Annotated in this window: 49 protein-coding genes and 2 pseudogenes (2 of these 51 only partly in view); 18 read left to right on the forward strand and 33 right to left on the reverse strand. The window is 72.8% G+C overall.

Annotated elements, in window-relative coordinates; translation table 11 throughout:
• On the forward strand, window positions 1–255 hold the 3' portion of the coding sequence (locus ACFYML_RS00290; protein WP_387418578.1) for a DUF4190 domain-containing protein. Its footprint begins 12 nt before the window's first position; 255 of the gene's 267 nt are visible here — the last part of the coding sequence; the start codon falls outside the window, past its left edge; the stop codon is at window positions 253–255.
• 103 nt (window positions 256–358) lie between these two features.
• Here ACFYML_RS00290 and sucD read toward each other — a convergent pair whose 3' ends face one another.
• The 3 genes from sucD to ACFYML_RS00305 all read right to left on the reverse strand — a co-directional run bounded on the left by sucD (window position 359) and on the right by ACFYML_RS00305 (window position 3,424).
• The gene (sucD, locus tag ACFYML_RS00295) at window positions 359–1,246 is read right to left on the reverse strand and encodes a succinate--CoA ligase subunit alpha (protein WP_387274688.1); all 888 of its coding nucleotides are present in this window, start codon (window positions 1,244–1,246) and stop codon (window positions 359–361) included.
• Window positions 1,247–1,248: 2 nt separating this feature from the next.
• Window positions 1,249–2,427, reverse strand: coding sequence for an ADP-forming succinate--CoA ligase subunit beta (sucC, locus tag ACFYML_RS00300; RefSeq protein WP_387418579.1), 1,179 nt, complete (start codon window positions 2,425–2,427; stop codon window positions 1,249–1,251).
• Between the two features lie 592 nt (window positions 2,428–3,019).
• On the reverse strand, window positions 3,020–3,424 hold the full coding sequence (locus tag ACFYML_RS00305) for a cobalamin B12-binding domain-containing protein (protein WP_073834834.1): 405 nt from the start codon (window positions 3,422–3,424) through the stop codon (window positions 3,020–3,022).
• Window positions 3,425–3,899: 475 nt separating this feature from the next.
• Here ACFYML_RS00305 and ACFYML_RS00310 point away from each other — a divergent pair, with 475 nt between their 5' ends.
• Complete coding sequence (locus tag ACFYML_RS00310) at window positions 3,900–4,613, forward strand: M23 family metallopeptidase (protein WP_387418580.1); 714 nt, start codon at window positions 3,900–3,902, stop codon at window positions 4,611–4,613.
• Between the two features lie 253 nt (window positions 4,614–4,866).
• Entirely contained in the window at window positions 4,867–5,664 is a 798-nt protein-coding gene (locus ACFYML_RS00315) for a M23 family metallopeptidase (RefSeq protein WP_387418582.1), read from the forward strand.
• Between the two features lie 55 nt (window positions 5,665–5,719).
• Here the strand turns inward: ACFYML_RS00315 and pcrA are convergent, their stop codons facing one another.
• Window positions 5,720–8,119, reverse strand: a complete 2,400-nt coding sequence (pcrA, locus tag ACFYML_RS00320) for a DNA helicase PcrA (RefSeq protein WP_387418584.1) — start codon at window positions 8,117–8,119, stop codon at window positions 5,720–5,722.
• A gap of 295 nt (window positions 8,120–8,414) precedes the next feature.
• Here pcrA and ACFYML_RS00325 point away from each other — a divergent pair, with 295 nt between their 5' ends.
• Window positions 8,415–8,768, forward strand: coding sequence for a chorismate mutase (locus tag ACFYML_RS00325; protein WP_387418585.1), 354 nt, complete (start codon window positions 8,415–8,417; stop codon window positions 8,766–8,768).
• Between the two features lie 175 nt (window positions 8,769–8,943).
• Here the strand turns inward: ACFYML_RS00325 and ACFYML_RS00330 are convergent, their stop codons facing one another.
• The 5 genes from ACFYML_RS00330 to ACFYML_RS00350 form a co-directional block, all read right to left on the reverse strand.
• Window positions 8,944–9,960 carry an ABC transporter ATP-binding protein gene (locus tag ACFYML_RS00330; RefSeq protein WP_387418586.1) on the reverse strand — a complete coding sequence of 339 codons (1,017 nt, stop codon included), beginning with the start codon at window positions 9,958–9,960 and terminating at the stop codon, window positions 8,944–8,946.
• Window positions 9,953–10,981 (reverse strand): ABC transporter ATP-binding protein, encoded by a 1,029-nt coding sequence (locus ACFYML_RS00335; RefSeq protein ID WP_073834959.1) that lies wholly within the window; start codon window positions 10,979–10,981, stop codon window positions 9,953–9,955. Before ACFYML_RS00335 ends, ACFYML_RS00330 begins: the two co-directional genes overlap by 8 nt.
• Before the next feature lie 24 nt (window positions 10,982–11,005).
• Complete coding sequence (locus ACFYML_RS00340) at window positions 11,006–11,986, reverse strand: ABC transporter permease (RefSeq protein ID WP_387274704.1); 981 nt, start codon at window positions 11,984–11,986, stop codon at window positions 11,006–11,008.
• The gene (locus tag ACFYML_RS00345) at window positions 11,979–12,905 is read right to left on the reverse strand and encodes an ABC transporter permease (RefSeq protein WP_357437986.1); all 927 of its coding nucleotides are present in this window, start codon (window positions 12,903–12,905) and stop codon (window positions 11,979–11,981) included. The genes ACFYML_RS00340 and ACFYML_RS00345 overlap by 8 nt, the downstream gene beginning before the upstream one ends.
• 147 nt (window positions 12,906–13,052) lie before the next feature.
• On the reverse strand, window positions 13,053–14,693 hold the full coding sequence (locus ACFYML_RS00350) for an ABC transporter substrate-binding protein (protein WP_387418587.1): 1,641 nt from the start codon (window positions 14,691–14,693) through the stop codon (window positions 13,053–13,055).
• A 430-nt stretch (window positions 14,694–15,123) separates the two neighbouring features.
• Here ACFYML_RS00350 and ACFYML_RS00355 point away from each other — a divergent pair, with 430 nt between their 5' ends.
• Entirely contained in the window at window positions 15,124–15,858 is a 735-nt protein-coding gene (locus ACFYML_RS00355; RefSeq protein WP_387418588.1) for a PIG-L deacetylase family protein, read from the forward strand.
• Between the two features lie 79 nt (window positions 15,859–15,937).
• Here the strand turns inward: ACFYML_RS00355 and ACFYML_RS00360 are convergent, their stop codons facing one another.
• Entirely contained in the window at window positions 15,938–16,618 is a 681-nt protein-coding gene (locus ACFYML_RS00360) for a response regulator transcription factor (protein WP_073834844.1), read from the reverse strand.
• Window positions 16,619–16,620: 2 nt separating this feature from the next.
• Window positions 16,621–17,874 carry a PspC domain-containing protein gene (locus ACFYML_RS00365; RefSeq protein WP_387419003.1) on the reverse strand — a complete coding sequence of 418 codons (1,254 nt, stop codon included), beginning with the start codon at window positions 17,872–17,874 and terminating at the stop codon, window positions 16,621–16,623.
• 168 nt (window positions 17,875–18,042) lie between these two features.
• Here ACFYML_RS00365 and ACFYML_RS00370 point away from each other — a divergent pair, with 168 nt between their 5' ends.
• The 3 genes and pseudogenes from ACFYML_RS00370 (at window position 18,043) to ACFYML_RS00380 (ending at window position 21,886) form a co-directional block, all read left to right on the forward strand.
• A complete protein-coding gene (locus ACFYML_RS00370) occupies window positions 18,043–19,869 on the forward strand; it encodes a PspC domain-containing protein (protein ID WP_387418589.1) in 1,827 nt (608 codons plus the stop codon).
• Window positions 19,866–20,049, forward strand: a pseudogene (locus ACFYML_RS00375) (hypothetical protein); the annotation flags it as partial. The gene ACFYML_RS00370 and the pseudogene ACFYML_RS00375, both read left to right, overlap by 4 nt.
• 589 nt (window positions 20,050–20,638) lie before the next feature.
• A complete protein-coding gene (locus ACFYML_RS00380) occupies window positions 20,639–21,886 on the forward strand; it encodes a phosphatidylserine decarboxylase (protein WP_387418590.1) in 1,248 nt (415 codons plus the stop codon).
• Window positions 21,887–21,946: 60 nt separating this feature from the next.
• On the opposite strand, the gene ACFYML_RS00385 is transcribed toward ACFYML_RS00380, so the two are convergent.
• The 3 genes from ACFYML_RS00385 to ACFYML_RS00395 all read right to left on the reverse strand — a co-directional run bounded on the left by ACFYML_RS00385 (window position 21,947) and on the right by ACFYML_RS00395 (window position 25,184).
• Window positions 21,947–22,855: a CDP-alcohol phosphatidyltransferase family protein gene (locus ACFYML_RS00385; protein ID WP_387418591.1), complete on the reverse strand. Its 909-nt coding sequence runs from the start codon at window positions 22,853–22,855 to the stop codon at window positions 21,947–21,949.
• Between the two features lie 345 nt (window positions 22,856–23,200).
• Window positions 23,201–24,115: an NUDIX hydrolase gene (locus tag ACFYML_RS00390; RefSeq protein WP_387418593.1), complete on the reverse strand. Its 915-nt coding sequence runs from the start codon at window positions 24,113–24,115 to the stop codon at window positions 23,201–23,203.
• A 121-nt stretch (window positions 24,116–24,236) separates the two neighbouring features.
• Window positions 24,237–25,184 carry an NUDIX domain-containing protein gene (locus tag ACFYML_RS00395; RefSeq protein WP_387418595.1) on the reverse strand — a complete coding sequence of 316 codons (948 nt, stop codon included), beginning with the start codon at window positions 25,182–25,184 and terminating at the stop codon, window positions 24,237–24,239.
• Window positions 25,185–25,328: 144 nt separating this feature from the next.
• On the opposite strand from ACFYML_RS00395, the pseudogene ACFYML_RS00400 reads away from it, so the two are divergent.
• Window positions 25,329–25,574: pseudogene (locus ACFYML_RS00400) on the forward strand (PspC domain-containing protein); the annotation flags it as partial.
• A 190-nt stretch (window positions 25,575–25,764) separates the two neighbouring features.
• Here ACFYML_RS00400 and guaA read toward each other — a convergent pair.
• Both guaA and ACFYML_RS00410 read right to left on the reverse strand, forming a co-directional pair.
• Window positions 25,765–27,318: a glutamine-hydrolyzing GMP synthase gene (guaA, locus tag ACFYML_RS00405; protein WP_387418597.1), complete on the reverse strand. Its 1,554-nt coding sequence runs from the start codon at window positions 27,316–27,318 to the stop codon at window positions 25,765–25,767.
• A 92-nt stretch (window positions 27,319–27,410) separates the two neighbouring features.
• Window positions 27,411–29,105 carry an FAD-dependent oxidoreductase gene (locus tag ACFYML_RS00410; RefSeq protein WP_387418598.1) on the reverse strand — a complete coding sequence of 565 codons (1,695 nt, stop codon included), beginning with the start codon at window positions 29,103–29,105 and terminating at the stop codon, window positions 27,411–27,413.
• A 142-nt stretch (window positions 29,106–29,247) separates the two neighbouring features.
• On the opposite strand from ACFYML_RS00410, the gene ACFYML_RS00415 reads away from it, so the two are divergent.
• The gene (locus ACFYML_RS00415; protein WP_387418599.1) at window positions 29,248–30,375 is read left to right on the forward strand and encodes an LCP family protein; all 1,128 of its coding nucleotides are present in this window, start codon (window positions 29,248–29,250) and stop codon (window positions 30,373–30,375) included.
• A gap of 51 nt (window positions 30,376–30,426) precedes the next feature.
• Here the strand turns inward: ACFYML_RS00415 and ACFYML_RS00420 are convergent, their stop codons facing one another.
• The 4 genes from ACFYML_RS00420 to guaB form a co-directional block, all read right to left on the reverse strand.
• A complete protein-coding gene (locus ACFYML_RS00420; RefSeq protein ID WP_387418600.1) occupies window positions 30,427–31,887 on the reverse strand; it encodes a M1 family metallopeptidase in 1,461 nt (486 codons plus the stop codon).
• A 75-nt stretch (window positions 31,888–31,962) separates the two neighbouring features.
• On the reverse strand, window positions 31,963–33,360 hold the full coding sequence (locus ACFYML_RS00425; RefSeq protein WP_387418601.1) for a M1 family metallopeptidase: 1,398 nt from the start codon (window positions 33,358–33,360) through the stop codon (window positions 31,963–31,965).
• 67 nt (window positions 33,361–33,427) lie between these two features.
• A complete protein-coding gene (locus ACFYML_RS00430) occupies window positions 33,428–34,546 on the reverse strand; it encodes a GuaB3 family IMP dehydrogenase-related protein (RefSeq protein ID WP_073834857.1) in 1,119 nt (372 codons plus the stop codon).
• Window positions 34,547–34,575: 29 nt separating this feature from the next.
• A complete protein-coding gene (gene guaB / locus ACFYML_RS00435) occupies window positions 34,576–36,138 on the reverse strand; it encodes an IMP dehydrogenase (protein WP_357438028.1) in 1,563 nt (520 codons plus the stop codon).
• Window positions 36,139–36,336: 198 nt separating this feature from the next.
• On the opposite strand from guaB, the gene ACFYML_RS00440 reads away from it, so the two are divergent.
• The gene (locus ACFYML_RS00440; RefSeq protein ID WP_387418602.1) at window positions 36,337–36,747 is read left to right on the forward strand and encodes a DUF5319 domain-containing protein; all 411 of its coding nucleotides are present in this window, start codon (window positions 36,337–36,339) and stop codon (window positions 36,745–36,747) included.
• Window positions 36,748–36,765: 18 nt separating this feature from the next.
• Here ACFYML_RS00440 and ACFYML_RS00445 read toward each other — a convergent pair whose 3' ends face one another.
• Window positions 36,766–37,581: a LuxR C-terminal-related transcriptional regulator gene (locus ACFYML_RS00445; protein ID WP_387418603.1), complete on the reverse strand. Its 816-nt coding sequence runs from the start codon at window positions 37,579–37,581 to the stop codon at window positions 36,766–36,768.
• A gap of 253 nt (window positions 37,582–37,834) precedes the next feature.
• Here ACFYML_RS00445 and ACFYML_RS00450 point away from each other — a divergent pair, with 253 nt between their 5' ends.
• Window positions 37,835–38,218 carry a WhiB family transcriptional regulator gene (locus ACFYML_RS00450; protein ID WP_357438037.1) on the forward strand — a complete coding sequence of 128 codons (384 nt, stop codon included), beginning with the start codon at window positions 37,835–37,837 and terminating at the stop codon, window positions 38,216–38,218.
• Window positions 38,219–38,510: 292 nt separating this feature from the next.
• On the opposite strand, the gene ACFYML_RS00455 is transcribed toward ACFYML_RS00450, so the two are convergent.
• From ACFYML_RS00455 to groES, 3 genes are all read right to left on the reverse strand, one after another.
• Window positions 38,511–40,142: a molybdopterin-dependent oxidoreductase gene (locus ACFYML_RS00455; protein ID WP_387418604.1), complete on the reverse strand. Its 1,632-nt coding sequence runs from the start codon at window positions 40,140–40,142 to the stop codon at window positions 38,511–38,513.
• A 118-nt stretch (window positions 40,143–40,260) separates the two neighbouring features.
• Window positions 40,261–41,907 carry a chaperonin GroEL gene (gene groL, locus ACFYML_RS00460; RefSeq protein ID WP_387418605.1) on the reverse strand — a complete coding sequence of 549 codons (1,647 nt, stop codon included), beginning with the start codon at window positions 41,905–41,907 and terminating at the stop codon, window positions 40,261–40,263.
• A 70-nt stretch (window positions 41,908–41,977) separates the two neighbouring features.
• Window positions 41,978–42,292, reverse strand: a complete 315-nt coding sequence (gene groES / locus ACFYML_RS00465; RefSeq protein WP_018222648.1) for a co-chaperone GroES — start codon at window positions 42,290–42,292, stop codon at window positions 41,978–41,980.
• Window positions 42,293–42,551: 259 nt separating this feature from the next.
• Here groES and ACFYML_RS00470 point away from each other — a divergent pair, with 259 nt between their 5' ends.
• The 6 genes from ACFYML_RS00470 (at window position 42,552) to ACFYML_RS00495 (ending at window position 48,997) form a co-directional block, all read left to right on the forward strand.
• Window positions 42,552–43,772, forward strand: a complete 1,221-nt coding sequence (locus tag ACFYML_RS00470; protein WP_387418606.1) for a methyltransferase domain-containing protein — start codon at window positions 42,552–42,554, stop codon at window positions 43,770–43,772.
• A 51-nt stretch (window positions 43,773–43,823) separates the two neighbouring features.
• A complete protein-coding gene (gene ybaK, locus ACFYML_RS00475) occupies window positions 43,824–44,303 on the forward strand; it encodes a Cys-tRNA(Pro) deacylase (protein WP_387418607.1) in 480 nt (159 codons plus the stop codon).
• Window positions 44,304–44,507: 204 nt separating this feature from the next.
• A complete protein-coding gene (locus ACFYML_RS00480; RefSeq protein ID WP_387418608.1) occupies window positions 44,508–45,602 on the forward strand; it encodes a sugar ABC transporter substrate-binding protein in 1,095 nt (364 codons plus the stop codon).
• A gap of 107 nt (window positions 45,603–45,709) precedes the next feature.
• The gene (locus tag ACFYML_RS00485; protein WP_387418609.1) at window positions 45,710–46,534 is read left to right on the forward strand and encodes an ATP-binding cassette domain-containing protein; all 825 of its coding nucleotides are present in this window, start codon (window positions 45,710–45,712) and stop codon (window positions 46,532–46,534) included.
• Entirely contained in the window at window positions 46,531–47,790 is a 1,260-nt protein-coding gene (locus ACFYML_RS00490; RefSeq protein WP_387418610.1) for a sugar ABC transporter permease, read from the forward strand. The genes ACFYML_RS00485 and ACFYML_RS00490 overlap by 4 nt, the downstream gene beginning before the upstream one ends.
• Before the next feature lie 25 nt (window positions 47,791–47,815).
• A complete protein-coding gene (locus ACFYML_RS00495; RefSeq protein ID WP_387418611.1) occupies window positions 47,816–48,997 on the forward strand; it encodes an ROK family protein in 1,182 nt (393 codons plus the stop codon).
• A gap of 31 nt (window positions 48,998–49,028) precedes the next feature.
• Here the strand turns inward: ACFYML_RS00495 and ACFYML_RS00500 are convergent, their stop codons facing one another.
• The 9 genes from ACFYML_RS00500 to ACFYML_RS00540 all read right to left on the reverse strand — a co-directional run.
• Window positions 49,029–50,789: an ABC transporter ATP-binding protein gene (locus ACFYML_RS00500; protein ID WP_387418612.1), complete on the reverse strand. Its 1,761-nt coding sequence runs from the start codon at window positions 50,787–50,789 to the stop codon at window positions 49,029–49,031.
• Window positions 50,786–52,492: an ABC transporter ATP-binding protein gene (locus ACFYML_RS00505; RefSeq protein ID WP_387418613.1), complete on the reverse strand. Its 1,707-nt coding sequence runs from the start codon at window positions 52,490–52,492 to the stop codon at window positions 50,786–50,788. Before ACFYML_RS00505 ends, ACFYML_RS00500 begins: the two co-directional genes overlap by 4 nt.
• A gap of 71 nt (window positions 52,493–52,563) precedes the next feature.
• Complete coding sequence (locus ACFYML_RS00510) at window positions 52,564–52,818, reverse strand: hypothetical protein (protein ID WP_387418614.1); 255 nt, start codon at window positions 52,816–52,818, stop codon at window positions 52,564–52,566.
• Window positions 52,819–52,833: 15 nt separating this feature from the next.
• Window positions 52,834–53,880: a tRNA (adenosine(37)-N6)-threonylcarbamoyltransferase complex transferase subunit TsaD gene (gene tsaD / locus ACFYML_RS00515; protein WP_387418615.1), complete on the reverse strand. Its 1,047-nt coding sequence runs from the start codon at window positions 53,878–53,880 to the stop codon at window positions 52,834–52,836.
• 5 nt (window positions 53,881–53,885) lie between these two features.
• Complete coding sequence (rimI, locus tag ACFYML_RS00520) at window positions 53,886–54,338, reverse strand: ribosomal protein S18-alanine N-acetyltransferase (protein WP_387418616.1); 453 nt, start codon at window positions 54,336–54,338, stop codon at window positions 53,886–53,888.
• The gene (tsaB, locus tag ACFYML_RS00525) at window positions 54,335–55,012 is read right to left on the reverse strand and encodes a tRNA (adenosine(37)-N6)-threonylcarbamoyltransferase complex dimerization subunit type 1 TsaB (RefSeq protein WP_387418617.1); all 678 of its coding nucleotides are present in this window, start codon (window positions 55,010–55,012) and stop codon (window positions 54,335–54,337) included. Before tsaB ends, rimI begins: the two co-directional genes overlap by 4 nt.
• 142 nt (window positions 55,013–55,154) lie before the next feature.
• Window positions 55,155–55,859: a uracil-DNA glycosylase gene (gene ung / locus ACFYML_RS00530; RefSeq protein WP_387418618.1), complete on the reverse strand. Its 705-nt coding sequence runs from the start codon at window positions 55,857–55,859 to the stop codon at window positions 55,155–55,157.
• A gap of 59 nt (window positions 55,860–55,918) precedes the next feature.
• Window positions 55,919–56,401, reverse strand: a complete 483-nt coding sequence (gene tsaE / locus ACFYML_RS00535; protein WP_387418619.1) for a tRNA (adenosine(37)-N6)-threonylcarbamoyltransferase complex ATPase subunit type 1 TsaE — start codon at window positions 56,399–56,401, stop codon at window positions 55,919–55,921.
• 13 nt (window positions 56,402–56,414) lie between these two features.
• Window positions 56,415–57,186, reverse strand: the 3' portion of a protein-coding gene (locus tag ACFYML_RS00540) for an alpha/beta fold hydrolase (protein WP_387418620.1). Its footprint extends 320 nt past the window's final position; only the last 772 of its 1,092 coding nucleotides appear in the window; its start codon lies off the right edge, out of view; its stop codon occupies window positions 56,415–56,417.

Raw genomic sequence — 57,186 nt, forward strand, 5'->3', positions numbered from 1 at the left:
TACCCGCCGCCACCACCACCGCCGGCCCCCGGCCGGGACCGGACCACTCTCTGGGGCGTCCTGGGGATCGTCCTCGGCGTGCTCTGCTGCGGCATCCTGGGCATCGTCTTCGGCTACCTGTCGATCCGGGACGCGCGGCGTTTCGGGCGTTCGCAACTGCTCGGCTGGCTGGCCGTCGCGCTGGGCGTCATCAACCTCATCGCCAGCGCGATCGTCCGGGCTCGGGGCGCCCACTACCCCTACTGGTACCGCTGACCCGCCGGGCCGGCCGCACCGGACTCGCCTGCTCAAGCGCCGGGCAAGAAGCCCGCGGGGGTCGACCGGACCGGTCGACCCCCGCGGTACGTGACCCGGCAGCTCAGCGGCCGGACATGATCTCCCGCATCAGCTTGGCGGTCTCGGTCGGCGTCTTGCCGACCTTCACGCCGACCGCCTCCAGCGCCGCCTTCTTCGCCTCGGCGGTGCCCGCCGAGCCGGAGATGATCGCGCCGGCGTGGCCCATGGTCTTGCCGGGCGGGGCGGTGAAGCCGGCGATGTAGCCGACCACCGGCTTGGTGACGTTGGCCTTGATGAACTCGGCCGCCCGCTCCTCGGCGTCGCCGCCGATCTCACCGATCATCACGATGGCGTCGGTCTCCGGGTCCGCCTCGAACGCGGCCAGCGCGTCGATGTGGGTGGTGCCGATGATCGGGTCACCGCCGATGCCGACGCAGGTCGAGAAGCCGATGTCGCGCAGCTCGTACATCATCTGGTAGGTCAGCGTGCCGCTCTTGCTGACCAGGCCGATCCGGCCGCTGCCGGTGATGTCGGCCGGGATGATGCCGGCGTTGGAGGCGCCCGGCGAGGCGATGCCCGGGCAGTTCGGGCCGATGATCCGGGTCCGCTCGCCCTTCGCCACGTTGTACGCCCAGAGCGCGGCGGTGTCGTGCACCGGCACGCCCTCGGTGATCACCACGGCCAGCTCGATGCCGGCGTCGATCGCCTCGATGGCCGCGGCCTTGGTGAACTGCGGCGGCACGAAGATGACCGTGACGTCCGCCCCGGTCTCCTTCATGGCGTCGGCGACGGTGGCGAACACCGGCAGCTCGGTGCCGTCGAAGTCGACGGTCTGGCCCGCCTTGCGCGGGTTGACGCCACCGACCACGTTGGTGCCGGCGGCGAGCATCCGCCGGGTGTGCTTGGAACCCTCGGATCCGGTCATCCCCTGCACGATGACCTTCGAGTCCTTGGTCAGCCAGATAGCCATGATCAGACCCCCGCAGCCGCCAGCTCGGCGGCCCGCTCGGCCGCGCCGTCCATGGTGTCGACCCGCTCGATCAGCGGGTTGTTCGCGCCGTCGAGGATCGCCCGGCCGGCCTCCGCGTTGTTGCCGTCGAGGCGGACGACGAGCGGCTTGGTGACCTGCTCGCCGCGCTGCTCGAGCAGCGCCAGCGCCTGCACGATGCCGTTGGCGACCGCGTCGCAGGCGGTGATACCGCCGAAGACGTTGACGAAGACGCTCTTGACCGAGGGGTCGGAGAGCACGATCTCCAGGCCGTTCGCCATCACCGCGGCGCTCGCGCCACCGCCGATGTCGAGGAAGTTGGCCGGCTTGACGCCGCCGTGCCGCTCGCCCGCGTACGCCACCACGTCGAGGGTGGACATGACCAGGCCCGCGCCGTTGCCGATGATGCCGACCTCGCCGTCGAGCTTGACGTAGTTGAGGTCCTTCTCCTTGGCGGCCTGCTCAAGCGGGTCCACCGCGGCCTGGTCGACCAGGGCCTCGTGGTCCGGGTGCCGGAACGCGGCGTTCTCGTCCAGGCTGATCTTGGCGTCCAGCAGCAGCAGCTTGCCGTCCTTGGTCTTGGCCAGCGGGTTCACCTCGACCAGCGTGGCGTCCTCGGCGACGAACGCCTGCCACAGCTTCACCGCGACCTCGACGACCTGGTCGGCCACCTCGGCGGGGAACCCGGCCGCGGTCACGATATCGCGCGCCTTCGCCTCGTCCACGCCGACGTTGGCGTCGATCGGAGCCTTGACCACCTTCTCCGGGGTCTCGGCCGCGACCTGCTCGATGTCCATGCCGCCGGCCACGCTGGCGATGCAGAGGAAGGTACGGTTCGCCCGGTCGAGCAGGTAGGAGAAGTAGTACTCCTCGGCCACGTCCGCGGTCACGGTGATCATGACCTTGTGGACCGTGTGACCCTTGATGTCCATGCCGAGAATGTCGGTGGCCCGGGCCACCGTCTCCTCCGCGCCCTCGGCCAGCTTGACCCCGCCGGCCTTGCCACGGCCGCCGACCTTCACCTGCGCCTTGACGACCACCCGGCCGCCGAGGCGTTCGGCGATCGCGCGGGCCTCCTCCGGGGTAGTGGCGACGCCGCCGGCGAGCACGGGCAAGCCGTGCCGCTCGAACAGGTCCCGCCCCTGGTACTCGTACAGGTCCACGATTGCGCGTCCCGTCCCGTCTCCGCGGCGCGCCCTCGCGCCGCCACCAGCGTTGGAAAATAAGTTTGACGCCTGTCATCAGATGAGACAGGCCATTTGCCGCAGCCTAACGAGATGGGAACCGGGGGCAACCGAGCGGGTGCGCGGTGTGCCGTAATGCACAGCCACCGTTGCCCGGTACGCCCAGGTGGCCCAGCGAAGAAATGTCCTCGCCGCGATCGGTAGACCAGGGCCTCTCCCCTCCTGCGCGGCGGCCGTACCGGGGCCGCTCGGCCAACGACGGCGATCTGGTCGGGCGGGCTCATTCCGGAGGGCGGGTCAGCCATCCGGGGGATTTACGGAAGAGGCGTAACCGCCCGGTGGGGGCGTCGTTGAGTCTGATGTCGGAGCGCTGGTACAGCGCGGCGACGGGAGCGGCCGATGCCCTGTCGGTCGAGGGGTGGCGGCGGGGCATCGTGCATAGAGGGGCCGGGCGTGTGAGGGGTGCGTCCGGCCCCTCCCCCCTGTCCGGGGTTCCCCGGTCGCGTCCGCCCGGCATCCTTCCTTACCGCCGCTCGCGCGAACATTCGTCGAGGACCGGGCGCGACCCGGGTCAGGCGACCGGCTGGGCGACGTTCTCCCGGACCCACTCGACGATCGACTGGGTGGTGGCGCCGGGGGTGAAGATCTTGGCGACGCCGAGCCGCTCCAGCTCGGGGATGTCGGCGTCCGGGATGATGCCGCCGCCGAAGACCACGATGTCGGCCGCGTCGCGCTCGGCGAGCAACTCCAGCACCCGCTTGAAGAGCGTCATGTGCGCGCCGGAGAGCACGGAGAGGCCGACCGCGTCGGCGTCCTCCTGGATGGCGGTCTCCACGATCTGCTCCGGGGTCTGGTGCAGCCCGGTGTAGATGACCTCCATACCGGCGTCCCGCAGGGCACGCGCGACGACCTTCGCGCCCCGGTCGTGGCCGTCCAGGCCGGGCTTCGCGACGACGACCCGGATACGAGAGCTCATCAGCGCACACCTTTCACCGGCTACGGCACTGTCACCTGAACGAACGGTAACCCGCCCGGTCGGGTGCCGGGAACCCGGGCCGGCACCGTTGGGGCCTGTCTCATACGACCGCGCCCGCGCCAGGCGGATCCGACGCGCGGAACCCGGGCGGCAGTCACCTGGAGCACCGTGCCCACTACCGCGCGCCCCCGCACGCCCAAAGCCGGACGCCTCCGCCGAACGGTCACTGTCCGCGACGAACGGACAGTGATCGGGCCCTCCAACCGGCGGCACGAGACATGACAAGAGCGGATGTAAAGGGACAGAAAGAAACACCATTTCGGCGCTTTGGCTTGTGACCAGTGTGGCTGTTGGCTAACGTGTCCACGGTTGTCATCAGGTCCACGGACGGGTGACGACGCGGCCACCGGACGTTCGACGGAGCTTCATCGAACGGCTGGAGGTCGCATCGGATCCCCGACAACGGAGGGTGTGCGTGCGCCAGCGCCTGTCGTCTGAGCCCGATAGATATCGCGGTCGACGCCGCGTACCCACCCCCCCGCGGAGCCGCTACGCCGCGGTCGTGACGACCGCTTTCGTGGGAGCCGGCATCGTCGCCCTCGGCGCGAACGCCCTCCCGGACGCCAAGAGCGTCAGCCCGTCGGCCATCGACGAGCTCAAGCGGGCCTCGATCACCAGCCAGGACGCGGCGAGCCGCGCCGACAGCGCTGACGTGGCGACCCGCGCCGACCGCGGGCAGAGCAAGGCCGCGGCCGAGCAGGACGCCTGGCTGCTGCCCCTGCACGGATACGACTTCAACGCGCCCTACGGCGTGCGCTGGGGCAAGTTGCACACCGGCATCGACCTGGTCGCCCCGGAGGGCACGCCGTACACCGCGATCCACAGCGGCACGGTCACCAAGGCGGGCTGGTTCGGCGGCTACGGCTACGCGGTGATCGTCCAGCACCCGGACGGCAGCGAGGCCATCTACGGTCACTCCTCCGAGGTCAGCGTCAAGGAGGGCCAGCAGGTCAAGGCCGGCGACCAGCTCGGCCTGGTCGGCAACACCGGCCACTCCTACGGCTCCCACCTGCACCTGGAGATCCATGTCAACGGCCAGCCGCAGGACCCGGTGCCGTGGCTCATGAAGCGCGGAGTGAACATCCAGCTGGAGTTGGAGGAGTTCTACAGCGAGGCAGCCGCGTCCTGACGCTGCGCATCGTGCATTGACCGCCCGGATCGCATGATCTGGGCGGTTTTTCGTAGGCGCAAAAGTTGGCTGGGTCACAGCGGGAAGTGTGAGCAGCGCCACCACCACGCATGATCCTTTTTTCGAGCAAATCGCACTGGAACGGGCTGAACCCGGACACGATCGATCACCAGTCCGGCCCGGCCTCCCGGACCCAGTACCCGCCACGACCGGAGCCGACACCAGTATTTCGAGGTCACGTGCCCCTCGACTGATGAAGGTCCCCGTGCAGGAAGCCAGCTCCAGCCAGAACGAGAAAACCCCGGACGCCCCCGCCCGGCATCGGCGGCGCGCGAGCACGGGTCGCCGTGCCACCTACCTGGTCCTCGGCGCGGTCGCCCTGGTCGGCCTCGGCTTCGGCGGCGTCTCCGTCGCGACCGCCGACCATGGCACCCCGGCCCCGGCCGCCGTCGACTTCGACGCCCAGGCCCGCGCCGAGGACGCCGCCCGCGCCGACCGCTCCGTCCGCGAGTCGACCGCCCCGGTCACCCCGTCGGCCACCCCGGCCAGCCCGTCGCCGAGCCCGACTGCGGCCAGCCCCACGCCGACGAGGACGGCCACCGCCAAGCCGAAGCCGAAGCCGAAGCCGAAGAAGACCGTCCCGCCGAAGCCCGCCTGGGTCATCCCGATGAAGGGTGCCACGATCACCTCCTGCTACGGGCCGCGGTGGGGCACCCTGCACGCCGGGATCGACTTCGCGATGCCCGCAGGCACCCCGATCCACGCGGCTGCGGCCGGCACGGTGGTCAAGGCCGGTGACGCCGGCGACGGGTACGGCAACTCGGTCTTCATCGACCACCACAACGGCTACCTGACCCACTACGGGCACCAGAGCCGGCTGATCGTCAGCGTCGGCGACAAGGTGAGCGCCGGTCAGGTCATCGGCTACGAGGGCGCCACCGGCGACGCCACCGGCCCGCACCTGCACTTCGAGGTGCACCAGGGCGCCATGTGGAACCAGATCGACCCGGCGCCGTTCCTGCGCGCCCGGGGCATCGACGTGGCCTGCTGACGGCCACGGCACGAGGAGGGGCCCGGTCCGGCACCCGCCGGGCCGGGCCCCGCCGTCAGAGCTTGTCGATCGGGGCGTGCCGGAGCACCAGCCACATGGTCTGGTCGCCGAAGTCGATCTGCGCCCGGGCGCCCGGGCCGTGCCCCTCGACGGCCAGCACCCGACCCAGCCCGTAGCGCTGGTGGTTGACCCGGTCCCCCACCGACACCTTCGGCGCCTGCCGCAGCTCGCTGGCCGTGGACAGCCGGCTGGCATCCACCCCGAGCCGCTTCGCGAGCTGGGTGGCCTTCGGCGTACCCCCGGTGAAGCCGCCCCGGCCGCCGGGCGCGCGGTCCGCGCGGCCGCCGACGCCGCCGCCACCGCCGGCCCACGAGGTGTACGAGGCCTCGAGGCGCTCCCAGCGGACCAGCTCCGGCGGCAGCTCCTCGAGGAAGCGTGACGCCGGGTTGTACGCCGGTGCCCCCCAGGCCGACCGGGTGACCGCCCGGGACAGGTAGAGGCGCTGCCGGGCCCGGGTGATGCCCACGTACGCCAGTCGCCGCTCCTCCTCCAGCTCCCGGTTGTCGCCGAGCGAGCGCAGGTGCGGGAAGACGCCGTCCTCCAGGCCGCTGAGGAAGACCACCGGAAATTCCAGGCCCTTCGCCGTGTGCAGCGTCATCAGGGTGACCACGCCCTGGTGCTCGGGGTCGTCGGCGGGGACCTGGTCGGCGTCGGCGACCAGCGCCACCTGCTCCAGGAACCCGGCCAGGGTGGCCCGCTCATCCTCCTCGCCCAGCGCCTCGATCCGCTCGGTGTATTCGCGGGCGACGCTGACCAACTCCTGAAGGTTGTCCACCCGGCCGGCGTCCTGCGGATCCAGGCTCTCCTCCAGCTCGCTGAGGTAGCCCGAGCGGGTCAGCAGGGCCTCCAGCACGTCCTCGGGGGTGCCGGTCGCGGCCAGCTCGCGCGCCGAGTCGAGGAGCGCGACGAACTCGGCGATGCCGTTGGCGGCCCGGGTGGAGATCCCGGGTGCGTCCTTGGCCCGGCGCAGCGCCGCACCGAAGGAGATCCGGTCCCGGCTGGCCAGGGCCTCCACGCACGCCTCGGCCCGCTCGCCGATGCCCCGGCGCGGGGTGTTGAGGATCCGCCGCAGGCTGACCGTGTCGTCGTCGTTGACCACCGCGCGCAGGTAGGCCAGTGCGTCGCGGACCTCCTTGCGCTCGTAGAAGCGCACCCCACCAACCACCTTGTACGGCAGGCCGACCCGGATGAACACCTCCTCGAAGACCCGGGACATGGCGTTGGTGCGGTAGAAGACCGCCACGTCGCCGGGGCGGGTGTCACCCTGGTCGACCAGCCGGTCGATCTCCCGCGCCACCCAGTCCGCCTCGGCGTGCTCGGTGTCGGCCACGTAGCCGACGATCTGCTCGCCGGCGCCGGCGTCGCTCCACAGCCGCTTCGGCTTGCGGGAGGTGTTCCGGTCGATCACCGCGTTGGCGGCGTTGAGGATGGTCTGGGTGGAGCGGTAGTTCTGCTCCAGCAGGATCGTCCGGGCGTCGGTGAAGTCGCGCTCGAACTCGAGGATGTTGCGGATGGTCGCGCCCCGGAACGCGTAGATCGACTGGTCGGCGTCACCCACCACGCACAGCTCGGCCGGCGGGATCCCCTCGGTGCCGGAGACCAGCTCCTTGATCAGCACGTACTGGGCGTGGTTGGTGTCCTGGTACTCGTCCACCAGCACGTGCCGGAACCGGCGCCGGTAGCTCTCCGCGACGTGCGGGTGCGACTGGAGCAGGTGCACCGTGGTCATGATCAGGTCGTCGAAGTCCAGCGCGTGCGCCTCGCGCAACCGCCGCTGGTAGAGCGTGTAAGCCTCGGCCAGGGCCCGCTCGTTGGGCCCCTTGGCCCGGGCGGTGAACGCCTCCGGGTCGACCAGCTCGTTCTTCAGGTTGGAGACCTGGGCCGCCAGGCCGCGCGCCGGGTAGCGCTTCGGGTCCAGGTCCAGCTCGCGGGCGACGAGCTGCATCAACCGGCGCGAGTCGTCCGCGTCGTAGATCGAGAAGGTGGACTTGAGCCCGGCGTGCTCGTGTTCGGCGCGCAGGATCCGGACGCAGGCCGAGTGGAAGGTCGACACCCACATCAACCGGGCGCGCGGGCCGACCAGCGCGGCCACCCGCTCCTTCATCTCGCCGGCGGCCTTGTTGGTGAAGGTGATCGCGATGATCTCGCCCGGGTGCACGTCCCGCGCGGCGAGCAGGTACGCGATCCGGTTCGTCAGCACCCGGGTCTTGCCGGAGCCGGCGCCGGCCACGATCAGCAGTGGCGAACCGGCGTGGGTGACCGCGTCCCGCTGGGGACCGTTCAACCCGTCGAGGAGTGCCTGCGGGTCCGGCCGGACGACCCCGGGCCGGCGCGACGGGGCCGGGCGGGACTCCGGCGCGGGCGGGGGCGCGGGAATGTCGAAGAGAGGATGCATCGCACGGCGAGTCTATGCCGCCCGGCGGACACTTCCCGCCCACGCCGGCCCGGACGAGACGAAGCTGTCAGTGCCCCGTCCCATCTGTTGGCGGGTTTCCTTGCGCGCCGGGCCCGCCGGTCGGCATACTCGACGACGTGTTCGGTCAGCGCTTCTACTTTTACTACGGCACCGGGAGTCCGGCAGCCGTAGGTCGCGCCTGATCACAGACCTGCGAAAGCCCCGGGCTCCTGGAGCCCGGGGCTTTTTCGTCCCGGGATCCGGGCACCGGGCCCGAGACCCGAAGGGTACGACGATGATGACTGACGTGGTGGAGTCCAGCGGCAGCCCGGCGCGACACGACCGGACCGGCGACACCGACCCGACCGGGGCCGCTGCGGCGCGGACCGGCACCGACGACTCGGCGGCCGCCGAGCGGATCGTGGCCATCCGCGAACGGATCGACGAGATCGACCGCACGATCATCGCCCTCTGGCAGGAGCGGGCCGCGCTGTCCCAGGAGGTCGGAGCCACCCGGATGGCCTCCGGCGGCACCCGCCTCGTGCTGTCCCGGGAGCGGGAGATCCTGGAGCGGTTCCGGGAGGGGCTCGGCGCGGACGGCACCCAACTCGCGCTGCTGCTGCTCCGCGCCGGCCGCGGCCCGCTGTGAGGAGCTCGGACGGCGGCTCCAGGTCGTGGCGCGGCGCCAGACCGGCCTTCATTCGGTCCGGAGCGCCGCCTGGCGGCGCGGAGGCCGAATTATGGTCGCCAGCCGAGCTGGAGTCGCCGGACATGACGAACCGCCTGCCGGCGTCGAGCTGACGCCGGCAGGCGGTCCGGATCGATCAGGCCACCTCGTGGGCGGGCACGATCTCCCGCCGCTCGGCGAAGTGGCAGGCGCTCGGGTGGTCCGAGCCCGGGCGGATCTGGAGCAGCGGCACCTCCTGGGCGCAGAGGTCCTGCGCCTTCCAGCACCGGGTGCGGAACCGGCAGCCCGAGGGCGGGCTGATCGGCGAGGGGACGTCACCGGTGAGCCGGATGATCGCCTTGTTGTCCCGCAGGGTCGGGTCCGGCACCGGCACCGCCGACAGCAGCGCCTGGGTGTACGGGTGGGTCGGCCGCTCGTAGATCTCGTCCTCGGTGCCGATCTCCACCATCTTGCCCAGGTACATCACCGCGACCCGGTCGGAGAGGTGACGCACGACCGACAGGTCGTGGGCGATGAAGACGTACGACAGACCGAACTCGGCCTGGAGCTTCTCCAGCAGGTTCATCACCTGCGCCTGGATCGACACGTCCAGGGCCGACACCGGCTCGTCGCAGACGATGACCTCGGGCCGCAGGGCGAGCGCCCGGGCGATGCCGATGCGCTGCCGCTGGCCGCCGGAGAACTGGTGCGGGTACCGGTTGATGTGCTCCGGGTTCAGGCCGACCAGGTCGAGCAGCTCCTTGACCTTGTTCCGGCGGCTGCCGCGCGGGGCCACCTCGGGGTGGATCTCGAACGGCTCGCCGATCAGGTCGCCGACCGTCATCCGCGGGTTCAGCGAGGTGTACGGGTCCTGCATCACCAGCTGGATCTGCCGGCGCAGCCGCCGCAGCGCGCCACCGGACAGCTTGGAGATGTCCTGCCCCTTGTAGAGCACCTGGCCGCTGGTCGGCCGCTCCAGGTTCATCAGGACCCGGGCGAGCGTCGACTTGCCGCAGCCGGACTCGCCCACCACGCCGAGCGTCTCGCCGGCCTTCAGGTCGAAGGAGACGCCGTCGACCGCCTTGACGTGACCGATGGTCTTCTTGAACACGACGCCCCGGGTCACGGGGTAGTGCTTGACCAGGTCACGGACCTCGATGATGTTCTCAGTCACGGTTCACGAGCTCCTCGGCGAAGTGGCAGGCGCTGGCCCGGCCGCTGCCGATCTGCAGCAGCGGGGGCAACTTCTCCCGGCACACCGGCTGCGCCATGGGGCAGCGCGGGTTGAACGGGCAGCCCGACGGGATGTTCATCAAGTTCGGCGGGAGGCCCTTGATGGTGCGGAGCTCCTGCCCCTTCTCGTCCAGCCGGGGGATCGAGTTGAGCAGGCCGAGGGTGTACGGGTGCGCCGGCTTGGCGTACAGGTCGTACACGTTGGCTTCCTCGACGATCCGGCCGGCGTACATCACCGCGATCCGGTCCGCGACGTCGGCGACCACGCCGAGGTCGTGGGTGATCAGGATCATGCCCATCTGCCGCTCCCGCTGGAGCTCGCCGAGCAGGTCCATGATCTGGGCCTGCACGGTCACGTCCAGGGCGGTGGTCGGCTCGTCGGCGATCAGCACCTCCGGGTCCAGCGCCAGCGACATCGCGATCATGGCGCGCTGCCGCATGCCGCCGGAGAACTGGTGCGGGTAGTTGCTGAACCGGCCCTTGGCGTTCGGGATCTTCACCTGGTCGAGCATCTCGATCGCGCGCTTCTTGGCGTCCGAGCGGCTCATGCCACGCCGGACGCGGAACTGCTCGGCGATCTGGAACCCGACGGTGAAAACCGGGTTGAGGGCGGAGAGCGAGTCCTGGAAGATCATCGCAATGCCCTCGCCGCGGATGCGGCGCCGCTGCTCGGCGGACATCTTGAGCATGTCCTTGCCGTGGAAGCGGACCTGGCCACCGGTGACGAAGCCGGGCGGAGTGTCGAGGATGCCCATGATGGTCTGCGCGGTGACGCTCTTGCCGGAGCCGGACTCGCCGAGCACGGCGAGGGTCTCCCCCGCGTCGACGTGGTACGTCACCCCGTTGATGACCTTGGCGACGCCGTCCCGCGTGCGGAACTCGACCCGCAGGTCGTCAACCTCGAGCAGGCGGCCCGAGGGGCGGCCGGATCCGTCGGCGCCCGGCGCGGACTGCTCGGACACGAGAATGTCGGACAACTGAATCCCCTATCGGAGCTTCGGGTCGAGGGCCTCGCGGACCGCCTCGCCGAGCATGACGAAGCTCAGCACGGCGGTGACGAGGAACGCGGCGGGGAAGAACAGCAGGTAGGGCGAGACCCGGAGGTAGTTCTGCGCCTCGCTGATCATGATGCCCCAGGACACGACGGGCGTCTTCAGGCCGATGCCCAGGAAGGACAGGGTGGCCTCGGCGCCGATGAAAGAGCCGACCATGATCGTCCCGTACACCAGCAGCGGGGCGAGGCAGTTCGGCAGCAGGTGCTTGAGGATGATCCGGCCGGTACCGGCGCCCAGCGCCCGGGCCGCGACGATGTAGTCGGCCTCCTTGGTGGCCAGCACCGAGGAGCGCATCAGCCGCATCACGACCGGCCAGCTCAACACGGTCAGCGACATGATGACCAGACCCATGATCGTCCACTCGTTGTTGTCCGAGCCCGAGCCGTTGAAGGTGGTCAGGATGACGATCGAGCCGAGCACGAACGGCAGGCCGAAGAAGATGTCCGCGATCCGGGAGAGCAACGCGTCCACCCAGCCGCCGCGATAGCCGGCGATGATGCCCATGGTGCCGCCGATCAGCAGCGTGCCGATCACGGAGAGCAGCGCCACCATGATCGAGGCGCGGGCGCCGTAGATGGTCCGGGCGAAGACGTCCCGGCCCTGCACGTCGTAGCCGAACCAGGCGTCGGCCGAGGGCTTCACCTGGCTGCGGGACAGCGCGCCGTTCACCGCGTCGCCGGAGGTGAACAGCGACGGGAAGGCCGCCATCAGCACGAAGATCACGATGAGCGTGGCGGAGATCCAGAACAGCGGCTTGCGGCGCAGGTCGATCCAGGCGTCACCGAGCAGACCGCGCGGCTTCTGCTGCTTCTGCGCGCTCTCCGGGAGCCCGGCGTTGGCCGGGGCGCTGGCCTCGGACGGCTGCTCGGGGCGGGGGGTGCTGACAAGCGATGCGGCGCTCGGGTCACTCATAGCGAATCCTCGGGTCCAGGGCGGCGTAGAGCAGGTCCACCAGCAGGTTCATCACCAGATACACGACGACCAGCACCACCACGATGCCGACAACGGTAGCGCTCTCCTTGGTGACGATGGCGCGCAGCACCTGACGGCCGATGCCGTTGATGCCGAAGATGCCCTCGGTGATGATGGCGCCACCCATCAGGGCGCCGAGGTCGGTGCCGAGCAGGGTGACGACCGGGATGAGCGAGTTGCGCAGCAGGTGCACGCCGACCACCCGGCGCATGGGCAGGCCCTTGGCGATGGCGGTACGGACGTAGTCGGCACGCCGGTTCTCGGCGATGCTGGTGCGCGCCACCCGGGCGACGTACGCCGTCGAGGCGCTGCCCAGGACGAAGCCTGGCAGGAGCAACTCGGTGATCCGCATCTCGCTGGAGACGGTGGGGTGGACGATGTGCCAGTTGACGCCCAGGAGCCACTGGAGCACGAAGCCGATGACGAAGACCGGCAGGGCGATCAGGAACAGGGTGGAGACCAGGACCAGGTTGTCCAGGAACCCGTTGCGCCGGAGACCGGTCAGCACGCCCGCGCCGAGGCCGATGACGGCCTCGATGGCCAGCGCCACCACCGCCAGCTTCAGGGTGTTGGGGTACGACGTCAGAATGATGTCGCTGATTTCCCGGCCACCGAAGGTGATGCCGAAGTCACCCTGGAACAGGTTCTTCATGTAGCTGGCGTACTGCAACCAGATCGAGTCGTCGAGGTGGTACTTCGCGGTCATGACCGCTCGGAAGTTCTCCGGGCAGCCCCGGTCGCCGCACTTGCCGGCGAACGGGTCGCCGGGTACCGACCAGACGAGCCAGTAGATCAGGAATGTCGTGCCGATGAACACCGGCACGAGTTGCAGTAGCCGTCTCAAGAGATAACGGCCCATGGGGTGGTCCTCCAGACAAGGGGCGCGTCGGATCGGCCGACACGGGCGGCGACAACGTGCGAGGGGTTTGTTGTACACCCCCTCGCGGAACGGCCCCGGGTCGGGCTCACCGGTAGGCGAGCCCGACCCGGGGTCAGACCGTTCGGATCAGAGCTCGACCGAGGTGATGTCGAGCTCGCCGACGTTGGTCAGCTCCATCTTCTTGATCTTCTCCGAGTGGCCGGACTGCTGGCCACCGAAGTAGATCGGCATGGACGGAACGTCCTGGTCGATGAGCTTGACGGCGTCAGCGAACTTCTTGTGCGACTCCTCGAGGCTGGGGGCCGCGGAGGCCTCCTTGGCGAGGGCGTTCACCTGGTCGTTGCTGTACAGACCGTCGTTCGAGGAGCCACCCTTCACGTAGAGCGGGTTGATCCAGTTCTCCACGTCCGGGTAGTCCTGCTGCCAACCGGCCCGGTAGGCGCCGTCCATCTTGTGGGCGTTGATGTTCGCCCGGAAGACCGCGAAGGTCGGCACACCGACGGCGACGGCGTCGATACCCAGGTTGGTCTTGACCTGCTGGGCGACGGCCTCCATCCACTCCTTGTGGCTGGCGTCGGCGTTGTAGTACATCTTCAGCTGCCCGGTGAAGCCACCGGCCTCGGTGAGGAGCTGCTTGGCCTGCGTCGGGTCGAACTTGCAGGCGGTGCAGTTGCCCGGCTCGGCGCCCGGGGTCAGCGGGTTGGCCCAGCTGTCGGCCGGCTTGCGGTTACCGAAGAAGATCTTGTCGGTGATCTCCTGCCGGTTGATCGACAGCGAGATCGCCTTGCGCAGCTTCGGGTTCTGGAAGCGCTTGTCGTAGATCGGGAAGGCGATGATGCCCGTCGACGGGGTGGTGGAAGCGATGGCCCGGTCGCCCAGGTCGGTCTTCCACTTGTCACCGGCCAGCGACGAGACCGGGACCTGCTGCTGGAAGTCCAGGTTACCCGAGACCAGGTCGGCGTACGCCGCCGTGTCGTCCTGATAGATCTTGACGGTGACGTCCTTGATCTTCATCTTGTCGCGCAGGCTGTAGTCGTCGAAGCGGGTGAGCTTGATCTCGACGTCGTCCTGCCACGAGACGAGGCTGACCGGGCCGTTACCGATCGGCTTCTTGCCGAACTCCTCGGGCTTCATGTTGAAGAAGGCGTCCGGGAGCGGCATGAAGGCGCTGTAGCCCAGCTTGGTCGGGAACACCGCGGTCGGCGCGGAGAGCGTGACCTCGAAGTTCCAGTCGTCGACGACCTTGAGGCCGGACATCTCCTTGACCGTCGGGGTCGGGGCCTTCTTCGGGCCGTCGCCGTCCGGGTCCTCCGGGTTCAGGTCGGAGAAGCCCTGGATGTCGGCGAAGAAGCTGGCGTTCTGCGCGCCGTTCGGGGCGTACGCCGCCCAGTTCCAGGCCTTGACGAAGCTCTCGGCCTTGACGGTGGTGCCGTCGTGGAACTTGGTGTTCTGCTTGATCTTGATCTTGAAGACCTTGGAGTCGCTCGTCTCGATCGACTCGGCAAGGGCGTTCTGCGGGGCCCCACCGTTGTTGGGGTACTCGACCAGACCGGTCCACATCCAGTCGATGATCTTGCCGCCGCCGGTCTCGGTGGTGTTCGCCGGAACCAGGGGGTTCTCCGGCTGGGTGCCGTCGATGACGATCGCGCCGTCCTTGCTGGCGCTGGCGTCGCCGCCGTTGTCGTTCCCGCTCGAGCAGCCGGACGCGACGAGCGCGAAAGCCGCGCCCACCGCGAGCGCGCCGCTCGCCCGCTTCGAGACTCTCATTCCGAGGGGCCTCCTCTTTCTAACCTGGTTCCGTCGTGGGTTTCACGCACGTCTTGGGGGGTGACACCAACCGCCGGCCCGAACCACAGACCGCCGGCTTACCGCAGAGGAAAATCGGGACACCCCAGGGGTACCGATCCGCCGGGCACCGCACCCCCGAGGACACCGTGCAGGGTCGACGGCCACATGCCACCACCAGAGGTGGCGTCACGTGGTCGGCGGGCCCGACGAGTTGCCTCACACCTGGGGGTGAGGTGCTGCAACTGTGACACCCACCGGCAGCTTCCGTGAAGGTGCCGTTATCAAGACGTTAGTTGGCCGCCACGTTGCCGATACTTGAGAAAAGATCATGAAATCGACGAACTGTACCGGTCTGAACAGGCAAAATCCGGCCACAACGGTCGAAGGGCGACGCGTAGTCTCGACGGCTGTGAGCCTTCCTGCCTCCGCTTCGGTACTTCCCGACGTACGCCGGGCGCTGGCAGTTTTTGCCCATCCGGATGATGTCGACTTCGGCTGTGCGGGCACCATCGCCGGCTGGGTGGATGAGGGTATCGAAGTGGCGTACCTCATCGTCACCCGGGGGGACTCCGGCGGCTTCGACGACACCCCGCGCGCGGAACTGCCCGCCCGACGTGAGGCGGAGCAGCGGGCGGCGGCCGCCGCGGTCGGCGTACACCGGGTCGACTTCCTCGACGGCCACCCCGACGGCGTCCTCTCCCCCAGCCCGGAGCTACGCCGCGACATCGCCGCCGGGATCCGCCGGTTCCGCCCGGACCGGGTGCTGACCAGCTCCCCGCTGCGCCGCTGGGAGCACCTCACCGGCCCGAGCCACCCCGACCACCTGGCCGTCGGCGAGGCCACCACCTGCGCCGTCTACCCCGACGCCCGCAACCGCTTCGCCTTTCCGGAGCTGATCGACGCGGGCCTGGAGCCGTGGGTCGTCCGGGAGATCTGGTACGCGGGCGGCCCGGCACCGGACCACGCCGTCGACGTCACCGACCGGGTGGACCGGAAGATCGCCGCGATGCGGGCGCACCGCTCGCAGACCGCGCACCTGGACGTGGCGGCCTGGGTGCACGACCTGCTCGGCATGATCGCCGGCGACGCCGGACTGCCCGCCGGCCGACTGGCCGAGGCGTTCACCGTGCTGCGCACCGAGTGATCTGAACCGGTCGCCGACAGCCCCGGACAGCGCGCGGCCCCGGCGCCACGAGGGCACCGGGGCCGGCCGGTCGGGGCGGTCAGACCAGGCGGCGGTCGGCCGCCCAGCGGGACAGCTCGTACCGGTTGGACATCTGCAGCTTGCGCAGCACGTTGGAGACGTGCGTCTCGACCGTCTTTATCGAGATGTACAGCTCCCGGGCGATCTCCTTGTAGGCGTACCCCCGGGCCAGCAGCCGGAGCACCTCGCGTTCGCGGTTGGTGAGCTGGTCCAGCTCGGGGTCGGCGACCGGCGCGTCCGGCCGGGCCGCGAACGCGTCCAGCACGAACCCGGCCAGCCGCGGGCTGAACACGGCGTCGCCGTCGGCCACCCGGCGGATCGCGTCGGTCAGCTCCTCCGGCGAGATGGTCTTCGTGACGTAGCCCCGGGCACCCGCCCGGATCAGCCCGATCACGTCCTCCGCCGCATCGGACACACTCAACGCCAGGAACCGCACCTGCGGGTGGGTACGCCGCATCGCGTCCAGCACCGCCCGGCCGCCACCGTCGGGCATGTGCACGTCGAGCAGCACCACGTCGGGCTGGGTGGCGGCGATCCGGCTGACCGCCTCGGCCACCGTGCTGGCTTCCCCCACCACCTCGACGCGAGCGCCGAGCTCGGCGCGTACGCCCGCCCGGAACATGGCGTGGTCGTCGACGAGGAACACCCGCAGCCGCCCGTCGCGGGGCTGCGCCTCCTCGACCGGTTCGTGCTCGGCCATGGTCATCTGTCCCTTTCCGTCGTGCCGCCCGAGCCGCTGATCGGCAGGATCAGCCGGACCTCGGTGCCTTCCCCGGGCGCGGAGCGGATCTCCGCCCGGCCCCCGTGCCGTTTCATCCGCCCGATGATCGAACCCCGGACGCCGTGCCGGTGATCCTCCACCGTATCCGGGTCGAAGCCCTTGCCCCGGTCCCGGACGAAGGCGCTGACCTGGTCCGGCTCCACCTCGGCGTAGAGCGACACCGTGCGTACCTCGGCGTGCCGGGCCGCGTTGACCAGCGCCTCCCGGGTGGCGGCGACCAGCGCGCCCACCCGCTCGTCGGTCTCCCGGTCGCCCACCACCACGACCTCGACGGTGATGGCGAAGGTGTCCTCCACCTCGGCGGCGGCCTGCTCCAGGGCGGCGGCGAAGCGCTCGGTCGGCGAGGCGGTCGGCTTGTAGAGCCAGTTCCGCAACGACCGCTCCTGGCCCCGGGCCAGCCGCTGCACGGTCTTGACGTCGCTGGCGTTGCGCTGGATGAGGGCCAGGGTGTGCAGCACCTGGTCGTGCACCATCGCGGCCAGCTCGGCCCGTTCCTGCTCCCGGATGCGCCCCTCCCGCTCGGAGCGGAGCTGGTTCCAGGTACGCCAGAGCACCGGGCCGGCCACCACGCCCACGCCGGCCAGCCCGACCAGCGCGAAGATCACGCCGTTGAGCACGGCGTCGAAGTTCTGCACCGGCGAGTAGACCGCCGCCACGCCGATGATGCCGACCGCGACGAGCACCCCGCCGCCGACGAAGCGGAGCACGAACGCCCGCCGGTCGCTCTCCTCCACCACCGCGCCCAGCCAGGGCACCGGCATCGACCCGCCCCCGTGCCGGCGGCGCTCCGGCGCGGACTGGTGCCAGATCACGCCGGCGCCCACCGCGATGATCGCGACCAGCCAGCCGGCGGTGCCGGCCGCGCCGACGGAGTGGAAGGCCATCATCTGGACCATCAGCACGCCGAGCCCGATCGCCACGAACGGCAGGAGCTGGGCGAGGTCGCGGCGGGGCGGGACGGCGGTGTCGCCGGGGCGCGGGGGCACCACCGCCCAGAAGGCGGCGTAGAGGAGCAGTCCGAGGCCGTTCAGCCCGAGCAGCACCATGAAGGCGATCCGGACGCGGAGCACGGAGACGCCGAGGTGTTCGGCGATGCCGGCGGCCACCCCCGCGGCCAACCGGTGCTCGGTGGCCCGGTAGAGCCGCGGTGGGGGCGGGGTCGTGGTGGTGCTGATCGGAGGCTCCCAGGTCGGGGACGGAGGCGGTGCCGGTCCGATCGTCACACGGCTGGACGGCCCCCGACCACGGGGACGCCCCCGACATTCGGGGGCCGAGGATCTCAGGGTGGGGTCAGGGTCGGGTCCGGAGGACGCTCGGGCGACCGGGGCAGCAGGATCGAAGGCATGACCGACGACCCTGCCCGTCCGCCCCGGCCCGGGGCGGCACCATTGGACGGGCCACCGCCACCCCCGCCGCCGGGGCCGGCGGCCACCCCCGCCGATGCCCCGACGCCGCCGCCGGCCGGATCCACCGGCCCGCCGCCGGGCGCGTCGACCGCGGGTTCCGCGCCGTTCGCCGACGCGCCACCCCCGGGGTACGCCCCACCGCCCGGCACCGCCGGCTTCACCTCCCGGTACGGGCTGGTCCGCCCTCGGGACGGCCGCTACCTGGCCGGCGTCTGCGCCGCCATCGGCCGGGCCACCAACACCGACCCGGTGCTGTGGCGGGTGCTGCTCGCCGTGCTGGGCTTCTTCGGCGGCATCGGCATCCTGGTCTACGTCACCGCGTGGCTGATCATCCCCGGCGAGGGAGACACCGCCTCGCCGGTCGAGTCGATGCTCGGCCGGGGCCGGTCGAGCATGTCCCCGATCACCGTGATCGTGCTCAGCATCGCGGTCGCGGTCGGCTTCGGCTACGTCGTCACCAACGCGTTCCGGGCGATCCTGCTCGGCGCGGTGATCCTCATCGGCGGTGCGCTGCTGCTCAACCGGGACCAGCGCAACCCGCTGGGCCGGCAGCCGGCCACCGCCGCGCCCGGCACGCCACCGGGTCCGCCGGCCTGGCCCGCGCCCGGCGCCACCCCGCCGGCCGGTACGCCCGCCCCGGCCTGGTCCGGCTCCGCCACCGCCGGCCCGGCCGCGGCGCCGACGACCGGCGCGCCCGGCTGGCCGGCGAGCGCCCCGGCGAACCCGGGTGGCTGGACGGCCACCACGGCGTCGCCGGCCTGGTCGGCGGCCGCGCCGGCCCGGACCGGTGACGAGCCGGTCGGTGGCACCCCGCCGGCTCCGGATGCCGGGCCCGCCCCGGCGGCCCCGGCCTGGTCCGACCCCGAGCGCACCGCCGCGCAGCCGGCCTGGCCGGCGACCGGGTACCCCTCGGCCCCGGGCTCGGGCGACCGGACCGCCGAGGCGTGGCGGGGCGACGAGACGCCGGCCTGGCCGGGCGCGCCGACGACGGGTGCTCCGCTCGGGCAGCCGGTCTCCGTGCCGGCGCCGGTGGGCGCGCCGCTGCCGCCGGGCGGCTACCGGCCGCCGTTCGCGCCGCACGGCCCGTACGCCCAGGCGTACCCGCCGGCGCCGCCGGCCCCCGCACAGCCGGCCCGGCCACCGAAGCGGCCGAAGGAGCGCTCCGCGCTCGGCGCGGTCACCTTCTCACTGATCTTCCTGGCGCTTGGCGTGGTGACCGTGCTCGACCTGCTCGACGTCTTCACCGTCGGTGCGGCCGGCTACTTCGCCGCAGCGCTGGCCACCATCGGGATCGGGCTGCTGGTGGGCACCTGGTTCGGGCGGGCCCGCTGGCTGATCGCGCTCGGCCTGGTGACCGCGGCGGCGCTCGGCTTCGCCACCGTCGCCGACTCCTACGACCGGGTCCGCGGCATCGACGGCAACGTCACCTGGGCCCCGCCCAGCTACCGCGACCTGGCGGACCGCTACGAGAACAACTTCGGCGACGCGGTGCTCGACCTGCGGGCGGTGGACTTCGACAAGAAGGACACCCAGGTCACCGTGGAGGTCAACTTCGGCAAGGCGACGGTGGTCGTACCGCCGAACGTGGACGTCACCACGGTGGCCGACGTGAACGCCGGTAACGCCACCGTCTTCGGTCGGCAGACCGGCGGAGTCAACGGCCGCCAGTGGGAGACCACCGACCTCGGGCCGGACGGCCGCGGCGGGGGCACCCTGCGCCTGCTCGTCCACGTGAACGCCGGAGATCTGGAGGTGACCCGGTGAAGGCCCACCGCACCGACGTCGTGTCGTTCGCCTTTGGGCTGGTCTTCCTCGGCCTCTCCGTCTGGTGGCTGCTCGCCCGGATCCTCGGGCTGACCCTGCCCCCGGTGGGCTGGTTCCTGGCGGGCGGGCTCCTCCTGATCGGGCTGCTCGGCCTGGTCGGCGCGCTGCGCTCCGGGCGGCACGCCGACAGCGAACCGGTCCACCAGCGACCCGGAGCGACGGCCGCCACGTCCTATGTGGAGACCGCCCCGACCGGCGGAGTGCCCACCGCCCCCGAGGCCGACGAGTGGGTCACCGATGCGGTGGCCGACTGGCCGGTCCAGGCGCGGGAGGATCGGCCCGCCGGCGGCGAGCCGCACTGGTCGCCCCCCACCCGCCCGGGCGACCCCGGCGACCTCGCCACCCGCGAGCTGCCCGCCGTCGAGGCGGCGGCCGAGGGAGGTCCCGGCGAGAGCGCGCCGGTGACCCGTGAACTGCCCGTGGTGGACGGTCCGGAGCAGCCAGGCGGGCGCGGTGCCGCGGCCGGTCCGGGCGCCGACGGGGCTACGGCCGACCGGTCGGAGCGGCCGCCGAGCTGACCACGACGGTGCAGGGCGGCGACGCTGCCGCCTATGCTGGCTGGTGGAGATCCCGCCTCCGCCGGCCGGCCCACCGCGTGGCGCCCCGGCCGCGGCCGGTGCCTCCGGTCGTCGGGGCCCGTCCCCGCCGGCCAGGTCACCGTGGTGGTCCCGCCGCCGTCCGTCGCTACCTCGTCAGGAGCCCGTCCGACATGACCCAGTCCCCCGCCGTGCGCACCCCCGGTCCGTTCGGTGCGGTCGGCATCGGCGAGCGTGCCGCCCGTACCCTCGTCAGCGAACTCGCCCGGCGCAACGACCCGAAGGCCGGCCTGCTGGTCGGCGCGACCCCGGAGTCCGCGGTGCTGGCGGCGGCGATCGAGGCGCTGCTCCCCGGCGACCGGCTCACCGTGGTGCCGGCGGATGACTTCTCCGCCGCCGCGCTCCGCGAGCACGTGACGGCCCAGGGCCGCTGGGTCGCCGACCGGGTACGGGTGGCCGACACCCTCGCCGAGGCGGACGCCGCCGAGGTGGTCATCGCCGCCGAACCGTTCACCGGCAGCGCCGACGAGACCCGGGTGGCCGTCGACGGGCTGTCGAAGTACCTGACCGAGGGCGGGGTGCTGAGCGTCGCCGCGCCGGTCTTCCGTACCGAGGGCGCCGGGGCCGAGCTGGACCGGCAGGGTGTGCTGCACGGCGTCCGGGTCGACCTGGTGCTGCGCAACTCCCCGCCGGTACGCGTGCACCACCTCCGCTTCACCCCGGCGACCGCCGCGCTGGCCGCCAAGCTGTCGCCCGCGTACCGGCCGTCGAGCGTGCCGCTGACCCGGACCATGCACATCGACTCCAACGGCGTGGCGGCGGCCGGCATCAGCCTCGGCCTGGCCGCGCTGGCCCGGGTGGCTCGGCCGAAGTCGAAGCTCTGGCTGCTGCCGGCGCTGGCCGCTGCCCCGGTGGCCGCGTTCTTCCGGGACCCGGAGCGGGACGTTCCGGAGGACCCGTCGGCCGTGGTCGCCGCGGCGGACGGCCAGGTGCTCTCGGTGCAGCGGCTGCACGACGAGCGCTTCGGTGACGGCGAGTGGCTGCGCGTCGCGGTCTTCCTGTCCGTGCTGGACGTGCACGTCAACCGGTCGCCGGTGGCCGGCAAGGTGATCGACTACTTCGTCGCGGACGGCGGGTTCGTCAACGCGATGAAGCCGGACGCCGAGCACAACGTGGCGGCCTACACGGTGCTGGACACCGAGCACGGCACCGTGGTGGTGGCGCAGCGTACCGGCCTGATCGCCCGGCGGATCGTGCAGCGGGCACCGGTCGGCGCGCTGCTGGCGAAGGGCGAGCGCTTCGGCCTGATCCGGTTCGGCTCGCGGACCGACGTCTACCTGCCGGCGGACGCGGCCGAGCCGCTGGTCGGCCCGGGCGACAAGGTGGTCGGCGGCGCCACCGTGATCGCCCGCTGGCTCTGATCCCGGATACGAAGAAAAGGGGCGCCGCTCGTCGCGGCGCCCCTTTCGCGTCGGTACGGGTCAGGCGGCGCGGCGCTGGTGCAGCCAGAGCACCGGACCGCTGACCAGGTAGCCCACCACCACGAGGCCGAAGGTGAGCCGGATGTCGACCAGCGCGCCGATCACCGGGGCCAGCCAGAGCCACGGCGGCAGCTTCACCAGCCGGGCGAGCTTCGCGTACGGGAACCTGGAGACCATGGCGAAGGCGAGCAGGGCCACCCCGCCGACCATCACCAGGCCGGAGACCGGCACCCCGATCGCCACGGTCAGGGCCAGCACGGCCGCCGCCATGGTGGTCGGTACGCCGCAGAAGAACCGGCCGTCCTTCGGCGAGACGTTGAACCGGGCGAGCCGGATCGCGGCGCACCCCGCGACCAGGGCGCAGGCGACCGCGGCGGCCGCGGCCGGGACCGAGCCGGCCAGCGAGGCGTAGACGACCACCGGGGCGGCGAGGCCGAACGAGCACATGTCGGCCAGCGAGTCCATCTGGGCGCCGAACGGGCTGGCCACGCCGAGCTTGCGGGCCAGCGCGCCGTCCAGGCCGTCGAACGCGACGCAGGCGATCAGGCAGAGCGCCGCCACCCGGACCTCGCCCCGCATGGCCAGGAAGATCGCCAGCATGCCGAGCATCAGGCTGCTCAGCGTGCAGGCGTTGACCAGGGCGAACTTGGCACGGCGGGCGGCGGTGCGGTCACCCGGCAGGAGCGGGATCGACATCCCTGGCGAGTCGTCGACCGGCGCGGCGGGGGCGAGTGCGGGGCTTACCGGCCGCACCGCCTCGACCTCCGGGTCGAACCGGCCGTAGCGGCGGCGCTGGCGGTCGGTCCAGCGGTGGTCGGTGACCAGGTCGGTCGCGCCTGCGGCGGCGCCGTCCCGGCGGCCCACCCGGACCAGCAGCACCTGGCGGGCGAACGTGCTGCTGCGGCGCAACCGGCCCGCCCAGCGACGCCCTGCGGGGCGCGGACTGTCACTCGTACGACGCCGGCGCCATGGGGCTCTCGGCACGTTTCCTCCATCACCGGATCGGCTGAACCGCCGTGGGGGGCGGGTGTCCGGCTGTCTCGTGCCGGACCCATTCTGGTCCGGCAGCCCGTTTGCGGAGTACACCATTGCACAGGAAAGTGGGGCTTGGCGATAGCTGCCGGCGGTACTTATAACTCCCTTAACCGCGCGGATCGCTCAGATCTTCCCATCTCGGGCGTCATCGCCCGTTTTCGTTCGCCAAGTACCCCCGACTGTACCGGAGGCCGGCCACCTCGAGCCGACGAGCGGGTGTCACCTGCCCCGATGTCCGGTTGCCCGGGCCGCCACGTCCGTCATCCGCAGGCCGCCCACCCGGTCCGGAGCGAACCAGGCGGCGCGCGCGGTGGACCCGCCGGCCAGTTCCGTGACGACCGCCTCGGTCGGGGCGTCGACGCGTACCCGGTAGATCACCCGGACGCTGTGCCAGTCCATCGGCCGCCCCTCCGGGCCGAGCGCGGCGGGGTTGTGCAGGCTGTCCACCGCCAGCAGGTCGACCACCCGGCCGAGCTGGCCGGCCTCCTCCACCAGCTCGCGGAGCAGCCCGGCCGCCGGCTGCTCGCCGTGGTCGGTGCCGCCGCCGGGCAGGTGCCACTTCCCGGCCCCCGGATACCCGTCGGCGATCATCGTGAGCAGGACCCGCCCGGCCGGGTCGGTGACCAGCCCGTACGCGGCGAAGCGCTGCCGGCGGTCGGCGGGTGGCGGGGCGGCCTGCCCGAGCGGCCGGGCCCGGGGCAACTCCGACGGCAGCGGCGTGACCGGCAGCCCGAGCAGCTCGGCGGTGAACGGCATGAGCGGCAGGGCTGCCGCCTCCGCGGACGTGTACCAGCCCAGCTCGTCGCTGCCCCCGGACGGCTCCGGGCGAAGCGTCCCGCCCCGCGGCTCGACGTCGAAGACCAGCCGGTCGGTGTGCACGGTGACCCCGGCGTCGCGGAAGGTGGCGACGTCGGCGACCGCGGCCCGAACCCCGGTCACGTCGACGGCCAGGCCGGTCTCCTCGGCGAACTCCCGCAACACCGCGTCGGCGGGGTGCTCGGCGTGCTCCAGCCCACCCCCGGGCAGCTGCCACACTGCGGGGTAGGGACAGGCCGCGGACCCCCGCACGAGCAGCACCCGCCCGTCGGCGTCCCGCAACACCCCGTACGCCCCGATCCGCCGCCGTTCCTCCACCCCGCACCACTCCCGTCGCCGCCACCTGCGTCGATCATGAGGTTAGCGGTCCGGCAATGGGCGTACCGCACCGTCGCCTCATGATCACCGAGGGCTGGCGGGCCGGAGGCGGGGCGGACGGTCAGATGAGTTGGGCGGCCTGGACGGCCTCGGCGGTGACCTCGGTGAGGCGGTCGGTGGGGAGGGCGCCCAACTCCTCGCGGCGGAACCAGCGGGCCTCGCAGGTGGAGCCGCCGACGTCGGTCACGGTGGGCGGGGCCGGCTGGTCGACGACCACCCGGTAGAAGGCGCGTACGCCGTGCCAGTCGATCGGGTAGCCCTCCGGGCCGAGCGAGGCCGCGTCCCGGTGGCTGGCGACGCCGAGGAGCTCGACCAGCCGGCCGGTCTGCCCGGTCTCCTCGACCAGCTCGCGGATCAGCGCGGCGCCCGGCTGCTCCCCGTAGTCGGTGCCGCCGCCGGGCAGGTGCCAGCAGCCGGCGCCCGGGTACCCGTCGGAGACCCGGGTGAGCAGCACCCGCTCCTCCGGGTCGGTCACCACGGCGTACGCGGCGAAGCGCTGCGCCCGGTGCAGCCCGTCCGGCCCCGGGACCGCGTAGAACGAGGGGAACTCGGGGACCTCCTCGGGGACGATGTCCCCGGTGGCGGAGGGCAGGCCCAGGGCCCGCGCGGTGAACGACCGCAGCGGCAGCTCCCGGGCCTCGTCGAGGGTGAACCAGCGGGCCAGGTCGGTCGGCCGACCCTCCCGTTCGGTCAGCGTCCCGCCGCGCACCGAGACGGTGTAGAGCAGCCGGTCGGTGTGGATGGTGATGCCCCGCTCGGGCAGCGCCCGCATGTCGGCGATCACGTCCCGGAGGCCGGCGACGGCGACCGAGAGCCCGGTCTCGGCCGCGGTCTCCCGGACGACCGTGTGGTTGGGGTCCTCACCGTGGTCGACCGCCCCGCCGGGCAGGGACCAGGTGCCGGGGGTGCCGGAGCGGTCCGATGCGCGGACCAGCAACACTCGGTCGTCTGAATCAGCACAAACTGCGTATGCCGCGATCCTGCGGAGCGGCTCCAGCGAGGTGGTCACGGGACAAAATTCTCCCCCGCTGCCGTTACGTCCATCGAAAAGAGTCAGATTCCTGACTCTTTGCTGGCGCCTCAGGGATCGGTCAGGGTAGGAGTCCGGGCGGTCACCGAGGTCGTCCGGCACACCGCGCGGGACCGTGGACGCATGACCTACCAGAGCACCCCTCACGCCCCGTACAAGCAGCTCCGTCGTCCCACCACCGACCGGATGGTCGCCGGTGTCGCCAGCGGCCTCGGCCGCTACTTCGCCGTCGATCCCACCCTGGTCCGGGTGGTCTTCGCCGTCGCCACCCTGCTCACCGGCGGGCTCGCCGCGCTGGCGTACCCGATCATGTGGTTCCTGATGCCCGAGGAGCCGGCGAGCGCCCCCGCCTGGCCGCACCCGGCGGGCACCGCGCCGGGCTGGCCGCCGGTCCCGCCGCAGGCGGCCGCCGCCCCCACCCACGCGTGGGCGACGCCGCAGACCGCGCCCACTCCGGCCGCCGGGCCCGCGCCGCAGGCCGGGCCGACCCCGCCGGCCGGACCCGCGCCGGAGCCGGCGCCCGGAACCGCTCCTCAGCCGCCGGCGGCCTGAGCCCGAATCACTCCCACTCGATGGTGCCCGGCGGCTTGCTGGTCACGTCCAGGACCACCCGGTTCACCTCGGCCACCTCGTTGGTGATCCGGGTGGAGATCCGGGCGATCACCTCGTAGGGCAGCCGGGACCAGTCGGCGGTCATCGCGTCCTCGCTGGAGACCGGGCGCAGCACCACGGGATGCCCGTACGTGCGCCCGTCACCCTGCACACCGACGCTGCGCACGTCGGCCAGCAGCACCACCGGGAACTGCCAGACGCCCCGGTCCAGCCCGGCGGCGGACAGCTCCTGCCGGGCGATCAGGTCGGCCTTGCGGAGCAGGGCGAGCCGCTCCTCGTCGACCGCGCCGATGATCCGGATGGCCAGGCCCGGGCCGGGGAACGGGTGCCGCCAGACCATCGCCTCGGGCAGCCCCAGCTCCAGGCCGAGCGCCCGGACCTCGTCCTTGAACAGCGTGCGCAGCGGCTCGACCAGCGCGAACCTCAGATCCTCCGGCAGGCCGCCCACGTTGTGGTGGCTCTTGATGTTGGCGGTGCCGGTGCCACCGCCGGACTCCACCACGTCCGGGTAGAGCGTGCCCTGCACCAGGAACTCGACGTCGCCGTGCGCGGCGATCTCCCGGGCGGCGGCCTCGAAGACCCGGATGAACTCGCGGCCGATGATCTTGCGCTTCTGCTCGGGGTCGGTCACCCCGGCCAGTTCGCCCAGGAACCGCTCCCGGGCGTCGACCACCTTGAGCTTGATGCCGGTGGCCGCGACGTAGTCCTTCTCCACCTGCTCGGCCTCGCCGGCCCGGAGCAGGCCGTGGTCGACGAAGACACAGGTGAGCTGGTCGCCGATGGCCTTGTGCACCAGCGCCGCGGCGACCGCGGAGTCGACGCCGCCGCTCAGGGCGCAGATGACCTCCTTGTCCCCGACCTGCTCCCGGATCCGGGCCACCTGCTCGTCGATGATGTTCTCGGACGTCCAGGTCGGCTCGATCCCGGCGATGTCGTAGAGGAAGCGGGTGAGCATCTCCTGGCCGTGGGCGGTGTGCCCGACCTCCGGGTGGAACTGCACGCCGGCCCGCCGGCCGACCAGGTCCTCGAACGCGGCGACCGGCGCCCCGGCGGACTCGGCGGTGACCGTGAAACCGGTCGGCGCCTCGGTGACGCAGTCACCGTGGCTCATCCAGACCGGCAGGTCGTCCGGGAGGTCGCGGAGCAGCACGCCGGCCTCCGGGCGGGCGTGCAGCGGGGTGCCGCCGTACTCCCGGTTGCCGGTCCGCGCGACGGTGCCGCCCAGCGCCTGGGCCATCGCCTGGAAGCCGTAACAGATGCCGAAGACCGGGACCCCGGACTGGAACATGTCGGCGTCGACCTGGGGGGCGCCCGGCGCGTAGACGCTGGCCGGGCCGCCGGACAGGATGATTGCGGCCGGGTTCTTCGCCAGCATGTCGGCGACCGGCATGGAGTGCGGGACGATCTCCGAGTAGACCTTCGCCTCGCGTACGCGGCGCGCGATGAGCTGGGCGTACTGGGCTCCGAAGTCCACCACGAGGACGGGGCGAGGCGTGCTCATGTGCAGCAAGCCTACCGACAGTCACCGCCGGACCGGGCGCGGCCCGGCCGCGTCCCGCCGTGAGGTCGATGACAACCCTCCGGGCGACCCCCTCAGCGCAGCGCGGCGGGGGCGTGCCCGGGGACGGCGGGCCGGTGCGGGGCGACCGGGTCGAGCCGCCGGTACGCCGACCCGAGCGGCGGCCGGGGGTCCGCCTCGCCCTTGTTCGGCCAGAACGACATGGCCCGCTCGGCCTGGGCGGTGATGGTCAGCGACGGGTTGACCCCCAGGTTCGCCGACACCGCCGCGCCGTCCACCACGTGCAGCCCCGGGTGGCCGTAGACCCGGTGGTACGGGTCGATCACCCCACGCTCCGGGGTGGCCCCGATCACCGCCCCGCCGAGGATGTGCGCGGTCATCGGAATGTTGAACGGCTCGGTGATCGCCCCGCCTGGCGTGCCGTCGATCTCCTCGGCGAGCAGCCGCACCGCCTGGTTGCCGGCCGGGATCCAGGTCGGGTTGGGTGTCCCGTGCCCGGGCCCGGAGACCAGCCGCCGGCCGAACCAGCCGCGCCGGACCCGGGTGGTGAGCGAGTTGTCGACCGACTGCATGACCAGGGCGATCACGGTCCGCTCGGACCAGCCGCGCACCGAGAGCAGCCGGGCCGCCAGCCGGGGCTGCCGGACGATGCTGCCCAGCCAGCGCCGGACCCGGTGCGGGCCGCCGTCGACCAGCAGCGACTGGAGCAGGCCCATGGCGTTCGAGCCCCGGCCGTAGCGGACCGGCTCGATATGGGTCTGCGGGTCGGGGTGGAACGAACTGGTGATCGCCACCCCCTCGGTGAAGTCGAGCCCGCGCTGCCGGGCCTGCCGTGGGGCGACCGAGGCGCCCAGGATCGCCTCCGAGTTGGTCCGGGTCAGCTCGCCGAGGCGGGGTGAGAGCCCGGGCAGCGCTCCGGTGGCCCGCATCTCGTGCAAGAGCCGCTGAGTGCCCAGCGCGCCCGCCGCGAAGACCACCTGGTCGGCGTGGATCACCTGGCGGCGCCGGCGCACCCAGGCGCCGGTGCGCACGGCGTGCACGTCGTACCCGCCGCCGTTGGCCGGCCGGACCGCGGTCACCGTGGTCAGCGGGTGGACCTGGACGCCGAGCCGCTCGGCGAGCCACAGGTAGTTCTTGACCAGCGTGTTCTTCGCGCCGTGCCGGCAGCCGGTCATGCAGGCGCCGCAGTGGCGGCAGCCCGTCCGGTCCGGCCCGGCCCCACCGAAGTACGGGTCGGGCACCCGCTCGCCGGGCCGGCCGAGGTGCACGCCCACCGGGGTGGCGTGGAAGGAGCGCCCCACCCCCATCCGCTCGGCCACCGCCCGCATCGCCTTGTCCGCGCCGGTGCGGACCGGGTACGTGGTGGCGCCGAGCATCCGCTTCGCCTGGTCGTAATGCCGGGCCAGCTCGTCCTGCCAGTCGGTGATGTCCCGCCACTGCGGGTCGGCGTAGAACGCGTCGAGGGGCTCGTAGAGGGTGTTCGCGTAGACCAGGGAGCCGCCACCCACCCCGGCTCCGGAGAGCACCAGGACCCCGCCACCGGCCTGCCGGTCGGCCGAGCGCAGCAGGTCGATCCGCTGGAGGCCGTAGCAGCCGAGCTTCGGAGCCCACAGGAAGCGCCGGACCCGCCAGGAGGTCTCCGGGAACTCCTCGTCCGCGAACCGCCGGCCGGCCTCCAGGACGCCGACGTGATAGCCCTTCTCGGCCAGGCGGAGCGCGGTGACGCTGCCACCGAATCCGGACCCGACGACCACCACGTCGTACCGCATGAACGCATCATTACCGACGAGTAGCCATCGCGCCAGGGCCAGTTTTCGGAGATCATGCAGAGCGCTCGACGGGCCGGGAGCCGGGCCATGCAACCAGCGGTGCCCCCTGACGCGTTGAGTGGACATCGGGGAAGGGGTCCACATGCCGGGCGCGACACCGAGACGACGCTGGCCGCTGGGGTTGGCCGCGCTGACGGCCGTACTGCTGGTCGCCGCCGGGGCGGTGGTGGCCGCCCGGCTGGTCTCCCGCCCCTCCCCCGGCGCCTCGCCCGGCCCCGCCGCCGGCGCGGCCACGCCCACGGCGTCCGCCGGCACCCCGAGCCCGACCCCGGCCAGCCCCACCCCGCCGCCCGGCGCCGACCTCACCGGCCCGCTCAACCTGCTGCTGGTCGGGGTGGACACCCGGGTCACCGTGCCCGGCTGGGAGCCGCACGGCGACGCCGTGCTGGTCCTGCACGTGCCGGCCGGGCTGGACCGGGCGTACCTCTTCTCCCTCCCCCGCGACCTGGTGGTGGACATCCCGGCCTTCCCGAAGGCCGGCTACCCGGGCGGCCGGACCAAGCTGACCCACGCGATGAGCTACGGCAGCCGGATCCCCGGCGACAAGGCCCACCCCAGCACCGCCCAGGGGTACGAACTGCTGCGCGCCACGGTCAGCCGGTACACCGGCCTGCGCATCGACGCCGGCGCGGTGATCAACTTCGGCGGGTTCGACAAGCTGGTCGACATCCTCGGTGGCGTGGACCTCTATGTGGACCAGCGGGTCGCCTCGATCCACCGCCGGCCCGACGGGCGCCACCGGGACCGGGCCGGCAGCACCTATACCGGCCCGCAGATGGTCTACGAGAAGGGCGACCGCCACCTGACCGGCTGGCAGGCGCTGGACTACGCGCGGCAGCGCTACACCGCCGGCGGCGACTACACCCGGCAGCGCCACCAGCAGCAACTCATCCGGGCGCTGGCCCGGAAGATCCTCGACCAGGGGCTGGCCCGGGACCCGGCGCGGGTCGACCAGGTGGCCGCCGCCCTCGGCGACACCCTGGTGTACGCCGGCGGCGGGCGCCGGCTGGTGGAGTTCGCGTACGCCCTGGGCGGGCTGCCGGCGGACGGTTTCGTCCTGGTCGGACTTCCCGGCGACGCCGTGGGCAAGGGTGGGTCCTACCGCGGCGAGCAACTCCAGCCCGTGGGCCGGCAGTTCCTGGCGGCGCTGCGCGGCGGCACCGCGGACGCGTTCCTGGCCGCGCACCCGGCGCTGCGCGTCAAGACCTGACCGCGGTCGGTCGGGACGGCCTGCGGTGCCGGCGTTGACCGCGGCCCTTCCTCACAGCCGCTTCGGTGCGGCCGGCCGCTCGGTGTCGTAGAGCCAGGCGTCGAAGAGCTTGCCGAGCTTCTTGCGCGAGATCCGCTCGGCCAGCGCCACGAAGTCCTGGGTGGTGGCGTTGCCGTTCTTCTTCTCCTCCGCCCAGGTCCGCAGGATGGAGAAGAAGGCGGCGTCGCCGACGGCCACCCGCAGCGCGTGCACGGTCATGCCGCCCCGCTCGTACACCGACTGGCTGAACAGGTTCGCCACCCCCGGCTTGCCCGGCGGGGTACGCCAGACCTGCCCCGAGGCGCCCGCGTACTTCTGGTCGAAGGTGCGCTGGACGGTGGACTGGCCGGTGTGCTCGGCCCAGAGCCATTCGGCGTACGTGGCCAGGCCCTCGTTGAGCCAGATGTCCTGCCACTTCTGCAGCGCCACGCTGTTGCCGAACCACTGGTGGGCCAACTCGTGCGCGACCACCCCGGTGTTGTCGCCCTGCCGAAAGAAGCTGGCCGAGTAGACCGGGCGGCTCTGCGTCTCCAGCGCGTACCGGATCCGGTCGTCGGCGACCACCACCCCGCCGTACGCGTCGAACGGGTACGGCCCGAAGACGCTCTCCAGGTAGTCGGCGACCTCGGTGGTCCGGGCGATCGACCGGTCCGGCGCGCCCTCGGCCACCTTCGTGGTGACCGCGCTGTACACCGGCCGTCCCCGGTGCTCCCCGGTGGTCACCCGGAACTTCCCGATCGCCACCGTGGCCAGATAACTGGCCATCGGCGACCCCTCCGACCAGCGCCAGGTGGTCCAGTCGCCCTGGGTGGTCCGTCCCTTCGGGACACCGTTGCTGACCGCGGTGAGCCCCTTCGGCACGGTGATCTCGAAGTCGTAGGTGGCCTTGTCGGAGGGGTGGTCGTTGACCGGGAACCAGGTGCTCGCCGACTCCGGCTGGCCGAGCGCGATCGCCCCGTCGGCGGTGTGCAGCCAGCCGCCCTCGCCGAGCGCGTCGTTGGGCAGGGCGGCCGGCTCGCCGTCGTACCTGACCTGGACGACGAAGCCGTTGCCGGAGGTCAGGCCGGTGGCCGGGGTGACCACCAGCTCGTCGTCGGTACGGGCGTGAGCGGCCTGGGCCCCGTCCACGGTCACCGACCGCACGGTCAGCCCGGCCAGGTCCAGGTTGAACGCGGAGAGGTTCGCCGTCGCGGTGGCCCGTAGCTCGGTGGTGCCGGTGAGCTGGTCCTTCGCCGGGTCGTAGCGCACCCGCACGGTGTAGTGGGTGACGTCGTAGCCGCCGTTGCCGTAGCTCGGGAAGTAGGCGTCGCCGGCCCCGGCCGCACCCGGCCCGAAGGTCCGCGCGGCCGTCGCGCTGGGCGGCCCGACGGCCGGCGCCGCAGCCGGGTCGGCCGAGCCGCAGCCGGCGAGCAGCAGCGTGCCGCAGGCCAGCAGCCCGAGGCGTCGTCGTCCGCTCCGCCGTGCCCGCGTCATCGCCCTCGATCCCTCCTCGGCCCTGCCCGGGCCGCTCCGCCCGCGGCAGCCTACCGATCGATGATCACGCCCGCGTCACGGCAGGGCGGGCGCGGTGGCACCGACCAGCCAGGCGTCGAAGAGCGGGCGCAGCGACCGGCCGGCGACCCGCTCCGCGTACCCGATGAAGTCGGCGGTGGTGGCGGTGCCGTTGCGCCGCTCGGCCAACCAGCCGCGCAGCATGCGGAAGAAGGTCTCGTCGCCGACCGCGCGGCGCAGCGCGTGCACGGCCAGCGCGCCGCGCTGGTAGACCGCGTCGCCGAACATCGCCCCCCGGCCCGGATCCAGCGTCGGTTTCGTCCAGTCGGTCACCGCGTACCGGTCGGCGACGGCCTGCGCCACGGTGCGGACGCCGTCGTGCTCGTTCCAGAGCCACTCGGCGTACGTGGCGAAGCCCTCGTTGAGCCAGATGTCGCTCCACCGCGACAGCGAGACGCTGTCGCCGAACCACTGGTGGGCCAGCTCGTGCGCCACCACCTCGGTGTTCGGCCGGCCGCCCCGGAAGAAGCCCGGCCCGTAGACCGGCCGGGTCTGGGTCTCCAGCGCATACCGGATGCGCTCGTCGGCGACCGCGATGCCGCCGTACGCGTCGAACGGGTACGGCCCGAACCGCTCGGCCAGGAAGTCGGCGACCTCACCGGTCCGGGCCAGCGCCCGGGCGGCCGGCCCGTCCGCCGGCAACCCGGCGGCGACCGCGGTGACCAGCGGCTTTCCGGCGTGCGTGCCGGTCGACACCCGGTAGTTCCCGATCACCAGGGTGGTCAGGTAGCTGGCCATCGGCGAGCCCTCGGACCAGCGCCAGGTGGTCCAGCCGTCCTTGCTGGACTGTCCCTTGGGCACGCCGTTGCTCAGCGCGGCGAGCCCGTCCGGGACGGTCACCTCGAGGTCGTAGGTGGCCTTGTCGGAGGGGTGGTCGTTGACCGGGTACCAGGTGCTCGCCGACTCCGGCTGGCCGAGCGCGATCGCCCCGTCGCCGGTGGCGTGGAAGCCGCCGTCGCCCAGTTCGCCGCTGGGCAGCGGCTGCGGCACCCCGCCGTACGCCACCTCGACGGTGAACCGCTTCCCGGCCGGCAGGCCGCGCGCCGGGGTGACCACCAGCTCGTTGCCGTCCCGCCGGTGGGTGGCCGGGGCGCCGTCGACGCGTACCCGGTCGACGGTGAGGCCGGCGAGGTCGAACTGGAACCGGGACAGCCCGGCGGTCGCGGTGGCGGTGACGGTGGCCTGGCCGGTGAGCCGGTCGCTGGCCGGTTCGTAGCGGACCTGCAGCGCGTAGTGGGCGACGTCGTAGCCGCCGTTGCCGGCCCCCGGCACGTACGGGTCGCCGAGGTCGGCCGCCCCGGGTCGGAACCGCGCGTTTGCGTCCTCGTCGGTGCACCCGCCCGCCAGCAGCGCGACCGCCAGCACCGCCGCCGACCACCGCCGCCCCCGTGTCATCCGCCGAGCCTAGACGCGCGACGGCGCGGGTGAGACGGAATCCACACCCGCGCCGTCGCCGGTCGAGTCAGCGGTCGAGGACCAGGCCGACCTTCTGGAACTCCTTGAGGTCGCGGTAGCCGCACTTGGCCATCGCCCGGCGCAGACCGCCGAAGAGGTTGAGCTGGCCGTCCGGCTCGTCGGCCGGGCCGAAGAGCAGCTTCTCCATCCCGCCCAGCGGCTCGCCGGCCACCTCGAACGCGCCGCGCGGCAGCGACGGGTGGCTGGCCGCCGAGTGCCACCAGGCACCGCCGGCCGGGGCCTCCGCGCAGCGGGAGAGCGGCTCGCCCAGCATCACCGCGTCCGCGCCGCAGCCGAGCGCCTTGGCGATGTCGCCGGAGGTCTGGATGTCGCCGTCGGCGATCAGGTGCACGTACCGGCCGCCGGTCTCGTCCAGGTAGTCCCGACGGGCCGCGGCGGCGTCGGCGATGGCGGTGGCCATCGGCACCCGGATGCCGAGCACCGACTCCGTGGTCGACCAGTCGTCGCCGCCGATGCCGACGATCACGCCGGCCGCGCCGGTGCGCATCAGGTGCAGCGCGGTCTTGTAGTCGGTGCAGCCGCCGACGATGACCGGCAGGTCGAGGTCGGCGATGAACTCCTTGAGGTTCAGCGGCTCGTCGGTGGTGGAGACGTGCTCGGCGGAGACGATGGTGCCCTGGATGACCAGGATGTCCACGCCGGCGTCCAGGATCACCGGGGCGAGCGCGAGGGTGTGCTGCGGGGACACCCGGACGGCCACCGTGCCGCCGCCGGCCCGCAGCTCGCGGACCCGTTCGGCGATCAGGTCCGGGCGGATCGGCTCGGCGTACACCTCCTGGAGCCGCTTGGTCGCCCGGGCCTCCTCGTCCAGGCCGGCCAGCTCCTCCAGCACCTTGGTCGGGTTCTCGTACCGGGTCCACAGGCCCTCGACGTTGAGCACGCCCAGGCCGCCGAGCTGGCCGAGCTGCACCGCCGAGGAGGGGCTCATGGTCGCGTCGGACGGGTGCCCGACGCAGGGGATGCCGAACTGGTAAGCGTCAAGCTGCCAGGCCGTGGAGACGTCGTCGACGTCCCGGGTGCGGCGGCTCGGCACGATGGCGATTTCGTCCAGGTGGTAGCCGCGCTGCGCGGTCTTGCCCAGCCCGATCTCGACCACGTCACGCATGGGGGACTCCAGGTGGTTGGGGGTGATGGTCAGCGGGTGTGGTAGTTGGGCGCCTCGACCGTCATCTGGATGTCGTGCGGGTGGCTCTCCTTGAGCCCGGCCGCGGTGATCCGGATGAGCTGGCCGCGCTCGTGCAACTCCGGGATGCTCTCGGCACCGGCGTACCCCATCGCCAGCCGCAGCCCGCCGACGAGCTGGTGGGCGACCTGGGCCAGCGGGCCCCGGTAGGGCACCTGGCCCTCGACGCCCTCCGGGACCAGCTTCTCGTCGCTGGTCACGTCCTGCTGGAAGTAGCGGTCCTTGGAGTACGACTTGGCCTGGCCGCGGGACTGCATCGCGCCGAGCGAGCCCATCCCCCGGTAGGCCTTGTACTGCTTGCCGTTGATGAAGAGCAGCTCGCCCGGGCTCTCCTCGGAGCCGGCCAGCAGGCCGCCGAGCATCACCGTGTCGGCGCCGGCCACCAGGGCCTTGGCGATGTCGCCCGAGTATTGGATGCCGCCGTCGCCGATCACCGGCACGCCGGCCGGGCGGGCCGCCCGGGCGGCCTCCATGATCGCGGTGATCTGCGGTACGCCCACCCCGGCCACGATCCGGGTGGTGCAGATGGCGCCGGGGCCGACGCCCACCTTGACGCCGTCCGCGCCCGCGTCGACCAGCGCCTTCGCGCCGGCGTACGTGGCCACGTTGCCGCCGACGATGTCGATGGCGACGTCCTTCTTGAGCCGGGCGACCATCTCCAGCACGGCGCGCTGGTGGCCGTGCGCGGTGTCCACGATCAGCACGTCGACGCCCGCGTCGACCAGGGTGCGGGCCCGCTTGTACGCGTCCTCACCCACGCCGATCGCGGCGGCGACCCGGAGCCGGCCGGCGGAGTCCTTGGTGGCGTTCGGGTACTGCTCGCTCTTGGTGAAGTCCTTGACCGTGATCAGGCCACGCAGCTTGCCCGAGTCATCGACGATCGGCAGCTTCTCCACCTTGTGCTGCCGGAGCAGCGCCAGCGCCTCGTCCTTGCTCACCCCGACCGGGGCGGTGACCAGCGGGGTGCGGGTCATGATCTCGCGGACCGGGGTGGACGGGTCGGAGACGAAGCGCATGTCGCGGTTGGTGACGATGCCGACGAGCTCGCCCTGCCCGTCGACCACCGGTACGCCGGAGATGCGGTAGCGGCCACAGAGCGAGTCGACCTCGCGGAGGGTGTCGTCCGGGCTGGCGGTCACCGGGTTGGTGATCATGCCGGACTCGGAGCGCTTCACCAGGTCGACCTGGAGCGCCTGGTCCTCGACGGAGAGGTTGCGGTGCAGCACACCGATGCCGCCCTGGCGGGCCATGGCGATCGCCATCCGCGCCTCGGTGACGGTGTCCATCGCGCTGGACAGCAGCGGGATGTTGAGCTCGACGGTGCGGGTGAGCTTGGTGCGGGTGTTCACCCGGCTCGGGACGACGTCCGACTCGCCGGGCTGGAGCAGCACGTCGTCGAAGGTCAGCCCGAGCGGCACCACCCGCGCCGAGCCGGCCGGCAGTTCGGGCAGGTGACCGCCCAGCTCGCCGCCGTCGACGCCGGCAGTAAGGTCGGTGCTGGGCGAATTCTCCACGATTGCTCCCCTGAGCTGTTTCGGACGGGCTTCAGCGAGGCGGCGCGCGCCTGGACCGGCGCACGCCGAGATGACGGCGCGTCGCTTCATCGTACCCACCAACCAACGCGGGTCCCGGCAGCGGCGGGCCAGGGTAGGCGGCGCCACAGGGAGTCCCGGGGGCGGACTTTTCGGTGTGGCGGGGACTACGGTGAGGGGGTGCACGACGAGCCCATCGACCCGTTCAACGGCGACCCGGCCGATCCGGCTGCCAGCCTGCACGACCCGCGCGAGGACGACCCGCTCGACCCGCTGACCGAGGTCGAGCGGCAGGACGTCCTGGAGGACCTCGCCGACCTGGAGATCTACCAGGCCCTGCTCCAGCCGATCGGGGTGCGTGGCCTGGTCATCGAGTGCGAGGACTGCCGCGAGCCGCACTACTTCGACTGGGACCTGCTCCGGGGCAACCTGCGCCACCTGCTCAACTCCGGGCGGCCGCGGGTGCACGAGCCGGCCTACGACCCGGACCCGGACCACTACGTCAGCTGGGACTACGCCCGGGGCTACGCGGACGGCGTGCACGACACCCTGACCGAGGGCACCGAGGACGACCCGTCGGCCGAGGACTGACCGCCGGGCCGGTGCCGCTCAGGCGACCAGACCGGCGCGGAAGCCCGCGGCCACGGCGTGCGCCCGGTCCCGGGCGCCCAGCTTGCGGAACAGCCGGCGGGCGTGCGTCTTGACGGTGTCCTCCGAGACGAACAATTCCCGCCCGATCTCCGCGTTGCTCTTCCCCTCGGCCATGCCGAGCAGCACCTGAAGCTCCCGCTCGGTCAGCCCGATGGCGCTGCGGGCGTTGGGCGTGGCACGCTGCGGACCGCCCGCCGGCGCCGGCTCGGCATCGGCCGAATCGGGGGCGTCCTCGCCCCGCTGCACCGGCACCACCGTGGGCGCGCCGCCCGGCACCTCCGGCGGGCCCGCCGACCAGGCCGGCGCCGACCCGGCGGGGGTACGCCCCGGCGCGGCCGAGCGTGCGGTCCCGCCGACCGCCGCGGTGTCCCGGGCCGGGTCGGTCACCCGGTGCTTGGCCGCCCGTCCGGGAGCGGCGAGCAGCAGCAGGGCCTTCGCCACCGCGCTGGTCAGATCATGGTCGGCGCCCTGGATCAGCCCACGCGCTCCGGCGTTGATGGTGGCCGCCGCCGCCTCCGACTCCTCGGTTCCGAGCAGCAGCACGGCGGCCTGGGGCGCCCGGGCGAGCACCCGTCGGACGAAGCCCGCGCTGTCCGGCCGGGTGAGGGCGGTGTCGGCGAGCACCACGTCGACGGGACGTTCGGCGAGCCGCAACATCACCTCGGGATCGGAGACCGCCGTCCGGACGACGCCGGACAGCCCGAGCCGCGCCGCCGCGGAGGCCAGGTGCTGGGCCGCGATTGGTGTCCGAACGCATACGAGAACGCTACGCACAGTCGTCTCCTCTCCGCCTCAGAGCAGACCACGGCGGGGTCGGGTCAGGAGGAGGTTCCGGGCAATCATCAGAACTTTTCCGACAGATGGGGCATATGCCACCAACCGTCCGAGGTTTTCGATCAAAGATGTGTGAGCGCGGGACAGCCCGGGTACGAGGGGTCAGGCCGGAAACGGGTGTCCCGCGCGGACCGCCGACCGGTAGCTGGCCACGAAGGATTCTCCGCGGTGCCGCGCGGGAGGAGGGGTGCTGATGTCGAACGTACGCAGACTGCCTGGACCCATTGTCGACCTGTGGGACTGGCAGCGGCTCGGTGCCTGCCGGGGGAGGGACAGCGCTCAGTTCTTCCACCCCGACGGGGAGCGCGGCTCCTCGCGGCTGCGCCGCGAGTCCGGTGCCAAGGCCGTCTGCCGGGCCTGCCCGGTACGGGCCGAGTGCGCCGCCCACGCCCTGTCGGTCCGCGAGCCGTACGGCGTGTGGGGCGGGTTCAGCGAGGCGGAGCGGCTCCGACTGCTCGCCCTCGGCTGGGAGGACCTCGCCGACCGCCGGCACACCCGGGTCGACGTGGCCCGGCTGGAGGCCCGGCTCGGCCAACCGCACAGATCCACCGTGCCGGAACAGCGCAAGGTCGCCTGACCGGCCGAACCGACCATCCCGACGCCGCGTCCCGAACTCCGGGCGCGGCGTCGTGTGTGCGCCGTCGGGCCGGACCCGCCAGGCGACGCCGGCTCCGCGCGGGGAGGCAGGTTCCCGCTCCCTTTCGAGCTGACATCACGAACGACTCGGCACGCGCGTGAGTCGTTCACGACATCAGCTCCACAGCGAGCGAGCAGAGTCTCTCCGGCCCCGCGCCGCCAGCCACCCGCGGCGGCCACCCTCGCCGCGCACGTGCCCGTCGTGGAGATCGACCCGGCGTCCGTCGGCCGGTTCAGCCGACGGTGACCCGTACCGTGTGCCAGCCGGTGGCCCCGTCCGGCGCGACCGGCCGCTGCTCCCCCGGCTGGGTCTCGCCGTCGGCGTCGCTGGCGCGTACCTGGAGGGTGTGCTCGCCCGGGGTGGCGGCCCAGCGCCACGACCACTGCACCCAGGTGTCCACCGAGACCGCCGGGGCGAGCGTCGCCTGCTGCCAGGGCCCGCCGTCGACGCGTACCTCGACGGTCCGGATGCCCCGGTGCTGCGCCCAGGCCACCCCGGCGACCGTGACCGGGCCGGCGGTGAGCCGGTTGCGCGGGCGCGGCGTGTCGATCCGCGACTGGGTCTTGATCGGCGCCTGCGCCGACCACCCGCGCGGCACCCAGTACGCGTCGAAGTCGGCGAAGCGGGTCAGCTCCAGCTCGGTCACCCACTTGCACGCCGAGACGTACCCGTAGAGCCCGGGCACCACCATGCGCACCGGAAAGCCGTGCTCGACCGGCAACGGCTCGCCGTTCATGCCGACCGCGAGCAGCGCGTCGCGGCCGTCCCGCAGCACCGCCGTCGGGGTGCCGCAGGTCCAGCCGTCGACCGAGCGCCCGACCACCTGGTCCGCGCCCTCCTCCGGCTCGGCCTCGTCCAGCAACTCCTTGATCGGTACGCCGAGCCACCGGGCATTGCCGATCAGGTCCCCGCCCACCTCGTTCGAGACGCAGGCCAACGTCACGTAGCGCTCGACCATCGGCCGGGCGAGCAGGTCGGCGAAGCTCAACTCGATCGGCTTGCGTACCCGGCCGTGGATGCGCATCCGCCAGGTCGCCGGGTCCACCTGCGGCACCACCAGGGCGGTGTCGATCCGGTAGAACTCCCGGTTCGGGGTCACGTAGGGGGCGAGCCGGCTCACCGACAGGTCCGCGCCGGCCGGCACCGGCGGGGCGGGCGCCACCGGGGTGGGCAGGGCCACCGCCTGCCGGGCCGCCGAGACGCCCCGCCGGCCGGCCAGCCAGTGCCCGCCGAGCCCGGCCACCGCCGCCGTCCCGGCCAGCAGGCCGACGTCGCGCAGGAACCGCCGCCGCGGCCCCGGGTCGCCGCGCTCCAGCGGCTCCCACCCCGCGACGGGCTCCTCCCGCGCGAGCGCGGCGACGGCCGGGGGTGGGGTGGGCCCGGGTGAGGTGGCCCGGTGTGGTGCGTCCGGGGCCGCCGGCCCGGGATCCACCCGCAGCGGGCCGGCGACGAAGGCCCAGAGCGTCAGCGCCCCCAGCCCGCCGCCGACCAGCGAGGGCAGCGCGTCGGCGGCGTCCGCGCCGGCCCGGGTCAGCGCGGCGGCCACCCCGAGGGCGGCGAACCCGGCGATGCCGGCCGGGCCGGTCCAGAGTCGCCGGGCCGCGAGCACGCCGAGCAGCGCGGCGAACGCGGCCAGCAGCACCGCCGTCCCGACCAGCAGGGCGATCTTGTCGTACCGGCCGAAGAGCGCGATGGCGAACTGCTTGAGCGGCTCGGGCACCAGGTCGACCACCAGGCCGCCGACTGCGATCAGTGGCGCCGAGCTGGGGCCGGTGAGGACGGCCACCGGCTCGGCCGAGCCGATCGCCACGGCCGCGGCGGTGACCCCGGCCAGCGCCGCCCGGCGGCGGGACATGCTGCTCACGCCGACCAGTGTGGGCGCGCCCAGCGGCCGACCGCCAGCCACGTCAGCGTTCCGTAAGCAGATACGGATCAGGGCACACCGCGTGGGCGGTGTGCCCTGACTCAGGCCGTACGGGGGATCAGAAGCCCGGGCCGTGCTGGTGGCCGTGACCGTGGCCGTGGCCGTGCCCACCGCCGGCGGCCGGCTCGGCCTTCTCCGGCTTCTCCACCACCAGGCTCTCGGTGGTGAGCAGCAGGCCGGCGATCGAGGCGGCGTTGGTGACCGCGTTGCGGGTCACCTTCACCGGGTCGATGATGCCGGCCTTGACCAGGTCCACGTACTCGCCCTTGGCGGCGTCGAGGCCGTGGCCCCACTCCTTGCCGGCGACCTTCTGCACCACCACGTAGCCGTCGTGGCCGGCGTTCTGGGCGATCCAGCGCAGCGGCTCGACCAGCGCCTTGCGCACGATCGAGACGCCGACCTTCTCGTCACCGGTGAAGCCGAGGTCGTCGTCGAGCGCCGGCAGGATCTGGGCCAGAGCGGCGCCGCCGCCCGGGACCGTACCCTCCTCCACCGCGGCCTTGGTCGCCGCGATGGCGTCCTCGATGCGGTGCTTGCGCTCCTTCATCTCGACCTCGGTGGCCGCGCCCGCCTTGATGACCGCGATGCCACCGGAGAGCTTCGCCAGCCGCTCGGCCAGCTTCTCCCGGTCCCACTCGGAGTCCGAGGCCTCGATCTCCTTGCGGATCTGGGCGACCCGGTCGGCGACCTCGGAGGCCCGACCGCCACCGTCGACGACGGTGGTGGTCTCCTTGTCGACCACCACGCGGCGGGCGGTGCCGAGCACCTCCACACCGACCTGGTCGAGCTTGTAGCCCAGCTCCGGGGCGACCAGCTCGGCACCGGTCAGGATCGCCATGTCCTGCAGCATCGCCTTGCGGCGGTCGCCGAAGCCGGGAGCCTTCACCGCGCAGACCTTGAGGGTCTTGCGGATCGCGTTGACCACCAGGGTGGACAGCGCCTGGCCCTCGACGTCCTCGGCGATGATCAGCAGCGGCTTGTTCTGCTGGAGGACCTTCTCCAGCAGCGGCAGCAGCTCCTCGATCGCCGAGATCTTCTGGGTGGTGATCAGGATGTACGGGTCCTCCAGGACCGACTCCTGCCCCTCCACGTCGGTGACGAAGTTGGGCGAGATGAAGCCCTTGTCGAACTGGAGGCCCTCGGTCACCTCCAGCTCAGTGGTGAGCGCGGAGCCCTCCTCGACGGTGATGACACCGTCGCGGCCGACCTTCTCCATCGCCTCGGCGATCAGCTCGCCGATGGTGGCGTCCTGCGCGGAGATCGTCGCGACGTGCGCGATCGACTCCTTGTCGGCCACCTCGACGGCCCGGCCGAGCAGGGCCTCGGAGACCTTGTTCGCCGCCGCGTCGATGCCCCGCTTGAGGCCGGCCGGGTTGGCGCCGGCCGCGACGTTGCGCAGGCCCTCGCGGACCATCGCCTGGGCCAGCACGGTCGCGGTGGTGGTCCCGTCGCCGGCGACGTCGTTGGTCTTGGTCGCCACCTCCTTGACCAGCTGCGCGCCGAGGTTCTCGTACGGGTTGGTGAGCTCGATCTCCTTGGCGATGGTCACGCCATCGTTGGTGATCGTCGGTGCACCGAACTTCTTGTCCAGGACGACGTTGCGCCCGCGCGGGCCGAGGGTGACCTTGACCGCGTCCGCGAGAGCGTTGACACCGTGCTCGAGCAGGTGCCGAGCGTCGTCCGAGAAGCTGAGGATCTTCGCCATCGGTATCCCTTCGAAGCGACGCTGCCCCGGCCCGGCGAGCCGGACCGGGGCAACGACACTGATCGGTTGCTTACTTCTCGATGACCGCGAGGACGTCGCGGGCGGAGAGCACCAGGTACTCCTCGCCGGCGTACTTGACCTCGGTGCCGCCGTACTTCGAGTACAGGACGGTGTCGCCGACCTTCACGTCGATCGGAACGCGGTTGCCCTTGTCGTCGATCCGGCCCGGGCCGACAGCGAGGACGGTGCCCTCCTGCGGCTTCTCCTTGGCGGTGTCGGGGATCACGATGCCCGACGCCGTGGTGGTCTCAGCCTCGTTCGCCTGGACCACGATCCGGTCCTCGAGCGGCTTGATCGCAACCTTGGTCGCGGTAGTCACGGGCATACCCTCCTGGGGTACTGGTTTCGTTGCCGGTCGACACGCCGACCGGCGTCAATCTGCCACATGCCACCGGGCGGGGCCGTCGTCGCGGGTGCCGGTCCGCCTGGCGTTCAACCCCCGGACACCAGGGCCCGGGCGTTGGCACCCTCAGGGTGAGAGTGCTAATCGCAGGTTATTCCTCGGCTAGCACTCCGTCAAGGAGAGTGCCAACGGAACGGCCCCGTGTCGCCCACACCTTCGCCCCCGGCGGGAGAATGGGCGGGTGGATCTCGACCAGCTCGCCGCGCTGCGTACCCCCGAGGGGTCGGCCGCCCTCGCGGCGGCCGCCGAGGTGGCCGGCGGCGACCCGCTGGCCGCGGCGGCCCGGCTCCGCTCGGCGGGGTTCCCGGCCGGGCTGGCCGCCGCCGCGCTCACCCAGGCCGAGCTGCGCCGCCGAGCGGTCGGCAAGTTCGGGCCCGAGGCCGCCGGCATGTTCCTCACCCGCCCCGGGCTGGAGCAGGCCACCCGCCGGGTGGTCGCCGACCGACGGGCCGCGCGGCTGCGCGCCGCCGGCGTGCGCACCCTCGCCGACCTGGGGTGCGGCCTCGGCGCCGACGCACTCGCCGCCGCCCGCGCCGGCATCCGGGTGTACGGGGTGGAGGCCGACCCGGCGACCGCCGCGATGGCCGCCGCGAACGCCGAGGCGGCCGGGCTGGCCGACCTGTTCACCGTCGAGTGCGGGGACGCGACGGCGTTCGACGTGACCCGGGTGGACGCGGTCTTCTGCGACCCGGCGCGACGGGCGGCCGGCACCGGGCGGCGGATCTTCGATCCGAACGCCTACTCGCCGCCCTGGGATTTCGTCACCGGGCTGGCCGAGCGGGTGCCGCGGACCGTGGTGAAGGTGGCCCCCGGGCTGGACCACGCGCTGATCCCGGCGGGCGCCGAGGCGGAGTGGGTCAGCGTGGCCGGCGACCTGGTCGAGGCCGCCCTCTGGTGCGGCGAGCTGGCCGAGGTGCCCCGCCGCGCGACCGTGCTGACGGAAGGGCCCCCGCTCCACGCCGCCGGCAGCGGAGCGGCGCCCTGCCATCAGCTCACCGGCTCCGGCGACGCCGAGGCGCCGGTGGGCGCGGTCCGGCGGTACGTGTACGACCCCGACCCGGCGGTGGTCCGCGCGCACCTGGTCGCCGAGCTGGCCGCGGAGCTGTCCGCGACACTCGCCGACCCGAGCATCGCCTACCTGTACGCCGACGCGCCGGTGGCCACCCCGTACGCCCGCTGCCTGGAGGTCACCGACGTGCTGCCGTTCTCGCTGAAGCGGCTGCGCGCCCTGCTGCGCGAGCGCCGCGTGGGCCGGGTCGAGATCCTCAAGCGCGGCTCGGCGCTGGAGCCGGAGCAGCTGCGCCGGGACCTGAAGCTCGCCGGCAAGGCGGCGGCCAGCCTGATGCTCACCCGGGTGGGCGGCGCGCCGACCGTGCTGATCTGCCAGCCGGTGCCGGGCTGAGCCGGGATTTCGACTCGCCCCGCCGGCCCGGGCGGGGTTAGCTTGTCGGGCATGGCGGGACAGGGCACTCCGGCGACGGCGCTGCTGGCCAAGCGCAAGATCAGCCACAGCACCCACCCGTACCAGGTCTCGCCGGACGCGCCGAACTACGGCGCGCTGGTCGCGGCGGCCCTCGGGGTGCCGCCGGAGCGGGTGTTCAAGTCCCTGGTCACCGAGGTCGACGGCGGGCTGACCGTGGCGGTCGTGCCGGTCACCGGGGAGCTGGACCTCAAGGCACTGGCCGCCGCGGCGGGCGGCAAGCGGGCGACCATGGCGGACCGGGTCGTGGCCGAGCGGGCCACCGGCTACGTGCGCGGCGGGATCAGCCCGCTGGGTCAGCGCAAGCGGCTGCCCACGGTGGTGGACGCGTCCGCCCTGGACCACCCGACCGTCTACGTCTCGGCGGGTCGCCGCGGCCTGCAACTGCAACTCGCCCCGGCTGATCTGGTCGCGCTGACCGACGCCGTCACCGCGCCGATCGCCGCCGCCTGATCCACCCCGGAGTCGCTCCACGGGCGTTCCCGCACCTCGTGCGGGGAGCGCTCTCAGCCGGGTGACAGTGGCGTTGCTGAATTGTTACCGCCGCCAACAAACTACCGACCTCGGCAGTCTTGCGCTCGTCACGCATACGGGAATACGTTGCCGGACACAACAAACCATCGACCACTCCCCCACCCCCGGAAAGGACCCGTGCACATGCGCAAGGGCTTCCTCACCTTCGCCGCCGTCGGCCTGCTGGCCACCGGCAGCATGGCCGCCTGCGGCGACAACGGCGGTTCCGACCAGGCCGGCAGCGCCAAGAAGCCGAAGATCGGCGTCATCCTCCCGGACAGCAAGTCCTCCGCCCGCTGGGAGACCGCGGACCGCAAGTACCTCAAGGCGGCCTTCGACGCCGCGGGCGTTGACTCCGACATCCAGAACGCCCAGAACGACAAGACCGCGTTCCAGACCATCGCGGACCAGATGATCACCAACGGCGTGACCGTCCTGATGATCGTCAACCTGGACTCCGGCACCGGCAAGGCCGTCCTGGACAAGGCGAAGTCCCAGGGCGTAGCCACCATCGACTACGACCGGCTCACCCTCGGCGGGTCGGCGCAGTACTACGTCAGCTTCGACAACGAGGCGGTCGGCAAGCTCCAGGGCGAGGGCCTGAGCAAGTGCCTGACCGACAAGGGCGCCAAGAACCCGGCGATCGCCTACCTCAACGGCTCGCCGACCGACAACAACGCCACCCTGTTCAAGAACGGGTACGACTCGGTGCTCAAGCCGAAGTTCGACTCGAAGGAGTACACCAAGGCCGCCGACGACTCCGTGCCGGAGTGGGACAACGCCCAGGCCGCCACGATCTTCGAGCAGCAGCTCACCAAGGCCGGCGGCAAGATCGACGGGGTGCTCGCCGCCAACGACGGCCTCGGCAACGCGGCCATCTCGGTGCTGAAGAAGAACAAGCTCAACGGCAAGGTCCCGGTGACCGGCCAGGACGCCACCGCCCCGGGCCTGCAGAACATCCTCGCCGGTGACCAGTGCATGACCGTCTACAAGGCGGTCAAGCAGGAGGCCGACGCCGCCGCGGACCTGGCCATCGGTCTCGCCAAGGGGAAGACGAAGGACACCGGCCAGACCGTCAAGGACCCGGAGAGCGGCCGGGACGTGCCGGCCGTGCTGCTGGAGCCGAAGGCGATCTACAAGGACAACGTCAAGGACGTCGTGGCCGACGGCTATGTGACCAAGGAAGAGCTCTGCACCGGGGCGTACGCAAAGCTGTGCGCCGACGCCGGCATCAGCTGACCTTCCGTACCCCGCTTCAGGCAGTGCTGCCCGGCACGGGACGATCCCGTGCCGGGCAGCATTCCGGACGGGACCCGAGACCTCCCCTCCGTCCAAAGGAGACCCCCGTGTCCGCGAGCCCCCTGCTGGAACTACGCGGGATCGACAAGAGCTTCGGTCCCGTCCAGGTGCTGCGCAACGTCGCCTTCGCCGCCCACGCCGGTGAGGTGACCGCGCTGGTCGGCGACAACGGCGCCGGCAAGTCGACCCTGGTCAAGTGCATCAGCGGCATCTACCCCACGGATGCCGGCGAGTTCCTCTTTAACGGCCAGCCGGTGGGCATCCACGGCCCCCGAGACGCCGCCGCGCTCGGTATCGAGGTCGTCTATCAGGACCTCGCGCTCTGCGACAACCTCGACATCGTGCAGAACATGTTCCTCGGCCGGGAGAAGCGCAGTGGCATCGTGCTCGATGAGCCGACCATGGAGCAGATGGCCGCGGAGACCCTGGCCGGGCTCAGCGTCCGTACGGTGAAGTCGCTGCGCCAGCACGTCTCCAGCCTCTCCGGTGGCCAGCGCCAGACCGTGGCGATCGCCAAGGCGGTGCTGTGGAACAGCAAGCTGGTCATCCTGGACGAGCCGACCGCCGCGCTCGGCGTCGCGCAGACCGCCCAGGTGCTCGAACTGGTCCGCCGGCTGGCCGACAACGGCCTGGCGGTGGTGCTCATCTCGCACAACATGAACGACGTCTTCGCCGTCTCCGACCGGATCGCCGCGCTCTACCTCGGCCAGATGGTCGCCCAGGTGAAGACCACCGAAATCACCCACTCGCAGGTGGTCGAGCTGATCACCGCCGGCCGCTCCGGCAGCCTCGGCCTCGCCGCCGATTCGGCGCCGGGCGGCAACGGCAACGGCGCCGAGCCCGCCGACACGACCCCAGGAGCCCTCCGATGACCACCACCGCCGTGCAGAAGGAAGGCCCCGCCGCCGTCGCGCCGGCACCGACCGTCGGCAGCCACCTCCACAACTACTGGCGCCGGGTACGCGGTGGCGACATCGGCGCGCTCCCCGCCGTCGGCATGCTCGTCCTGCTCTGCGCCGCCTTCTCGATCGTGCGCCCGTCGTTCTTCACCGCCGGCAACTTTGCCAACCTGTTCACCCAGGGCGCGGCGATCACCCTGATCTCGATGGGGCTGGTCTTCGTGCTGCTGCTCGGCGAGATCGACCTCTCCGCCGGCTTCGCCAGCGGGGTCTGCGCCGCCGTGCTGGCCAACGTGGTGACCGTGTTCGGCTACCCCTGGTACGTGGCGGTGCTCGCCGCGATCGCCACCGGTGTGGTCATCGGCACGCTGCTCGGCCTGCTGGTGGCGAAGGTCGGCATCCCCTCCTTCGTGGTGACCCTCGCCGGCTTCCTCGCCTTCCAGGGCATCGCGCTGATGCTCGTGGAGGAGGGCAAGAACATCTCGGTGCGGGACGACGTGCTGCTGGCCATCGCCAACCGGAACCTCCCCCCGGCGGTGGGCTGGCTGCTCGCCGCCGTCGGCGTCGCCGGCTACGCGGCGGTCCAACTGCTCCGGCACCGCCAGCGCTCCGTCCGTGGCCTGCTGACCGACCCGATCGCGGTGGTCCTCGCCCGGATCGGCGCGCTGGCGCTGATCCTGGGTGCCGCCGTCTTCATCCTCAACCTGGAGCGCAGCCGCAACGTCCTGATCACCTCACTCAAGGGCGTACCGATCGTGGTGCCGGTCATCGCGGTGCTGCTGATCGTCTGGACCTTCGTGCTCCAGCGCACCAGCTACGGCCGGCACGTCTACGCCGTCGGCGGCAACCGGGAGGCGGCCCGCCGCGCCGGCATCAACGTCGACCGGATCCGGATCTCGGTCTTCGTGATCTGCTCCGCCATGGCGGCCATCGGCGGCATCGTCGCGGCCAGCCGGGCCAACTCGGTCGACCCGAACACGGGTGGCAGCAGCGTCCTGCTCTACGCCGTCGGCGCGGCGGTCATCGGCGGCACGAGCCTCTTCGGCGGCAAGGGCCGGGTGCTCGACGCGGTGCTCGGCGGTGCGGTGATCGCCGTCATTGACAACGGGATGGGCCTGATGGGATACAGCTCAGGCGTCAAGTACGTGGTCACCGGCATCGTCCTGCTCGGCGCCGCCACCATCGACGCACTGTCCCGGCGGCGGGCCGCCGCCACCGGCACCCGCTGAACCGCTTACGGAAATGGCTGTGGCAATGCGCGCAGGACCGAGCCAGGACGAGATCCGTCGGCAGAACCTGGGCGCATTGCTGCGTTACGTGCACGTGCACGGCGCCACCACCCGCGCCGAGCTGACCACCGCCCTGGGGTTGAACCGCAGCACCATCGGCGCGCTGACCGCCGACCTGGCTGGCGCCGGTCTGGTCAGCGAGGGGGCGCCGAAGGAGACCGGCCGGGCCGGACGACCCTCGCTGGTCGTCCGGCCCGAGTCGGCCCGGGTCTACGCGTACGCGTACAGCGTGGAGGTGGACCGGCTGCGGGCCGCGCGGATCGGTCTCGGCGGTGTGGTGCTCGACCGCCGGGAGCTGGACCGGCCCCGCAACCTGGTCGCCGGCGAGGCCGCGCCGCTGCTGGCCGGCGCGGTCAAGGAGATGCACCAGTCGGTGCCGGCGGGCTCCATCTGCATCGGGGCCGGTGTCGCCGTCTGCGGCATGGTCCGCCGGGAGGACGGGCTGGTCCGGCTGAGCCCGACCACCGGCTGGGTGGACGAGCCGATCGGCGCGGCACTCGCCGCCGAACTGGGCACCGACGTACCGATCGCCGTCGGCAACGTGGCGGACGTGGCCGCCTTCGCCGAGCACGCCCGAGGCGTCGCGGCCGGCTGCGACAACGTCATCTACCTGTACGGGGACGTCGGCGTCGGGGCCGGCATCATCGCCGGCGGCCGGCGGCTCACCGGGCACGGCGGCTACAGCGGCGAGGTCGGCCACATGGTGGTGGTCCGCGACGGGGCCCGCTGCGAGTGCGGCCGCCGGGGCTGCTGGGAGACCGAGATCGGCGAGCACGGGCTGCTCCGGGCCGCCGGCCGCTCCGACGCCCGGGGCCGGGACGCGATGCTGGCCGTCTTCGACGCGGCCGACCGGGGTGACGCCCGCGCCCAGGTCGCCGTCCGGCAGGCCGGTGACTGGCTCGGCTTCGGGGTGGCCAACCTGGTCAACATCTTCAACCCGGAGATGGTCATCTTCGGCGGCACCATGCGCGACCTCTACCTGGCCGCCGCCGCCCAGGTCCGCAGCCGGCTCAACTCCAACGGGCTGCCCGCCTGCCTCGAGCACGTGCGGCTGCGTACGCCCAAGCTCGGCGCGGACGCGGCGCTGATCGGGGCCGCCGAGCTGGCCTTCGACCGCCTCCTCGCCGACCCCCTCGACGTCGGCTGACCGATCACCCCGGCGGGTGAACTTCTAGCCCTCAGCCGTGCCAGGAGCGCCAGAGCGCGGCGTACGAGCCGCCGGCGGCGACCAGTTCGTCGTGCGAGCCCAGCTCGGTGATCCGGCCGTCCTCCACCACCGCCACCCGGTCGGCGTCGTGCGCGGAGAAGAGCCGGTGCGCGATGGCGATGACCGTCCGCCCCGCCAGCACGGCGGCCAGGGAGCGCTCCAGCGCCCGGGCGGCGCGCGGATCGATCAGCGAGGTGGCCTCGTCCAGCACCAGCGTGTGCGGGTCGGCGAGCACCAGCCGGGCCAGCGCGAGCTGCTGCGCCTGGGCGGGCGAGAGCGGGTGCCCGCCCGCCCCGACCAGGGTGTCCAGCCCGTCCGGCAACGCCTCCGCCCAGCCCAGCGCGTCGACGGCGACCAGTGCGGCGCGTACCTGGGCCGGCTCCGCGTCCGGCCGGACCATCGCCACGTTCTCGGCCAGGGAGCCGATGAAGACGTGGTGCTCCTGGCTGACCAGTGCGACGTGGCTGCGCAGCTCGGCCAGGGGCAGGCCGGTGAGCGGACGGCCGTCCACGGTGACCGAGCCGGAGCGGGGCGGGTGCACCCCGGCCAGCAGCCGCCCCAACGTGGACTTCCCCGCGCCGGACGGGCCCACCATGGCCAGCTTCTCCCCGGGCCGGGGCACCAGGGTCACGCCGTGCAGCACGTCGTGTCCCGTCCGGTAGGCGTACCGGACGTCGTGGGCGGCCACCCGGCCGTCACCCCGCCCCGGCCCGCGACCGGTGGACGCCGCCGGGGCGTCGGCCGGCTCGGCGGTGGGGTCGGCCGCCACCCCGAGCAGCCGGGCCAGCGAGGCGCCGCCGACCTGCAGCTCGTCCAGCCAGGCGAGGAGCCGGTCGACCGGATCCACCAGTTGCTGGGCGTAGAGGGTGGCGGCGGTGACCTGCCCGAGGCTCACCCAGCCCTTGAGATAAAACCAGCCGCCGATGAGCAGGGTGGCCACCACCGGTACGACGTACCCGAACTCGGCCACCGGCCAGAAGACCGTGCGCAGGTAGAGGGTGTACTTCTCGGCCGCGTACGACCGGCGGATGTCCGCGTCGGTGCGGGCCCGGCGGCGGGCCTGCTGACGCAGTGCCTCGGTGGTCCGGGAGCCCTCCACCACCTCGTTGATCCCGTCGGTGATGTCCGAGTACGCGGCGTTCTCCCGCAGGTAGCCCGCCGGCGCACGGCGCAGGTACCACCGGGTGCCGGCGACCAGCACCGGGACCGCGAGCAGCGCGGGCAGCACCAGCAGCGGGCCGGTCAGCAGCAACGCGCCGAGGATCAGCAGCACGGTGACCGCCGAGATCAGCGTCTCCGGCACGGCGAACCGCACCGTCCGGGAGAGCGCCGCGACGTCCCGGGAGGTGCGGGTGAGCAGGTCGCCGGTGCCGGCGCGCTCCACCGTGGCCAGCGGCAGGGCGAGCACCCGCTCGACGAACTCCTCGCGCAGCTCGGCGAGGACCCGCTCGCCGAGCCGGGCCGAGGCCAGGTGGGCGAAGCGGACCAGCACCGACTGGGCGACGATGAAACCGGCGATGGCCAGCGCGATCCGGTCGACGGTGACGGTGCCGACGCCCCGCGAGATCCCCTCCACCAGGTCGCCGAGGAGCCGGGGCGCGACCAGGCCGGCGGCCGCGGCGAGCGCGTGCAGGCCGAGCGCGGCGGCCAGCCCGCGCGGGTGCCGGCGGACCAGGGTACGCGCGTACCGGCGGACCTGGCCGGCGTCGGCGACGGGCAGGGCGGCGCTCACCGGTCCTCCTCCCGGCTCACCGTGGCCGCGTAGCGCGGCTCGACGGCGAGCAGTTCGTCGTGGCGGCCCTCCGCGACCACCTTGCCGTCCTCCACGAACACCACGTGCTCGGCACGGCCCAGCACCAGCGGACTGGTGGTGCAGACGAGCGTGGTCCGGCCGGGGCGCGCGGCGCACAGCCGGTCGGCGATCCGCGCCTCGGTGTGCGCGTCCACCGCGCTGGTCGGCTCGACCAGGATCAGCGTCTCCGGGTCCGCGACCAGCGCCCGCGCCAGCCGCAGCCGCTGCCGCTGCCCGCCGGAGAACTCCCGGCCGCGTTCGGCCACCTGGCTGTCCAGCCCGCCGGGCAGCGCGTCGACGATGTCGGTCGCGCCGGCCACGGCCAGCGCCGCCTCGACCGCGGCCCGGTCGCCCCGGTCGTGCGGGTCCAGCTCCACCCACAGCGGGCCGGTGAAGAGCTGCGCGTCGTTGTCGACCACCAGGATCCGCTCGCGCACCGTGGCCAGTGCCACGTCCCGCAGCGGTACGCCGTGCAGCGTCACGTCCCCGTCGACGTACCGGCCGAGCCGGTCGGCGATCTCGGCCGCGTCCTCGGGGACGCTGGCCACCAGCGCGGTGAGCCGACCCGGCCGCAGCACCAGCCCCGACCGGACGTCCACCAGCTCGCCCGGCCCGTCGGGCAGCGGCCGCGGGCGGGCCGGGTCGGTGAACTCCGGGGCGAGGCGGAGCAACCGGACCACCCGGCGGGCGGCCACGTGCCCCCGGGTCAGCTTGTCCGCCGCCTCGGTGAGGTTGCGCAGCGGGCTGACCAGGAAGGCGGTGTAGCCGTAGAACGCGACGAGCTGACCGGCGCTGATCTCGCCGGCCAGCGCGAACCGGGCCCCCAGCCAGGTCACCAGCACCAGGAAGACACCGGGCAGCAGGATCTGCGCCGCCTGGAGCAGCGACTCCACCCGGGCCACCCGCAGGCCGTCGGCGCGCAGCGCCTGGGACTGCTCCCGGTAGCGGGCGCCGAGCACCGGTTCCCCGCCCACGCCGCGCAGCACCCGCAGCCCGGAGACGATGTCGGCGGCGCGGGCGGTGAGCCGGCCGGTCGAGTCCCGGTACGCCCCCTGCTGCCGGTGCAGCGGCCGGATCAGCAGCGCCACCAGCCCCATGAGCAGCGGCACGCCGAGCACCACGACCAGCCCGAGGGGCACGGACGCGGTGAGCAGGATCATCGCCACGATGACGATCGCCACCACCGACCCGGCGCCCCGGGCGGTGATGTCGATGGCGCTGCCGATGTGCTCGATGTCGGCCGTACCGATGCTGACCACCTCGCCGGCGGCGACCCGGCGGGGCAGCGCGGCCCCGAGCCGGTTGGTGGCGTCGACCGCGACCTGCACGGTCCGGTACGCGGCGCCGAGCCAGTTGTGCACCGCGCACCGGTGCCGGAGGATGCCGGCGGTGGCCTGCAGGAGGCCCAGCCCCAGCAGCACGAGCCCCCAGCGCAGCAGGGCGTCCGGGTCGCGGTGGGTGAGGCCGGCGTCGACGGCCCGCCCGACCGCGGCCGGCATCAGCGCCTGCGCCACCATCCAGACGACGCCGAGCGCCAGGCCGGCACCGAAGATCAGCGGGTGTCGACCGGCCAGCCAGACCAGGTAACGGGTGGCGGACCGGGCGTCGGGGGTGCCGGGATCGCCGGCCGGTGAGAAACGCATGACGCCCCGACGCTAGGTGGCCGGCACCGGGCCACGCCAACCAATTCCCGCCGCTCGCCGGCAGCGCCGGATCAGCGATCGACCTGCGTGAAGTCCCAGGCGTGCGGCGGGCGGGCGACCAGTGTCGGCGGCGGGTCCGGCAGGTTCCGCGGGCTGCTCCGCCACTTGGAGATGACCACGAGGCGGTGGTCGGTGGAGGAGAACACCTCGCTGGACAGGTGCAGCGGGTCGTGCTCGAACTCGGGCAGCACGGTCTCGCAGACCCAGGTGATCAGGTCGGCGAAGCCGTACGGTTCGGCCCTCGCCTCCCACATCCGGACGATCACGTCAGCCCCTCCCGCTCAGACGCTGACCACGGTCAGCGGCATCGCGGAGTCGGCGGGCAGGTCGAGGCGGCTCGGGGCGACGCCCGAGGCGACCAGGTGCGAGCCCAGCGCGGCCACCATCGCGCCGTTGTCGGTGCAGAGGTTCGGGCGGGGCGTACGCACCCGGATGCCGTGCCGGGCCGCCCGGTCCTCGGCCATCGCCCGCAGCCGCGAGTTGGCCGCCACCCCGCCGCCGATCACCAGCGTCTCGATGCCACTGCTCCGGCAGGCGTCCAGCGCCTTGCCAACCAGCACGTCGCAGACCGCCTCCTGGAAGGACGCGGCCACGTCGGCGACCGGGACCGGCTCGCCGGCCCGCTGCCGCGCCTCCACCCAGCGGGCCACCGCGGTCTTCAGCCCGGAGAAGGAGAAGTCGTAGCGGTGGGCGGCCAGGTCCTTGGGCGCGGTCAGGCCACGCGGGAAGGCGATCGCCGCCGGGTCACCGGCCCGCGCCTCCCGGTCGATCCACGGGCCGCCCGGGAACGGCAGCCCGAGCAGCCGGGCCACCTTGTCGAACGCCTCGCCGGCGGCGTCGTCGATGGTCGAGCCGAGCGGGGTGACCCCCCGGGCCAGGTCGTCGACGCGCAGCAGCGAGGAGTGCCCGCCGGAGACCAGCAGCGCGATCGCCGGCTCGGGTAGCGGTCCGTGCTCCAGCGTGTCCACCGCGACGTGTGCGGCGAGGTGGTTCACCCCGTAGACCGGCTTCTCGGCGGCGACCGCGTACCCCTTGGCGGCGGCGACCCCGACGAGCAGCGCGCCCGCCAGGCCCGGCCCGGAGGTGACGGCGATGGCGTCGATGTCCGCGATCGTCACCCCGGCCTGCTTCAGCGCCCGGTCCATGGTCGGCACGATGGCCTCCAGGTGGGCGCGACTGGCCACCTCGGGCACCACGCCGCCGAACCGGGCGTGCTGCTCGACGCTGGAGGCCAGCGCGTCGGCGAGCAGGGTGTGCCCGCGGACGATGCCGACGCCGGTCTCGTCGCAGGAGGTCTCGATGCCGAGGATCAGGGGTTCGTCAGCCATGCTCGTCAGTCCTCGTTGCGCTGCATGACCAGCGCGTCGGTGTTGCTCGGTTGGTAGTAGCCGCGGCGCACGCCGATCGGCTCGAAGCCGTATGTCGCGTAGAGGCGCTGCGCGGGAGCGTTGTCCGCGGCGACCTCCAGCAGCGTGCTGCGGACGCCGCGCCGGGCCGCCTCGGCGAGCAGCGCCTCCAGCAGCGCCCGGCCGATCCCCCGGCGCTGCGCGTCACGGCGGACCGCGATGTTCTGCACCCACGCCTCGTCGGGCGGCGCCACCAGCAGCCCGGCGTAGCCGAGCACGGTCCCGTCGGCGTCGGTGGCCACCAGGTAGCAGTGCCCGTTGGCCAACTCGTTCCAGAACATCGCCGGGGACCACTGCTCGGCGCCGAACAGGTCCGCCTCGAGCGGTAGCACCTGGTCGATGTGCCACCAGCGGAACCGGCCGAGTCGTACCTCGGTCACGGCAGGACCGGCTTGTGGCCGGTCGCCGCGACGGCGTCCGGGCGGCGCAGGTAGAGCGGGGTGAGCGGCTCACTCGGGGCGCCCGCGCGGATCCGCTCGGCGGCGAGCCGGGCCAGCGCCGTCGCGTCCGGATAGCGCGGCTCGCCGCGCACCGGCAGACCGAGGACGTCCGCGTACCGGTGGGCGCCGTCGCCGACCGCGACGGTGACGGCCAGGCCCCGGGCACGCTCCGCGGCGACCGCCGGGGTGTCCACGTTCGGCCCGGCGATCCGCTGACCGGCGCCGTCGTAGGCGGCCCAGTAGACCTCGCGGCGCCGCGCGTCGCTGGCCGCCAGGACCGGCTCGCCGGCGGCCGCCGGGTGGCCGATCGCGTCCAGCGAGCAGACCCCGTAGGTGGGGATGCCGAGCACCTGGCCCATGGTGGCGGCGGTGACCAGGCCCACCCGCAGCCCGGTGAACGGCCCGGGGCCGAGCCCGGCGACGATCGCGGCCAGGTCGGCGGCGCGCGCGCCGGCGTCGGCCAGCACCGCGTCGACCTGCGGGGCGAGCAGCTCCCCGTGCGCCCGGGCGTCGACCGTGCACCGCTGCGCGCGGGTCGCGACCGCGTCCGCCGAGACCTCGACCAGGGCCGCGGTCACCGCGGGCGTCGAGGAGTCCACCACGAGTACGAGCACGGTATGCCAGCCTAGCCGCACTGCGGTCACGGCCGGTCACGGCCTGTCTCACGCAACGGCGGCCGGCTTCTCCGGCGGCTGCCCCGGCACCACGGCGGTCCGCTCCGTCCGCTACTGGCGGTGACCTCGCTCCGGCAGCACATCACCCGTGAGCGGAGCGTTCCCAGTCGATGGTGGGTAGGCCGGCGTCGGCGAGGGCCTTGTTCGCGGCGCTGAACGGCCGGCTGCCCAGGAAGCCGCGCGGGTTCATCGGGCTCGGGTGGCCGGCCTCCAGCACCACGTGCCGTGGGTTGGTGACCAGGGCCGCCTTCTTGCGGGCGTAGCCGCCCCACAGCAGGAACACCACGCGCTGGTCGAGGGCGTCCAGGGCCCGGATGGTGGCGTCGGTGAACTCCTCCCAGCCCTGGTTGGCGTGCGAGCCGGGGGTGGCCTGCCGGACGGTGAGCACCGAGTTGAGCAGCAGCACGCCCTGCGCCGCCCAGCCGGTCAGGTTGCCGCTGCTCGGCTTCGGCACGCCCAGGTCCTCGCCGAGTTCCTTGAAGACGTTGCGCAGCGACGGCGGCACCGCCACTCCCTCGCGCACGCTGAAGCTGAGCCCGTGCGCCTGCCCCGCCTTGTGGTAGGGGTCCTGCCCGAGGATCAGCACCCGGCACTCCGCCGGCCCGCACAGCCGGTAGGCGGAGAACAGGTCCTCGACCGGTGGGAAGACGGTCTGGGTCGCGTATTCCCCGGCGACGAACTCGGCCAGCGCGGTGGCGCGGGCCGGATCGAGGTGCGGGGTGAGCGCCGCCCGCCACGCGTCGGGGAGGAGCGCCAGCAGGTCGAGGGTGGGGGCGTCCTGGGGCATGGCAACCTTTCGCCGGATTGATCGGTCCCGGGCACTGTAGGAGCCGGGTATGACAGTCCTCAGTCGAGGGTGGCGAGACGCCGCGCCCAGTCGCCGCCGACCGGCTCGCACGTCACCACCCGGGTGTCGTCCTCCCGCCGGTCGATCCGGACCCGCAGGTGCGCGTCGGCCAACTGCTCGACCATCCCCTCGCCCCACTCGACCACGGTGACCGCCTCGTCCACCGAGGCGTCCAGGTCCAGGTCGTCGATCTCGGCCCGCGGGTCGGCGGACTCCCCCAGCCGGTACGCGTCGGCGTGCACCAGGGTCACCCGCCCGCCGCGGGCCGGGTCCGGCCGGTGCACCCGGGCGATCACGAAGGTCGGCGAGGTGATGTCGCCGCGTACGCCGAGGCCGGCGCCGATGCCCTGGGTCAACGCGGTCTTGCCGGCGCCCAACGGGCCGCTGAGCAGCAGCAGGTCACCGGCGCGCAGCACACCGGCCAGCCGGCGGCCGAACTCGTGGGTGTCGTCGACCGTCTTCAGCTCCACGACAACGGTCACCGCGCCTCCCGGATCAGAGTTCGGCAAGGAACTGCTCCAGTGCCGCGTTCACTTCGTCGGCGTGCTCCAGCATCACCACGTGCCCACTGTCGTGGATCTTCACGAACTTGGCGTGCGGCAGCCGCCGGACGATCTCCTCGGAGTGGGTCACCGGGGTGATCATGTCCTTGTCCCCCACGATCACCAGCACCGGCGTGCCGGCCAGCGCGGCCAGCGCCGGGAAGCGCGAGTGGGTGGCCAGCGTGCGCAGGTAGCGGGTGACCGTGTCGGCCGACGTCCGCGAGTTCATCTTCTCGACGTACGACACCAGGGCCGGGCTGGGCTTCGCGGTGCCGAAGCCGTACCGGCGGGTCAGCAGCCAGGCGACGTTGGACGTCGACTTCCGGGCCTTGTCGATCATCGTGCCGCCATACCGGGTGGCGTTGCTCATCATGTAGAGCATCGGGGCACCGACCCGCCCGAGCAGCGCGGGCGCCACCAGCTTGGTCTCGGCGAGCAGGCCGCCCGAGGTGGCCATCAGCACCGTGCCGACCACCCGTTCGCCGAACAGCTCCGGGTAGAGCTCGGCCAGCGCCATGATCGTCATGCCGCCCATCGAGTGCCCGATCAGCACCAGCGGCCCCTCCGGGGCCACCTCGTCGAGCACCCGGCGCAGGGTCCGGCCCAACCTGGCCAGGTCGTACTCGCCGGTCTCCAGCTTCCCGGAGCGGCCGTGCCCGGGCTGGTCGTACGCGACGACCCGGTAGTCGCCCCGGGCGGCGAGCAACTGGCGCTGGAAGTGGAAG

This window comes from Micromonospora sp. NPDC007230 (assembly GCF_042869115.1).
Lineage (GTDB): Bacteria > Actinomycetota > Actinomycetes > Mycobacteriales > Micromonosporaceae > Micromonospora.

What these genes read in the sequence shown, in the direction of transcription:
- ung (WP_387418618.1), bottom strand. Translation starts at nt 55,859, where the DNA reads ATGCCCCAGGACGCCCCCACCCTCGACCTGCTGGCGCTCCTCCCCGAC.
- ACFYML_RS00340 (WP_387274704.1), bottom strand. Translation starts at nt 11,986, where the DNA reads ATGAGTGACCCGAGCGCCGCATCGCTTGTCAGCACCCCCCGCCCCGAG.
- ACFYML_RS00350 (WP_387418587.1), bottom strand. Translation starts at nt 14,693, where the DNA reads ATGAGAGTCTCGAAGCGGGCGAGCGGCGCGCTCGCGGTGGGCGCGGCT.
- groL (WP_387418605.1), bottom strand. Translation starts at nt 41,907, where the DNA reads ATGGCGAAGATCCTCAGCTTCTCGGACGACGCTCGGCACCTGCTCGAG.
- ACFYML_RS00360 (WP_073834844.1), bottom strand. Translation starts at nt 16,618, where the DNA reads ATGGCCGAGCACGAACCGGTCGAGGAGGCGCAGCCCCGCGACGGGCGG.
- ACFYML_RS00370 (WP_387418589.1), top strand. Translation starts at nt 18,043, where the DNA reads ATGACCGACGACCCTGCCCGTCCGCCCCGGCCCGGGGCGGCACCATTG.
- ACFYML_RS00425 (WP_387418601.1), bottom strand. Translation starts at nt 33,360, where the DNA reads ATGACACGGGGGCGGCGGTGGTCGGCGGCGGTGCTGGCGGTCGCGCTG.
- guaA (WP_387418597.1), bottom strand. Translation starts at nt 27,318, where the DNA reads ATGAGCACGCCTCGCCCCGTCCTCGTGGTGGACTTCGGAGCCCAGTAC.
- pcrA (WP_387418584.1), bottom strand. Translation starts at nt 8,119, where the DNA reads ATGCATCCTCTCTTCGACATTCCCGCGCCCCCGCCCGCGCCGGAGTCC.
- ACFYML_RS00345 (WP_357437986.1), bottom strand. Translation starts at nt 12,905, where the DNA reads ATGGGCCGTTATCTCTTGAGACGGCTACTGCAACTCGTGCCGGTGTTC.
- ACFYML_RS00505 (WP_387418613.1), bottom strand. Translation starts at nt 52,492, where the DNA reads ATGCGTTTCTCACCGGCCGGCGATCCCGGCACCCCCGACGCCCGGTCC.
- ACFYML_RS00415 (WP_387418599.1), top strand. Translation starts at nt 29,248, where the DNA reads ATGCCGGGCGCGACACCGAGACGACGCTGGCCGCTGGGGTTGGCCGCG.
- tsaD (WP_387418615.1), bottom strand. Translation starts at nt 53,880, where the DNA reads ATGGCTGACGAACCCCTGATCCTCGGCATCGAGACCTCCTGCGACGAG.
- ACFYML_RS00480 (WP_387418608.1), top strand. Translation starts at nt 44,508, where the DNA reads ATGCGCAAGGGCTTCCTCACCTTCGCCGCCGTCGGCCTGCTGGCCACC.
- ybaK (WP_387418607.1), top strand. Translation starts at nt 43,824, where the DNA reads ATGGCGGGACAGGGCACTCCGGCGACGGCGCTGCTGGCCAAGCGCAAG.
- ACFYML_RS00495 (WP_387418611.1), top strand. Translation starts at nt 47,816, where the DNA reads ATGCGCGCAGGACCGAGCCAGGACGAGATCCGTCGGCAGAACCTGGGC.
- ACFYML_RS00430 (WP_073834857.1), bottom strand. Translation starts at nt 34,546, where the DNA reads ATGCGTGACGTGGTCGAGATCGGGCTGGGCAAGACCGCGCAGCGCGGC.
- ACFYML_RS00305 (WP_073834834.1), bottom strand. Translation starts at nt 3,424, where the DNA reads ATGAGCTCTCGTATCCGGGTCGTCGTCGCGAAGCCCGGCCTGGACGGC.
- ACFYML_RS00490 (WP_387418610.1), top strand. Translation starts at nt 46,531, where the DNA reads ATGACCACCACCGCCGTGCAGAAGGAAGGCCCCGCCGCCGTCGCGCCG.
- ACFYML_RS00315 (WP_387418582.1), top strand. Translation starts at nt 4,867, where the DNA reads ATGAAGGTCCCCGTGCAGGAAGCCAGCTCCAGCCAGAACGAGAAAACC.
- ACFYML_RS00325 (WP_387418585.1), top strand. Translation starts at nt 8,415, where the DNA reads ATGATGACTGACGTGGTGGAGTCCAGCGGCAGCCCGGCGCGACACGAC.
- sucD (WP_387274688.1), bottom strand. Translation starts at nt 1,246, where the DNA reads ATGGCTATCTGGCTGACCAAGGACTCGAAGGTCATCGTGCAGGGGATG.
- ACFYML_RS00420 (WP_387418600.1), bottom strand. Translation starts at nt 31,887, where the DNA reads ATGACGCGGGCACGGCGGAGCGGACGACGACGCCTCGGGCTGCTGGCC.
- ACFYML_RS00410 (WP_387418598.1), bottom strand. Translation starts at nt 29,105, where the DNA reads ATGCGGTACGACGTGGTGGTCGTCGGGTCCGGATTCGGTGGCAGCGTC.
- ACFYML_RS00450 (WP_357438037.1), top strand. Translation starts at nt 37,835, where the DNA reads ATGTCGAACGTACGCAGACTGCCTGGACCCATTGTCGACCTGTGGGAC.
- groES (WP_018222648.1), bottom strand. Translation starts at nt 42,292, where the DNA reads ATGCCCGTGACTACCGCGACCAAGGTTGCGATCAAGCCGCTCGAGGAC.
- ACFYML_RS00380 (WP_387418590.1), top strand. Translation starts at nt 20,639, where the DNA reads ATGACCCAGTCCCCCGCCGTGCGCACCCCCGGTCCGTTCGGTGCGGTC.